Origin of the sequence: Limimaricola hongkongensis DSM 17492 (assembly GCF_000600975.2) — a bacterium.
GTDB lineage: Bacteria > Pseudomonadota > Alphaproteobacteria > Rhodobacterales > Rhodobacteraceae > Limimaricola > Limimaricola hongkongensis.
In genome coordinates, this window is sequence record NZ_KK088648.1 from 167485 (window position 1) to 217591 (window position 50107).

Annotated in this window: 53 protein-coding genes and 1 pseudogene; 20 read left to right on the top strand and 34 right to left on the bottom strand. The window is 69.3% G+C overall.

Annotation, left to right across the window (positions count from 1 at the left end; genetic code table 11):
- Positions 1 to 54: 54 nt before the first annotated feature.
- From pdhA to LOKHON_RS01675, 5 genes are all read left to right on the top strand, one after another.
- Complete coding sequence (gene pdhA / locus LOKHON_RS01655; RefSeq protein WP_017929448.1) at positions 55 to 1101, top strand: pyruvate dehydrogenase (acetyl-transferring) E1 component subunit alpha; 1047 nt, start codon at positions 55 to 57, stop codon at positions 1099 to 1101.
- A 3-nt stretch (positions 1102 to 1104) separates the two neighbouring features.
- Positions 1105 to 2511 carry a pyruvate dehydrogenase complex E1 component subunit beta gene (locus LOKHON_RS01660; protein WP_017929449.1) on the top strand — a complete coding sequence of 469 codons (1407 nt, stop codon included), beginning with the start codon at positions 1105 to 1107 and terminating at the stop codon, positions 2509 to 2511.
- Between the two features lie 12 nt (positions 2512 to 2523).
- Positions 2524 to 3906, top strand: coding sequence for a pyruvate dehydrogenase complex dihydrolipoamide acetyltransferase (locus LOKHON_RS01665; RefSeq protein WP_026147588.1), 1383 nt, complete (start codon positions 2524 to 2526; stop codon positions 3904 to 3906).
- 162 nt (positions 3907 to 4068) lie between these two features.
- Positions 4069 to 6312 (top strand): pyrroloquinoline quinone-dependent dehydrogenase, encoded by a 2244-nt coding sequence (locus LOKHON_RS01670; RefSeq protein ID WP_017929451.1) that lies wholly within the window; start codon positions 4069 to 4071, stop codon positions 6310 to 6312.
- A 235-nt stretch (positions 6313 to 6547) separates the two neighbouring features.
- On the top strand, positions 6548 to 6802 hold the full coding sequence (locus LOKHON_RS01675) for a hypothetical protein (RefSeq protein ID WP_017929452.1): 255 nt from the start codon (positions 6548 to 6550) through the stop codon (positions 6800 to 6802).
- A 276-nt stretch (positions 6803 to 7078) separates the two neighbouring features.
- On the opposite strand, the gene cysE is transcribed toward LOKHON_RS01675, so the two are convergent.
- The 21 genes and pseudogenes from cysE to fabF all read right to left on the bottom strand — a co-directional run bounded on the left by cysE (position 7079) and on the right by fabF (position 24747).
- A complete protein-coding gene (gene cysE / locus LOKHON_RS01680; protein ID WP_033315656.1) occupies positions 7079 to 7885 on the bottom strand; it encodes a serine O-acetyltransferase in 807 nt (268 codons plus the stop codon).
- Positions 7886 to 7944: 59 nt separating this feature from the next.
- Positions 7945 to 8229 (bottom strand): DUF7742 family protein, encoded by a 285-nt coding sequence (locus LOKHON_RS01685; RefSeq protein WP_162561746.1) that lies wholly within the window; start codon positions 8227 to 8229, stop codon positions 7945 to 7947.
- Positions 8226 to 12125, bottom strand: a complete 3900-nt coding sequence (locus LOKHON_RS01690; protein WP_017929455.1) for a baseplate multidomain protein megatron — start codon at positions 12123 to 12125, stop codon at positions 8226 to 8228. The genes LOKHON_RS01685 and LOKHON_RS01690 overlap by 4 nt, the downstream gene beginning before the upstream one ends.
- Entirely contained in the window at positions 12125 to 12685 is a 561-nt protein-coding gene (locus LOKHON_RS01695) for an NlpC/P60 family protein (protein ID WP_017929456.1), read from the bottom strand. The genes LOKHON_RS01690 and LOKHON_RS01695 overlap by 1 nt, the downstream gene beginning before the upstream one ends.
- A gap of 8 nt (positions 12686 to 12693) precedes the next feature.
- Positions 12694 to 13545: a DUF2163 domain-containing protein gene (locus LOKHON_RS01700; RefSeq protein ID WP_017929457.1), complete on the bottom strand. Its 852-nt coding sequence runs from the start codon at positions 13543 to 13545 to the stop codon at positions 12694 to 12696.
- The gene (locus LOKHON_RS01705) at positions 13542 to 14174 is read right to left on the bottom strand and encodes a DUF2460 domain-containing protein (protein ID WP_017929458.1); all 633 of its coding nucleotides are present in this window, start codon (positions 14172 to 14174) and stop codon (positions 13542 to 13544) included. Before LOKHON_RS01705 ends, LOKHON_RS01700 begins: the two co-directional genes overlap by 4 nt.
- A 14-nt stretch (positions 14175 to 14188) precedes the next feature.
- Positions 14189 to 14827, bottom strand: coding sequence for a phage tail tape measure protein (locus LOKHON_RS01710; protein ID WP_017929459.1), 639 nt, complete (start codon positions 14825 to 14827; stop codon positions 14189 to 14191).
- Positions 14824 to 15018 carry a rcc01693 family protein gene (locus LOKHON_RS01715; RefSeq protein WP_017929460.1) on the bottom strand — a complete coding sequence of 65 codons (195 nt, stop codon included), beginning with the start codon at positions 15016 to 15018 and terminating at the stop codon, positions 14824 to 14826. Before LOKHON_RS01715 ends, LOKHON_RS01710 begins: the two co-directional genes overlap by 4 nt.
- A complete protein-coding gene (locus LOKHON_RS01720; RefSeq protein WP_026147591.1) occupies positions 15018 to 15329 on the bottom strand; it encodes a gene transfer agent family protein in 312 nt (103 codons plus the stop codon). Before LOKHON_RS01720 ends, LOKHON_RS01715 begins: the two co-directional genes overlap by 1 nt.
- The gene (locus LOKHON_RS01725; RefSeq protein WP_017929462.1) at positions 15329 to 15742 is read right to left on the bottom strand and encodes a phage major tail protein, TP901-1 family; all 414 of its coding nucleotides are present in this window, start codon (positions 15740 to 15742) and stop codon (positions 15329 to 15331) included. The genes LOKHON_RS01720 and LOKHON_RS01725 overlap by 1 nt, the downstream gene beginning before the upstream one ends.
- Positions 15743 to 15765: 23 nt before the next feature.
- On the bottom strand, positions 15766 to 16176 hold the full coding sequence (locus tag LOKHON_RS01730; RefSeq protein WP_017929463.1) for a DUF3168 domain-containing protein: 411 nt from the start codon (positions 16174 to 16176) through the stop codon (positions 15766 to 15768).
- Positions 16173 to 16511, bottom strand: a complete 339-nt coding sequence (locus tag LOKHON_RS01735; RefSeq protein WP_026147592.1) for a head-tail adaptor protein — start codon at positions 16509 to 16511, stop codon at positions 16173 to 16175. The genes LOKHON_RS01730 and LOKHON_RS01735 overlap by 4 nt, the downstream gene beginning before the upstream one ends.
- Positions 16508 to 17104: a head-tail connector protein gene (locus LOKHON_RS01740; protein WP_017929465.1), complete on the bottom strand. Its 597-nt coding sequence runs from the start codon at positions 17102 to 17104 to the stop codon at positions 16508 to 16510. Before LOKHON_RS01740 ends, LOKHON_RS01735 begins: the two co-directional genes overlap by 4 nt.
- A 63-nt stretch (positions 17105 to 17167) precedes the next feature.
- Positions 17168 to 18319, bottom strand: coding sequence for a phage major capsid protein (locus LOKHON_RS01745; protein WP_017929466.1), 1152 nt, complete (start codon positions 18317 to 18319; stop codon positions 17168 to 17170).
- The gene (locus LOKHON_RS01750) at positions 18312 to 18860 is read right to left on the bottom strand and encodes an HK97 family phage prohead protease (protein WP_017929467.1); all 549 of its coding nucleotides are present in this window, start codon (positions 18858 to 18860) and stop codon (positions 18312 to 18314) included. Before LOKHON_RS01750 ends, LOKHON_RS01745 begins: the two co-directional genes overlap by 8 nt.
- A gap of 11 nt (positions 18861 to 18871) precedes the next feature.
- Positions 18872 to 19087 (bottom strand): GTA head formation protein, RCAP_rcc01685 family, encoded by a 216-nt coding sequence (locus LOKHON_RS01755; RefSeq protein ID WP_017929468.1) that lies wholly within the window; start codon positions 19085 to 19087, stop codon positions 18872 to 18874.
- Positions 19080 to 20253, bottom strand: a pseudogene (locus LOKHON_RS01760) (phage portal protein). The gene LOKHON_RS01755 and the pseudogene LOKHON_RS01760 overlap by 8 nt, the downstream one beginning before the upstream one ends.
- Positions 20254 to 20512: 259 nt before the next feature.
- Positions 20513 to 21883, bottom strand: a complete 1371-nt coding sequence (locus LOKHON_RS01765; RefSeq protein ID WP_017929470.1) for a DNA-packaging protein — start codon at positions 21881 to 21883, stop codon at positions 20513 to 20515.
- Positions 21801 to 22133: a hypothetical protein gene (locus LOKHON_RS01770; protein ID WP_017929471.1), complete on the bottom strand. Its 333-nt coding sequence runs from the start codon at positions 22131 to 22133 to the stop codon at positions 21801 to 21803. The genes LOKHON_RS01765 and LOKHON_RS01770 overlap by 83 nt, the downstream gene beginning before the upstream one ends.
- Positions 22134 to 22315: 182 nt before the next feature.
- Positions 22316 to 23479 carry an endolytic transglycosylase MltG gene (mltG, locus tag LOKHON_RS01775; protein ID WP_017929472.1) on the bottom strand — a complete coding sequence of 388 codons (1164 nt, stop codon included), beginning with the start codon at positions 23477 to 23479 and terminating at the stop codon, positions 22316 to 22318.
- The gene (gene fabF / locus LOKHON_RS01780; protein ID WP_017929473.1) at positions 23479 to 24747 is read right to left on the bottom strand and encodes a beta-ketoacyl-ACP synthase II; all 1269 of its coding nucleotides are present in this window, start codon (positions 24745 to 24747) and stop codon (positions 23479 to 23481) included. Before fabF ends, mltG begins: the two co-directional genes overlap by 1 nt.
- A 129-nt stretch (positions 24748 to 24876) precedes the next feature.
- Between fabF and LOKHON_RS01785 the strand changes: the two genes are divergently transcribed.
- Positions 24877 to 25710, top strand: a complete 834-nt coding sequence (locus LOKHON_RS01785; RefSeq protein ID WP_017929474.1) for a PilZ domain-containing protein — start codon at positions 24877 to 24879, stop codon at positions 25708 to 25710.
- Between the two features lie 66 nt (positions 25711 to 25776).
- On the opposite strand, the gene LOKHON_RS01790 is transcribed toward LOKHON_RS01785, so the two are convergent.
- The 4 genes from LOKHON_RS01790 to LOKHON_RS01805 all read right to left on the bottom strand — a co-directional run bounded on the left by LOKHON_RS01790 (position 25777) and on the right by LOKHON_RS01805 (position 28603).
- On the bottom strand, positions 25777 to 26010 hold the full coding sequence (locus tag LOKHON_RS01790; protein ID WP_017929475.1) for an acyl carrier protein: 234 nt from the start codon (positions 26008 to 26010) through the stop codon (positions 25777 to 25779).
- Between the two features lie 182 nt (positions 26011 to 26192).
- Positions 26193 to 26930: a 3-oxoacyl-[acyl-carrier-protein] reductase gene (gene fabG / locus LOKHON_RS01795; RefSeq protein WP_017929476.1), complete on the bottom strand. Its 738-nt coding sequence runs from the start codon at positions 26928 to 26930 to the stop codon at positions 26193 to 26195.
- Positions 26931 to 27048: 118 nt separating this feature from the next.
- Positions 27049 to 27975, bottom strand: coding sequence for an ACP S-malonyltransferase (fabD, locus tag LOKHON_RS01800; RefSeq protein ID WP_017929477.1), 927 nt, complete (start codon positions 27973 to 27975; stop codon positions 27049 to 27051).
- A gap of 79 nt (positions 27976 to 28054) precedes the next feature.
- Positions 28055 to 28603 (bottom strand): hypothetical protein, encoded by a 549-nt coding sequence (locus LOKHON_RS01805; RefSeq protein WP_017929478.1) that lies wholly within the window; start codon positions 28601 to 28603, stop codon positions 28055 to 28057.
- 306 nt (positions 28604 to 28909) lie between these two features.
- Between LOKHON_RS01805 and rpsF the strand changes: the two genes are divergently transcribed.
- From rpsF to LOKHON_RS01825, 4 genes are all read left to right on the top strand, one after another.
- Positions 28910 to 29263: a 30S ribosomal protein S6 gene (rpsF, locus tag LOKHON_RS01810; protein WP_017929479.1), complete on the top strand. Its 354-nt coding sequence runs from the start codon at positions 28910 to 28912 to the stop codon at positions 29261 to 29263.
- A 24-nt stretch (positions 29264 to 29287) separates the two neighbouring features.
- Positions 29288 to 29515 (top strand): 30S ribosomal protein S18, encoded by a 228-nt coding sequence (gene rpsR / locus LOKHON_RS01815; protein WP_017929480.1) that lies wholly within the window; start codon positions 29288 to 29290, stop codon positions 29513 to 29515.
- Between the two features lie 12 nt (positions 29516 to 29527).
- Positions 29528 to 30112, top strand: coding sequence for a 50S ribosomal protein L9 (rplI, locus tag LOKHON_RS01820; protein ID WP_017929481.1), 585 nt, complete (start codon positions 29528 to 29530; stop codon positions 30110 to 30112).
- Positions 30113 to 30311: 199 nt separating this feature from the next.
- Positions 30312 to 31280 carry a PAS domain-containing protein gene (locus LOKHON_RS01825; protein ID WP_162561747.1) on the top strand — a complete coding sequence of 323 codons (969 nt, stop codon included), beginning with the start codon at positions 30312 to 30314 and terminating at the stop codon, positions 31278 to 31280.
- Here LOKHON_RS01825 and LOKHON_RS01830 read toward each other — a convergent pair.
- Complete coding sequence (locus LOKHON_RS01830) at positions 31277 to 31840, bottom strand: sugar O-acetyltransferase (RefSeq protein ID WP_017929483.1); 564 nt, start codon at positions 31838 to 31840, stop codon at positions 31277 to 31279. The genes LOKHON_RS01825 and LOKHON_RS01830 overlap by 4 nt on opposite strands.
- Positions 31841 to 32008: 168 nt before the next feature.
- Here LOKHON_RS01830 and LOKHON_RS01835 point away from each other — a divergent pair, with 168 nt between their 5' ends.
- From LOKHON_RS01835 to LOKHON_RS01860, 6 genes are all read left to right on the top strand, one after another.
- Positions 32009 to 33967 carry a bifunctional 2',3'-cyclic-nucleotide 2'-phosphodiesterase/3'-nucleotidase gene (locus LOKHON_RS01835; protein ID WP_017929484.1) on the top strand — a complete coding sequence of 653 codons (1959 nt, stop codon included), beginning with the start codon at positions 32009 to 32011 and terminating at the stop codon, positions 33965 to 33967.
- Between the two features lie 166 nt (positions 33968 to 34133).
- Positions 34134 to 34376, top strand: coding sequence for a hypothetical protein (locus LOKHON_RS01840; RefSeq protein ID WP_162561748.1), 243 nt, complete (start codon positions 34134 to 34136; stop codon positions 34374 to 34376).
- A 252-nt stretch (positions 34377 to 34628) separates the two neighbouring features.
- On the top strand, positions 34629 to 34970 hold the full coding sequence (gene fdxA, locus LOKHON_RS01845; protein ID WP_017929486.1) for a ferredoxin: 342 nt from the start codon (positions 34629 to 34631) through the stop codon (positions 34968 to 34970).
- 7 nt (positions 34971 to 34977) lie between these two features.
- On the top strand, positions 34978 to 35865 hold the full coding sequence (locus LOKHON_RS01850) for a dihydrodipicolinate synthase family protein (protein ID WP_017929487.1): 888 nt from the start codon (positions 34978 to 34980) through the stop codon (positions 35863 to 35865).
- A gap of 42 nt (positions 35866 to 35907) precedes the next feature.
- On the top strand, positions 35908 to 37356 hold the full coding sequence (locus LOKHON_RS01855; protein ID WP_110549281.1) for an aldehyde dehydrogenase family protein: 1449 nt from the start codon (positions 35908 to 35910) through the stop codon (positions 37354 to 37356).
- 172 nt (positions 37357 to 37528) lie between these two features.
- Complete coding sequence (locus LOKHON_RS01860; protein ID WP_017929489.1) at positions 37529 to 37825, top strand: antibiotic biosynthesis monooxygenase family protein; 297 nt, start codon at positions 37529 to 37531, stop codon at positions 37823 to 37825.
- Between the two features lie 58 nt (positions 37826 to 37883).
- Here LOKHON_RS01860 and LOKHON_RS01865 read toward each other — a convergent pair whose 3' ends face one another.
- The 8 genes from LOKHON_RS01865 to LOKHON_RS01900 are packed head-to-tail and all read right to left on the bottom strand — an operon-like array spanning position 37884 to position 46232.
- Positions 37884 to 39287 (bottom strand): amidohydrolase family protein, encoded by a 1404-nt coding sequence (locus LOKHON_RS01865; protein WP_017929490.1) that lies wholly within the window; start codon positions 39285 to 39287, stop codon positions 37884 to 37886.
- Positions 39284 to 40222 carry a LysR family transcriptional regulator gene (locus LOKHON_RS01870; RefSeq protein ID WP_017929491.1) on the bottom strand — a complete coding sequence of 313 codons (939 nt, stop codon included), beginning with the start codon at positions 40220 to 40222 and terminating at the stop codon, positions 39284 to 39286. Before LOKHON_RS01870 ends, LOKHON_RS01865 begins: the two co-directional genes overlap by 4 nt.
- A gap of 18 nt (positions 40223 to 40240) precedes the next feature.
- The gene (locus LOKHON_RS01875; protein WP_017929492.1) at positions 40241 to 41014 is read right to left on the bottom strand and encodes an enoyl-CoA hydratase-related protein; all 774 of its coding nucleotides are present in this window, start codon (positions 41012 to 41014) and stop codon (positions 40241 to 40243) included.
- Positions 41011 to 42171: a CaiB/BaiF CoA transferase family protein gene (locus tag LOKHON_RS01880; RefSeq protein ID WP_017929493.1), complete on the bottom strand. Its 1161-nt coding sequence runs from the start codon at positions 42169 to 42171 to the stop codon at positions 41011 to 41013. The genes LOKHON_RS01875 and LOKHON_RS01880 overlap by 4 nt, the downstream gene beginning before the upstream one ends.
- Positions 42171 to 43532, bottom strand: coding sequence for an FAD-dependent oxidoreductase (locus tag LOKHON_RS01885; RefSeq protein WP_017929494.1), 1362 nt, complete (start codon positions 43530 to 43532; stop codon positions 42171 to 42173). Before LOKHON_RS01885 ends, LOKHON_RS01880 begins: the two co-directional genes overlap by 1 nt.
- A gap of 33 nt (positions 43533 to 43565) precedes the next feature.
- Entirely contained in the window at positions 43566 to 44381 is an 816-nt protein-coding gene (locus LOKHON_RS01890; protein WP_017929495.1) for an ABC transporter permease, read from the bottom strand.
- Position 44382: 1 nt separating this feature from the next.
- The gene (locus tag LOKHON_RS01895; protein ID WP_017929496.1) at positions 44383 to 45198 is read right to left on the bottom strand and encodes an ABC transporter ATP-binding protein; all 816 of its coding nucleotides are present in this window, start codon (positions 45196 to 45198) and stop codon (positions 44383 to 44385) included.
- Positions 45198 to 46232 (bottom strand): ABC transporter substrate-binding protein, encoded by a 1035-nt coding sequence (locus LOKHON_RS01900; protein WP_017929497.1) that lies wholly within the window; start codon positions 46230 to 46232, stop codon positions 45198 to 45200. The genes LOKHON_RS01895 and LOKHON_RS01900 overlap by 1 nt, the downstream gene beginning before the upstream one ends.
- Before the next feature lie 612 nt (positions 46233 to 46844).
- On the opposite strand from LOKHON_RS01900, the gene LOKHON_RS01905 reads away from it, so the two are divergent.
- The 4 genes from LOKHON_RS01905 (at position 46845) to LOKHON_RS01920 (ending at position 49807) form a co-directional block, all read left to right on the top strand.
- A complete protein-coding gene (locus LOKHON_RS01905) occupies positions 46845 to 47138 on the top strand; it encodes a ribbon-helix-helix domain-containing protein (RefSeq protein WP_017929498.1) in 294 nt (97 codons plus the stop codon).
- A 105-nt stretch (positions 47139 to 47243) separates the two neighbouring features.
- Positions 47244 to 47639 carry a VOC family protein gene (locus LOKHON_RS01910; protein WP_017929499.1) on the top strand — a complete coding sequence of 132 codons (396 nt, stop codon included), beginning with the start codon at positions 47244 to 47246 and terminating at the stop codon, positions 47637 to 47639.
- Between the two features lie 49 nt (positions 47640 to 47688).
- Positions 47689 to 48213 (top strand): twin-arginine translocation pathway signal, encoded by a 525-nt coding sequence (locus LOKHON_RS01915; RefSeq protein ID WP_026147597.1) that lies wholly within the window; start codon positions 47689 to 47691, stop codon positions 48211 to 48213.
- A 22-nt stretch (positions 48214 to 48235) separates the two neighbouring features.
- Positions 48236 to 49807 (top strand): GMC family oxidoreductase, encoded by a 1572-nt coding sequence (locus LOKHON_RS01920; RefSeq protein WP_017929501.1) that lies wholly within the window; start codon positions 48236 to 48238, stop codon positions 49805 to 49807.
- Positions 49808 to 50107 lie beyond the last annotated feature (300 nt).

Consider the following 50107-nt stretch of genomic DNA (forward strand, 5'->3'; position numbering starts at 1 on the left):
CTGTAAGTGATAGTTCAAGGCTAAACTATCCGTCACAGCGCGAAGGGAGACGCCATGGCGACCCGGAAGACCTCCGACACAGGCCCCGCCAAGGGTTCCAATCCTGCCCCCAAGGGCTCCAACATCCCCGCCGATGAGCTCAAGCATTACTACCGAGAGATGCTGCTGATCCGCCGGTTCGAGGAAAAGGCCGGCCAGCTTTACGGCATGGGTCTGATCGGCGGCTTCTGCCACCTCTATATCGGCCAGGAGGCCGTGGTGGTCGGGCTGGAGGCTGCGGCGGAAGAAGGCGACAAGCGCGTCACCTCCTACCGCGATCACGGCCACATGCTGGCCTGCGGCATGGACCCCAAGGGCGTGATGGCCGAGCTCACGGGCCGCGAGGGCGGCTATTCCAAAGGCAAGGGCGGGAGCATGCACATGTTCTCGAAGGAAAAGCACTTCTACGGCGGCCATGGCATCGTCGGCGCGCAGGTGCCGATCGGCGCCGGTCTCGCCTTTGCCGACAAGTATCTCGAAAACGGCCGCGTGACCTTTTCCTATTTCGGGGACGGCGCCGCCAACCAGGGCCAGGTCTACGAGACCTACAACATGGCCCAGCTTTGGGATCTTCCGGTCGTCTTCGTGATCGAGAACAACCAGTACGCGATGGGCACGAGCGTCCAGCGTTCGACCAAGTCGCCCTCGCTGTGGGAACGCGGCGCCGCCTACGGCATCAAGGGCGAGGAAGTCGACGGCATGGACGTGCTGGCGGTGAAAGAGGCCGGCGAGCGCGCGGTGAAGCACTGCCGCGAGGGCAAGGGCCCCTACATCCTCGAGATCAAGACCTACCGTTACCGCGGCCATTCGATGTCCGACCCCGCGAAGTACCGCTCGCGCGAGGAAGTGCAGAAGATGCGCGAGGAGCGCGACCCGATCGAGCAGATCCGGCAGGTGCTGCTTTCGGGCCAGCACGCCACCGAGGACGATCTCAAGGCGATCGACAAGGAGATCAAGGAGATCGTCAACGAGTCCGCCGAGTTCTCCAAGGAGAGCCCCGAGCCCGCGCTCGAAGAGCTCTGGACCGACATCTACGCTAAAGAAGCCCCGCAGGAGGCCTGATCCATGGCGACTGAAATTCTGATGCCCGCCCTCTCGCCGACCATGGAGGAAGGCACGCTCGCCAAGTGGCTCGTCAAGGAGGGCGACACCGTCGCCTCCGGCGACATCCTGGCCGAGATCGAAACCGACAAGGCCACGATGGAATTCGAGGCCGTCGACGAAGGCACCGTCGGCAAGATCCTGATCGACGAGGGCACCGAGGGCGTGAAGGTCAACACCCCGATCGCCGTGCTGCTGGAGGAAGGCGAGGACGCCTCCGCCATCGACAGCGCCGGTGGCAACACCGGCGACGATGCCAAGGCCGAGGTCAAGGAAGAGACCAAGGCCGAACCCAAGGACACCGTCCCCGCCGACAGCCCCGCCGCCTCGTCGCCCGCCGCCGCGGCTCCCAAGCCGCCGCGCACCCCCGACTGGCCCGAGGGCACCGAGACCAAGACCACGACCGTCCGCGAAGCGCTGCGCGACGCCATGGCCGAGGAGATGCGCCGCGAGGACAACGTCTTCCTGATGGGCGAGGAAGTGGGCGAGTACCAGGGCGCCTACAAGATCTCCCAGGGCCTGCTGGACGAGTTCGGCCCCAAGCGCGTGGTCGACACGCCGATCACCGAGCACGGCTTCACCGGCATCGCGGTGGGTGCCGCCTTTGGCGGCCTGCGCCCGATCGTGGAGTTCATGACCTTCAACTTCGCCATGCAGGCGATGGACCAGATCATCAACTCGGCGGCCAAGACGCTCTACATGTCGGGCGGCCAGATGGGCGCGCCGATGGTGTTCCGCGGCCCCAACGGCGCCGCCGCCCGCGTCGGCGCGCAGCACTCCCAGGACTACGCCGCGTGGTTCATGCAGATCCCCGGTCTCAAGGTCGTGATGCCCTACTCCGCCGCCGACGCGAAGGGGTTGATGAAATCCGCGATCCGCGACCCGAACCCGGTGATCTTCCTCGAAAACGAGATCCTCTATGGCCGCTCCTTCGAGGTGCCGGTGATGGATGATTTCACCATTCCGCTTGGCAAGGCGCGCATCGCCCGCGAAGGCACGGACGTCACCATCGTGTCGTTCGGCATCGGCATGACCTATGCACTTGAGGCCGCCGAGAAGCTGGCCGCCGACGGCATCGAGGCCGAGGTGATCGACCTGCGCACGATCCGACCCATGGACACCGACGCGATCATCGAGAGCGTCAAGAAGACCAACCGCTGCGTCACCGTCGAGGAAGGCTGGCCGCAGGGCTCCGTCGGCGGCTACATCTCGACCGTGCTGATGCAGGAGGCGTTCGACCATCTCGACGCGCCGGTGATCAACTGCACCGGCAAGGACGTGCCGATGCCCTATGCCGCCAACCTCGAGAAGCACGCGCTGGTGACGACCGACGAGGTCGTCGAGGCGGTGCGCAAAGTGACCTACAAGTAAGGGGCGCGAGACATGCCAACGGAAATCCTGATGCCCGCGCTGTCGCCGACCATGGAGGAAGGCACGCTCGCGAAATGGCTGGTCAAGGAGGGTGACACCGTCTCCTCCGGCGACCTTCTGGCCGAGATCGAAACCGACAAGGCGACGATGGAGTTCGAGGCCGTCGACGAAGGCATCGTCGGCAAGATCCTGATCGAAGAGGGCTCCGAGGGGGTGAAGGTCAACACCCCCATCGCCGTGCTGCTCGAAGAGGGCGAGAGCGCCGACGACATCGACAGCTCCACCGCGCCCAAACAGGGCGACGCCGACAGCCACGCCGAACCCGCCACGCCCAAGGCCGAGACATCGCCCGCCAAGGGCTATGGCGATGATGGCGGCGCGGCCCAGCAGAAGTCGTCCGGCGACGGCGAAGCCGCCGCGTCGGGCAGCCCTGCCCCCAAGGGCCGCGATGGCGGCCGCATCTTCGCCTCGCCTCTGGCGCGGCGGATCGCGGCGGACAAGGGTCTCGACCTGAGCCGGATCGAGGGCTCCGGCCCCAATGGCCGCATCGTCAAGGCCGATGTCGAAAACGCCAAGCCGGGCGCGCAGCCCGCCGCCGAAAAAGCCGCCGAAGCCCCCAAGGGCGACGCCGGCAAGGCCCCCGTGGCCGAGCCCGCCGCCCCCGGCGTGCAGGCGGATGCGATCTGCAAGATGTATGCGGACCGGGAGTTCGAGGAGGTCAAGCTCGACGGCATGCGCCGCACCATCGCGGCGCGTCTCACCGAGGCCAAGCAGACCATCCCGCATTTCTACCTGCGCCGCGACATCCGTCTCGACGCGCTGCTGAAGTTCCGCAGCCAGCTCAACAAGCAGCTCGAAAGCCGCGGCGTGAAGCTCTCGGTCAACGACTTCATCATCAAGGCCTCGGCCCTCGCCCTTCAGGCGGTGCCGGATGCCAACGCCGTCTGGGCCGGTGACCGGGTACTCAAGCTGAAACCGTCGGACGTGGCCGTGGCCGTCGCCATCGAGGGTGGTCTCTTCACCCCCGTCCTGCGCGACGCCGAGGCCCGCACCCTCAGCTCGCTCTCGGCGCAGATGAAGGATCTGGCCAAGCGGGCGCGCGACAAGAAGCTCGCCCCGCATGAATACCAGGGCGGCAGCTTCGCGATCTCCAACCTCGGCATGTTCGGCATCGACAATTTCGACGCCGTCATCAACCCGCCGCATGGCGCGATCCTCGCGGTCGGCGCGGGCGTGAAGAAGCCGGTGGTGAACGACGCGGGCGAGATCGAGGTGGCCACCGTGATGTCGGTGACGCTCTCGGTCGATCACCGGGTGATCGACGGCGCGCTCGGCGCCGAGCTTCTCAAGCAGATCGCCGAGGCGCTGGAAAACCCGATGATGATGCTGGCCTGAGGCCCGTTTCGCATCGCGCCTTGAAAGGGCCGCGCTCCGCACCGGGGCGCGGCCCTTTTCATTTCTTCCCCCCGGCCCGCCAAAGGTCCCCCGCCCATGCCCGTTCGGCGGGAACCCGCCTCACGACCTCGCGTTGAGCTGAGGCAAATGTGAGGGAACCCGATGACATACCGTGACAAACAGCCCGGACTGGGGCTTACGCTGATCGCCGGGGCGGTCGCGGTGGTGGCGCTGCTGATCGCCTGGCTCTGGCCCGACAGCGGCGTGGCCGGCAGCACGGGGGCGGCGCTGGCGCTGTTCGGGGCGGTCGCGGTGACGCTCGCCTCGGGGCTCGTGCTGTTCAAATGGATGCCTTTCTGGCTCAACGTCACGCTGAAATGGCTGGTGCTGCTCGGCGCGGCGCTGACGGCGGTGGCGGCCTATTTCCTGATGCAGGACACCGCGATGTGGGCGATGATCCTCGCCACGATCGGCGCCGTCTGGAACCTTGTCTCGCGCAAGGGGCATGACCGCCGCCCGGCCTTTGCGCTCGTCCTGCTCGCCCTGCCGCTTTTGCCCGCGCCGGAGGCGCGCGCGCAGGACTGGCCCGGCTTTCACGGCGACCTGCAGGCCCGCAAATACAGCCCCCTCACCCAGATCACCGACGCGAACGTCCACGAGCTCGAACCCGCATGGGAGATCGAGACCGGCGACGTCTCCGACGGCTCGGGCGAGCTGCCGCAGACCGTGTGGTCGGCCACGCCGGTCTATGCCAACGACACGCTCTATGTCGGCACGCCCTTCTACCGCATTCTCGCGCTCGACCCGGCCACGGGCGAAGAACGCTGGTCCTATGACAGCCAGGCCCGGCTGGAGGCGCTGACCCAGCCCGCGCTCAAGAACCGCGGCGTCACCTACTGGGACACCGGCGCGACCGGCGCCTGCGCGCGCCGCGTCTATATCGGCACGATGGACGCCAAGCTGCACAGCGTCGACGCCGACACCGGCGCCGTCTGCGAGGAATTCGGCGAAAACGGCATTCTCGACGTGAACCAGTGGAACGACACCAATGACCGCTGGCCGCTGTCGCTGTTGCAGCCGCCCGTCGCGCATGATGGCCGCCTGTTCATCGGCTGGGCCGGCAAGGACTGGGAAAGCGCGCAGGCGCCTCCGGGCACCGTCTTCGCGGTCGATGCCGAAACCGGCGAACTCGACTGGACCGTGAACTTCATCCCCAAGGAGCTGTGGGACCGCACCGGCACCGCCAATGTCTGGACCCACATGACCGTCGATCCCGAGCGCGACATCATCTACATGCCGGTCTCCTCGCCTTCGCCCAACTATTATGGCGGCGCGCGCACCGAAGAATTGCCGCTGGCGACATCCGTGACGGCGGTGGACACCAACACCGGCGACATCATCTGGTCGCGCCAGCTCGTGCATCACGACATCTGGGATTACGACACCGGCGCCGCGCCGACGCTCGTCGACATCGAGCGTGACGGCGAAACCATCCCGGCGCTGATCCAGACCTCCAAGCAGGGCATGCTCTACGTGCTCAACCGCGAAACCGGCGAGCCGGTCTTCGGCATGGAGGAACGCCCCGTGCCCGCCTCCGACCTGCCCGGCGAAGTGGCGGCCCCGACCCAGCCCTTCTACGACGTGCCCGCCCCCACCAACACCTCCGACACATGGCCCGGCATCTGGTGGCTCGCGGACCTGACCAGCTTCGGCTATTGCTCCGAGACGCTGGAAAACCTGCGCTACGAGGGGCTGTTCACGCCGCCCACCGCCGAAGGCGGCGGCACGCTGATGTATCCCGGCACCGCGGGCGGCATGCAATGGGGCGGCGGCGCGCTCGATCCGACCACCAACACCTTCTACGTCAACACCCAGAAGGTGGCGCAGATCCTGCGGATGATCCCGCGCGAGGAATACGAGGAGGTCGCGGGCGACAGCGGCGCCGAGCAGGGCTTCTACCCGCAAGAGGGCGTGCCCTACGGCTTCGAGCTGAAGAATTTCCTGACCCCGCTCGGCCTGCCCTGCTGGAAGCCGCCCTTCGGCACGATCCTCGCCTATGATCTCGACACCGGCGAACGGCTCTACGAGCGGCCCTTCGGCATGACCCAGCAATGGGGCTTCTACGCCCCCGAAAGCTGGGGCAGCCCGACCTTGGGCGGCCCGGCGGTGACGGCGGGCGGCGTGATCTTCATCGGCGCCTCGATGGACGCCCATGTCCGCGCGCTCTCGGCGGCGACCGGCGAGGAGCTTTGGAAATGGCGGGTGGAGGCCCCGGCGGTCGCGATCCCGGCGGTCTACGAGCACGAGGGGCGGCAATATGTAAGCTTCGTGGCGGGCGGCAACCCGATCCTCAAGCCGCAGGTGGGCGACCAGCTGATCACCTTCGCGCTGCCGCTGGAGGAATAGCGCCACAGCCGTCCGGGACGACACCGGGCGGGCCCCGGCGGGGCCCGTCTTGCTGCCGATGCGCGCGGCACGGGCGCGCTTCGACGGATCGCTCCGGCGCGCTATCTTGGACAGCTTGATGCTCAGGCGGTCCGGGGATATCTCTGCCGCCCGGATCGACGGGCAGAGAAGCGCGCTGGACGCGCTGGCCCCGACCACTCACCTCCCCCGACCACCCCCGCAAAGGAGCGTTTCCATGGAAGCCAAACTGATCGCCGTCCTCATCCTGTTGCCGGTCGCGGCGGTCGTCATCTATGCGGGCCTGCACGAATACCGGCGCTACAAATCCGAGGGCCGCGCGAATTACGGGCTGGCCTATGACGAAAGGACCGGGACGACCTACGTGACCGGAATCCCCGAGGACGAGGACGCCTACGACCCCGAGGATTTCGATCCCAGCGATTACGACGAGCTGAAGAACAAGAAAGAGGCCGAGGACGACAAGGCGTAACCGGCCCTGCCCCGCCCGGACGCGGCACGCCGGTCTTCAGGTCTGTTTTCGGGCCTTTTCGCGGTCCCGGCGCGCCCCGTCGACCGCGCCGGGGCGAAAGGCTCGGGGCCCGGCGCCCATCTTCGGCGCGATCCGCCGGTCTCGCCCTGTTTCGAAAAACGGCCCCGCGCGACGATCGACGCCCCGCCTTTCGCCATCGCCACGGGTCATGGACCGGGCGGCCGCCGGGCAGCGTTTGAATTCGCCGCCCGGCGCGCGCGCCGCAAGACGGCGCGCCTACTCGCCCTTGAAGGTCTGGTCCATCGACACCGAGGGCTGCGCGCAGCCCGCTTCACCGACGATGCGCGCGGGCACCCCCGCCACGGTCTTGCAGGCCGGGATGTCGATCAGCACCACGGAACCGGCGGCGATGCGCGAGCAATCCCCGATGCGGATATTGCCGAGCACCTTGGCGCCCGCGCCGATCAGCACGCCGTTGCCGATCTTGGGGTGGCGGTCCTGCTCTTCCTTGCCGGTGCCGCCAAGCGTCACGGAATGCAGCATCGACACGTTGTCGCCGACCACCGCCGTCTCGCCGATCACCACCGAATGGGCGTGGTCGATCATCACCCCGCGCCCGATCCGGGCCGCCGGGTGGATGTCGACGCCAAAGGTCTCGGACACGCGCATCTGCACGAAATAGGCGAGGTCGAGCCGCCCCTGTTCCCACAGCCAATGGCCAAGCCGATAGGCTTGGATCGCCTGGTAGCCCTTGAAATAGAACAGCGGCTGCAGGAACCGGTGGCAGGCCGGGTCGCGCTCATAGGTGGCGACGAGATCGGCGCGCGCCGAATTCACCAGCTCGGGCTCGGCGGCATAGGCGCCGTCGATGATCTCGCGCAGGATCTGCGCGCCCATCTCGTCCGACGCCAGCTTGAGCGACAGCCGGTAGGCCAGCGCGCAGGCGAAGCTCTGGTGATGCAGCACGCCGGTATGGATCAGCCCGCCCATCAGCGGCTCGGTCGCGATGGCGTCCTGCGCCTCGCTGCGGATCCGGCTCCAGACCGGGTCGATCTCGGTCAGCTGCGCCTGTGGTGTCGCCATCGCCATGGCCTCCTGATCCCGCGTCCCTGTCCGCCCAAGATAGGGCCCCATGGCCAAGATCAAAGCCCGGCGGCTGCGTCAAGAGCGTCGAGCAGCTGCCGCAGCGCCGATCGCGCCCCCCGCCCGAACGAAGGCGGCAGCGGCGCGGCCGGGTGGCGCAGCGCCGCCGCCATCAGCGATCCGTCGCCCCACAAGGGGTGCGCGCGGCCCATCCGCTTGCGCCACGCATCCGCCGCGCGGGCCTCGCCGACGATCCGCGCGGCGAGATCGGCGCGCGCGCCGGGCGGCACCGACAACAGCGCCGCGACGCCGCGATCGAGGCATCCGGGCAGCACCGGCCTCATGGCGTCACCGTGAGCGTGGCGAAGGGCCCGGCCCCGAACGCGTCCGAGATCTGCGCCACCTGCACCGCCAGCGGCTCCGCCGCCCCGTCGGCGAGACGCGCGGCGGCGGTGTAGCGATAACGCGGCGCCCCGACCTCCGCCTCGCGCAGCAGCACGCCGCCCGCGACGATCCGCAAAAGATACGCCTCGCGCCCCTCGTCGAGCGGCACCTCGCGCCCCTCCCACCCATCGGCGCCGCTGCGCGCCCGCCGGATCCACGAGATCGCCAGGTCATCGCCATCCGCGCGCGCCCGCAGATGCACCGGCGCATAGGGCCTGAGCCCGATGCCCGCGAAGGCGCGGATCTCGTGGCGCCAGCTCGGATCGGTCAGCGGGCGGCGCGCCGGGCCGTAACGGTAATGCCGCTCCAGCCCGCGCGCCGCCTGCGGCAGATCGACCTGCCGCGGCGCCCCGTCGAGCAGCACGAAGCGGCTGCCCGCGGGCCAGACATCCGGCATCACCGCATCGGTGCCCGCCTGCCCCCTGAGCCGCAGCGACACATCATAGACGCCGGGCGCGACCGGCTCGGCCCGCGCGAATTGCAGCAGCTCCCAATGATCGCTCTCTCCGTCACCGATCGCCGCGAGATTGGCCCCCGACAACAGCGCCGCCTGGGTCGCGCCGGTCAATCGCCCCTGCGCCAGCCGCACCCGGAGCGCCGGGCCGCGATCCCACAGCCCCGCAGGCGCCGGCCCGAGCGCGGTCAGCGTCGTGCCGATCGTCGCCGCCAGCGGCTGCACGAGCTGCAACCGGTGATCGGCATCCTCGACGCCCGAGACCAGCGCCACCGCGCCGGGCCACGGATTGGCCGTGGCGGCGAAATGCGGCGCGTGCGGCGCCTCCGCCCCGGTCAGGAGCGGCAGGTCGAGAAACACGCCCTCGACCGGCACGGGCGGCAGGTAGGCCCCGGGCTGTTCGGTCTCGTCCGCGGCGGGGGCCGGAAGATAGGGCGCGGGCGCGCAGCGCACCGCCTCGATCTGCGCATGGGCGGTGCGCTCCAGCCGGTCGATGCGCCAGCCGCCGCCCGGCGCGCCCGCGATCTCCACCACGTCGCCCGCCCCGAGCGGATGCGCCGAGGGCGGCAGCGCGAAACCGGCGGTCTCGCGCCCGAGCCGCGTCTCCGCCAGCCAGCGCGCGGCGATGGCCTGCGCCTCGCCCCGGCACAGCACCATCGGCAGCTCCGCCGTCTCGACATGGCGCGGCGCATGGCCCGGCAGCGCCGCCTCGACGCTGCCCGCCGCCCCGGTTTCCGCCGCGACATAGCCCAGCCGCACCCGGTCGGGCAGCGCGGCCTCGCCATCGCGCGCGATCTCGACCACCGGCGCCTCGGGCGCCACGCGCGCAAGCCCGCCGGGGTCGAGCACCGCGTCGGCCCGCCCGTCGCGGCTGCGAAACACCAGCACCCCGTCGCGCTCCACCGCGTCGAACCCATGCGCCAGCATCAAGGGCTGCAACAGCGCCCGCGCGCTTTGCACCCCTTGCGCGACATAGCCCCGCACGAGCCCATGCAGCCGCGAGGTGTCGATCGCCGTCACACCGGCCCCGGCGCAGATCTCGGCCACCACCGAGGCAAGGTCGCGATGCGCCGTCCGCCCGGTGATCCAGTGCCCGCGCGCCCAGTTCGCGCCGTCGTTCCAGACCTCCGCCAGCCCCGGAAACCACGGATAGGGCCGCAAATCCCACGCCCAGACCAGCATCCGTTCGGTGTCGAGCATCGGGCCGCCATAGACGACCGAGACCGGGTTCGCGGCGGGGTCGGCGAAATGGCGATGCACCGCGCGCAGGTACTGCATCTGGATCAGCTCGTCGCGATGGCCGCGCGACTGATGGGGCCGCGCCGATTCCGAGGATTTGGGATCGAGGAACTTGTTGGGCTGGTTGGTGCCCCGGTCGATGGCGGCGCAGCCCAGCTCGGTGAAGCGGATCGGCTTCATCCCCGGCTGCCACGCGGTCGGCGCGGCCTGCCGCACCCCGTCGATCCGGTCGTGATGGGCATTGCCCCACCAGCCCTTCAGATCCTTGTAGCGCCAGACCCACGGCTCGCCGTCGCCATCGCTGATCGGCGTGCGGATCTGCGCCGCGCGCGCCTCGGGCGAATGATAGTACCAGTCATGGCCCTCGCCCCCCGCCACGTTGCCCGCGAGGTAGTCGAGATCGTAAATCGAGCGGTGATCGGTGGCGTCGAGATGATCCACCCCGTCGCGCCAGTCCGACAGCGGCATGTAGTTGTCGATGCCGATGAAGTCGATCTCCGGGTCGGCCCAGAGCGGGTCGAGATGGAACCGCTTGGTCGCCCCGCCCGGCTGGTGGCCGTGATATTCCGACCAGTCGGCGGCATAGGAGAGCTTGACCCCCGGCCCGAGAATACCGCGCACCTGCGCCGCCAGGTCGCGCAGCGCCGCCACCGCCGGGTAGCCGTCATCCGCGCCCCGGATCGTGGTCAGCCCGACCATTTCCGAGCCGATGCAGAACGCCTCGACGCCGCCCGCCATGGCGCAAAGATGCGCCTGGTGCAGCACGAAGCGTCTCAGCCCCCAATCCTCGGGGCCGTGATAGGCCGGGCCGTCCGGCGTGATCGTGAAATCCTCCGCCCGCGCCGTGCCGAAAAACGCCGCGACCTCGGCCTCGGCCCCGGCCGTGCGGTCGGTGGTGCCGGGCTGGCCCGGCGCGATGGCGGTGGTGATCCGCCCGCGCCATGGCAGCGGCGCCTGCTCGGCCCCGCCATGCGGGTCGGGCAGGCCGTTGCCCGGCAGCCGGTCCATCAGGATGAACGGGTAATACGTCACCTCAAGCCCGCGCGCGGCCATGGCGCGGATCGCCTCGATCACGGCGCGGTCCGACGGCGTGCCGCCATAGACGGGCCGGTCCTCGATCCGAGGCACCGCCATGGCATCCGCGCGCACCAGCCCCGAGACATGCCACGGCATCTCCTCGCCATCATCCTCGCGCTGTTCGACCTTGGGCCGGATCGTGCAGTGCCCGGCGCGCAGGTCGTCGCCGAACCACGACACCACGAGCGACGCGGCGCGGCAGTCGGGCAGCTCCTCGACCAGGTCGTCGAGCGCGGCCTCGGCGTCGCTCGGCCCGGACGGCCCGTGCCGGTTGGCGGGGCGGCGTTCGCCGAAACCGGTGGCGACATGCACCGGCGTCGTCGCCAGACCGTATTCGCCGGTGCCCGGAATGACCGCGACGCCGCGCACCAGCCGGGCGAGATCCTCGGCCCCGGCGGGGTCCGCGACATCGGCGGGGCGCAGCACCTCGAAGGAGAACTGCGGCACCCGGTTGCCGAACCGCGCGAGATCGAGATCCTCGATCACCACATAGGCCAGCCCGCGATAGGCGGGGGCGCGGCCGATGCCCTCCACCGCCTCGATCTTGGGGTCGGGGCGCTGGTCCTCGTGCCCCTCGTAGAGCCGCCATGCGATCTCCTCGCGGCCCAGCTCGACCCCGTCGGCCCAGATCCGCGCGATGCGGCGCACCGGCCCCTCGCACAGCCCGATGGCAAGGCTCACCGCATAGGAATATTCGGTGATCTCGGGGCGCGGCGCGCCCTTGCCGCCGCCGCTCGTGGCGCTGCGTTCCTCGAACTCCGAGGCCCAGATCACCTGCCCGCCGATCCGCATCCGGCCCCAGAGCCGGGCGATCGGCGCGCCCTCGCCCGCGCCGGTCAGGCGGAACCGGTCGATCCGCCCCGTCTCGACCGGGTCGGCGCCCGCGCCCAACAGCCGCGCGTCGATCGCGCGGCCCAGCGCGGCGCCCCCCGCGCGGCCCCAGACCGCGCCCGACAGGCCCAGAACGCTGCCGCCCGCCGCGCCGCCAAGCGCCATGCCCGCGGCTCCGAACATGATGGTCGCCATCAGCCGATCCTTTCCGTCAATGCGAAACAGGCGGCGATGCGCCGCCGCCATGGCGGGGTCAGCGGGCTTTCGACCACGCCGTGCCCCTCATAGGCATGGATGAAGCTCGGCCCGCCCCCTTGCGCGGCCATCACCCCCAGATGCCGCGCCGCCGCGCCACGGCGCAGCCGGAACAGCAGAAGATCGCCCGGCCCCGCCGCCTCCGGCGCGATCTCGCGCAGGTGCCGCCGCGCCGCGTCGCGCAGGATTTCGCGGGCGGACGCCTCATGGCGCGGATAGGCGGGCACCGCTTCGGGCGCCGCCCCCGCCAGCGCCACCCAGACGCCGCGCACCAGGCCGAGGCAATCGCAACCCGCCCCGCGCCGCGCCGCGCCATGCAGATAGGGCGTGCCGATCCAGCGCCGCGCCTCGGCCACGACCTTGCCGCGTGCCTCCGGCACGACCCTGCCGCGCGCCTCCGGCACGACCCTGCCGCGCGCCTCCGGCACGACCTTGCCGCGCGCCTCCGGCACGACCCTGCCGCGCGCCTCCGGCACGACCCTGCCGCGCGTCTCCGGCATGGGGCCGCTCACCCCGCCGCCCCGCGCGGCACCGCCATCAGCCAGTCTTCGCCCGGCAGATGCGGAAAGCCGCGAAAGTTCAGGAAGTTGTCGAACTTGATCCGGCAGGTCTCGGCCCGCTTATCGCAGCCCGCAACCAGCCGCAGCGCCGTGCCGGGCGCAAGCGCGACCCCGATCGGGCGCCACAGCTCGACGATCCGCGCACCCGCCTCGATGCGGTCCTCGCGGATCGGCGCGGACAGCCCGGCGCCGGGCCCGTCCAGCACCTCGACCCGGCCTTGCGCGAACCAGCCCGGCGCCGGGCCGTCCGGCCAGTCGAAGCGCAGCCGCGCGCCCGTCGCCATGTCCAGCATCCGCTCGACCGCGATCCCCGGCTGCCCGGCATCGACGCCGCAGCGCGCATCGCCAAAGCTCGCGTCGCAGCGCGGCTGGTAGACCCGCCCCGAAGGCCGGTTCAGCAGGTCCGACAGCCCGCGCAGCTCGGCCCGGAACAGACCGCCCTCGCGGCGGATCTCGCCCAATTGCCCCCGGAACTCCAGCACCCGCTCCTCCGGCGCGGCCCAGTTGACGCGCCAGATCCGCAAGCCCGCCCCGTCGAGCCGGCCTTGGGCGATCTCGGCCTCGGTCACGCCCGCATCCGAAATCGCGCCCAGCGCCTCGCCTGTGTCGGCGGCCAGCCCCGCGCCCTGCACCAGCGCGCTGGCGCTCAGCCCCGTCTCGGGCCGAAAGTCGATGCCGTCGAAGGACAAGGGCCGGTCGTGATCGGTAAAGCCGCGCACAAGCCCGTCGGCCCGCTCCAGCGCCCAGGCCCGGCAGATCGTGGTGACACCGCCCGAAAGATGGTTCGCGAACCCGCTCATAACCGGATCTCCACCACCGGGATCTCGGGCACGCTGCCCGCCGCGAAGCTCGCCGCCGAGCCGATCAGCGTTTCGGTGTCGAACCGCACCGGCACGTCGAATTCGAACCCCGCCGTGATCACCGCGCCCACCGCGGGCGGCAGGTCGAAAGTCACGAGGCCGGTGGCGTGATCGACCGAAACCCCCGCCCCTTCGACCACCGGATCGCCATCGACCGCGATGCGCACGCTGCCCGCGACCGGCTTGGCGATCGGGCGCAGATAGGGGTCGGGCCCGTCGCCATAGCGTTTGACCAGCGCAAAGCCGGTGGTCGCGTCGTCGCCCAGGCCGATCTGCTGGTCGAGCGGGCCGATGGGGCGCCGCCCCGGCGCGGAGCGCCAGTCGAGCCAGTCCTTCCAGCGAAACCCGTGCAAGGGCCCGCGCCGCGCCTCGAAAAAGCCGAGCACCGCCTCGACATCCTCGATCGCGCGCAGGCCGATCCCGGCGTCATAGCGCCGGCGCGACTGTGACCAGGGGGTGTTGCGCTCCTCGAACCCGTTGGCCAGCGTCACGATTTCGGTGCGCCGTTCCGGCCCGCCTGTGGCGCCGAAGCTGACCGCCGCGGGAAATCTCACGTCGTGGAATGCCATGATCTGCGTCCTTTTCACCTGTCGCGGCGGCCGCGATCGACGGCGCGCGCGATCTGCGCCGCCACCTGCCCGCGCGACCGCTGAAAGCTCTGGGCGTCGGGCGTGGCGATGTTGACCGTCACCCGGACGGCGCCGCCCTGCGCCCCCGCCGCGACGCCGAGCCGCCCGTCGGGGCCGCGCGACAGCGGCAGGATCGCCTCTGGCCCCGCCTCGCCCATCAACCCGGTGCCGCCGCGCATCGGAAAGGCCACCGGCCCCGACACCACGCCGCCGCGCGCGAAAGGCGTCACCCGCCCGCCCGAAAACGCCCCGCCATCGGCAAAGGGCATCAGCCCCGCCACCAGCCCGTTCACCCCCCGCGCCAGCGCCCCGCCAAGCCGGCCCGTCACGGGCCGCATGGCGGTGCCATAAACGGTGTCCGACATCGTCCCCGCCAGCCCCTTCAGCGCGCCGCCCGGCGAGCGGCCTTCGAACAGCACGCCGTCGATGGCGCGGCGGATGCCGCCCGCGAACCCGCGCTCCAGCCGCCCCAGGTCGCGCGTCGTCTCGTGGATGCCGTCGCGCATCCGCGCCAGTTCGCGCGAGAAGCTTTCTGCGACGTTGCCCGTCTCCTCCATGGCGCGTTCCAACGCCTCGAACTCGTCCTCAGTCATGATCCCTCCTTGCCCGGATCGTCCGGGTAGGCGCGGCACAGCTCCATCAGCCGCGCCCGCCCCATCGGCGCCGGGGCCGCCGGGCCCAGCATCAGCCGCAGCTCGGCAGGCGTGAGCGCCCAGAATTCGGACGGGCGGAGCCCCAGCCCGCAGATGCCCGCCCGCATCATCGCCGCCCAGTCGAGCCGCATCACCCCGGCCCGCCGAAGGCGCGCGCGACCAGCACGGCCGCGAGCCGCGCCGCCTCGACCGGGCCGCCCTCGATCTCGGTCGCCACGAGATCGGCGGCCCGGCCCGGCCAGCCGCCGCCGCGAAGCCCCGCGACGATCAATGCGGCCACGTCGCGGGCCGACACCTCCGCCTCCAGCCGGGCCACCAGCGCCGCGATGCTGTCCTCGCCCAGGCTCTCCTCCAGCTCGGCCAGCGCGCCGAGCGTGAGCTTCATCACCCGGCGGCGCCCGTCGAGGATCACCGCCACCTCGCCGCCATGCGGGTTGGCGATCACAGCGCCGCCTCGAAGCGCAGCGGCCCGGCCGAGACCAGCGCGATCTCGAAGCTGGCCTCGCCGTCATGGCTGCCGGCGTAATCGATCGAAGCGATCTGGAACGCGCCGGTCATGGTGCCGAAATCCGGGATCACCACCTGGAATTCCGGCGTGTCCCCGTCGAAGAAGATCTGCCGGGCGCGGGCATCGGTCGTGGCGTCGCGAAACACGCCCGAGCCGGAAATGGCGGCGCTGCGCACGCCCGCGCCGCCCAGCACCTCGCGCCAGCCGCCAGACCCCAGATGGGTCACGTCGACGCTTTGCGCATTGAGCGAGAGCCGCGTCGCGCGCAGCCCCGCCATGGTTTCGAACAGCCCGTCGCCGGTCATGTCGATCTTGAGCAGGAGATCCCTGCCGTTCTGAGCCGCCATCGCGCGCCCTCCCTTGCTGTGTTTCAGCCCTCGTCGCTGCGCGCCCGAAAGGTGAGATCCACCCGCCGCGCATCGCCGCTGCCGCTTCGCCGCGCCCGCGCCCGCACGAACCAGATCCCCACCAGCCGCCCGCGCGCCAGATCCGGCGGCGGCCCCGACAGCGCGTCGCAGATCGCCGCCGCCGCCCGCTTGGCGGCGCGAAACCCCGCCGCGTCGCCGATCACGCTGATGGTGAAATCATGCGCCGCCCCCGCCGCCGTGGCGTCGGAGCGGTCGCGCGCCTTGTCCGCCCCCAGCACCGCGTAGAGCGGCGGCAGCGGTCCGGCGGGCAGCGCGTCGTAGATCGCATCGCCCAACAGGTCGGTCAGGGGCGCATGCGCCGTCAGGCGGGCATGGATCGCCACCTGCAGCGCCTCGGCCATCGCGTAGCTCATCGCGCCACCTCCTCCTCGGCCTCGCAGACGAGGTATCGCCCGTCCGCGTCCCATTCGCGCACCGCGCGGATCGCGAAGATCCTGCCGCCCTCGCGGAACCGCTGTTCGGGCGCGGGGCGCATCGACGATCCCGGCGGCGCGGCGCGCAGCGTGATCCGCAAAAGCACCCGGCTCAGCGCCGCGCCGCCGCCGTCGAGATCGCGGCCCGAGCGGGCCTCGATCCGCGCCCAGATCATGCCCAGCGCGATCCAGCCCGGCGCGAAACCGCCCGCCCCGTCGGGCTGGCGCAGCGGCGCCTCCAGCACCAGCGCCCGGTTCAAGCGCACCGGTTTCATGCGCCGCGCCCCGACAGCCGCAGGGCGCGGAACCGTTCGGTCAGCGCCGTGACCCCGAACGGCATGCAGCCCGGCCCGAGCCCGGTGTCGTGGCGGTATTCGTGGTAATGCGCGGCCAGCATCATCACCGCCTGCGCCAGGTCGGCGGGCATGTCGGCCCAGCCCGGGCCGAACCCCGCCTCGAACGCGATCCGCGCGACCCCGCCCGAAGGGATCTCGGGCAGCGCCGCCGACAGCGGCTCCAGCCGCGGGCGCGCGTCGTCATGCAGCGCGCGCCAGCGCCCGCTGGGCACCGGCACCGCCACGCCCTGCGCGTCCACCATGTCGAACCCCGTCACCGCCCGCAGCGGCGCGACCGGGAGCGCCACATGCCCCGCATCGCGCCAGCGCGCCAGCTCAAGCGCAAAGCCGCGCGCCAGCAGCACCTTGCCGGTGCGCGCCTCGATCGCGGCGATCGCGGCGCGCAGGAACCCCGCAAGGCCCGCATCCTGCAGCCCGTCCTCGGCAAAGCCGGTCCCGAGCCGCAGATGCGCGCGAAAGCCTTCGATCGGCAACGCCGCCTCGGGCACAGCGCCCGTTTCGATCAGTCTCATCACCCGTCCTTTCGCGGTCGCAGGAAAGGCGCCGGGCCACCGCCATGGCGGCCCGGCGCGTCCTCAGGCGATGCCGAACTTCAAAAGCTTGATCGCCGCGAAATCGCTCACCGCGCCGCCGACCCGCTTGGTCGCGTAGAACAGCACATGCGGCTTGGCCGAGAACGGATCGCGCAGCACCCGCAGGTCGGGCCGCTCGGCGATGGTGTAGCCCGCCTCGAAATTGCCGAAGGCCAGCGCGCAGGCGTCATTCGCGATGTCGGGCATGTCCTCGGCGATCAGCACCGGGTAGCCCAGGAGCCGCGCGGGTTCCCCCGCCGACAGCCCGTCGGTCCACAGGAACCGGCCATCGGCGTCCTTGAGCTTGCGCAGGGCACCGGCGGTGCGCGAATTCATCACGAAGCGCGCGCCCGCGCGGTATGGCGCGCCGAGGCTGTAGACGAGGTCGATCACCGCGTCGGCGGGGTTGGTGGCGTCGAAATCGCCCGCCGTGCCGGTGGCGACATAGCCCAGATTGCCCCAGCTCCAGCCATCATCGTCGATGCTGGGATAGTCGAGAATGCCGCGCGGCTTGTCCACGCCGTCGCCCGACACGAAGGCCGCGGCCTCCGAGCGCGCGAAGGTGTCGGCGATGCGCCCCGCGAGCCAGCCCTCGATGTCGAAAGCGCTGTCGTCCAAGAGCCGCTGCGACGCCTTGGGCAGCGCCGACAGCTCGTGCAGCGGGATGGTGATGCGGTCGATCTGCGGCGTCCCGGTCTCGGTGCGCGCCGCCGTTTCCCCGGCCCAGCCGGCACCCGGCTCGGCATGGTCGATCAGCACGTCATACGACCCCGCATCCACCGCGACGACGCAGGCCACGGCCCGCAACGAGGCGGTCGCGCCCAGCACGCCGCGCACCCGGTCGGCGGTCTGCGGATCGACCAGGTAGCCGCCATCGGCGGCGACGGTCGTGCTCATCGCCTTGCCTTCGAGCCCGAGACCGCGCAGCCCGTCATCCTCGCCGGTGCGCAGATAGGCGCCGAAGGCGGCGCGGTGCGGCTGGCCTTCGGCCTTGGCCTCGAGAGCGGGGCGCGCGGCAAGCGCGGTCTTGCGGTCCAGTCTGGTCATCCGGTCGTCCTGTGCCTTGAGTGTCGTTCGCATCTCGGCCGAAAAGCGGCCCAGCTCCTCCATCAGCCCGCCGATCTCGCGGCCGAGCCCGTCATCATCGTCACGCATCGCGTTCCCCCTCTTTTCCCCTGAGCGCCGCGCGCGCGGCGCGGATCTTCGCGGCAAGCGCGCCGTCATGTTTCGCGCCCACCCGCGCCTCGCGCAGCATCGGGAAGGTCACGAGCGACACCTCCCAAAGCTCCAGCTCGGTCAGCCTGCGATGCGCGCCGTCCTTGCGGGCGCGCCGCGTGCGGTAGCCGATCGACAGCCCGTCGATCGCCCCCGCCGCCACCAGCGCCGCCGCCTCGCGGCCCTGCGCCACCTCCGTGAGCATCCGGCCCCTGACCCAAAGCCCGGTGGCGTCCTCGCGCACCTCGTCCCAGACGCCGATCGGGCGCGAAGGGTCGTGCTGCCACAGCATCCGCACCCGGCCGCCACAGCCCTCCAGGCGTTTGAGCGAGGCGGCATAGGCCCCCGGCTCGACCACGTCGCCGCCCTGATCGGGCTTGCCGAAGACCGAGGCATAGCCGGAAATCTCCGCCCCCTCGCCGATCTCCAGCGGCCCGGCGCCCGCCGTGCCGCCTGCGCAGAACTTGCGTTCCAGCTCCATCATTTCCTCCCTCAAAGACCCACGATGCCCTGCGCCGCCTGCGCGCCGATGGCGGCGACCACGCCGTAGACGGCGAGCCAGAGCCGGCGCTCCAGCCGTTCCATCACCGCCTCGATCCGCTCCAGCGTCGCGGCAACCTGCGCGAACTGAAGCGCCACGAGCCGCTCATGCGCCTCGATCCGCATCCCCGGCGCGCAGGCGAAGTGGTGGTCGCGCAGATCATCCATCCGAGCCGACCTCGCGCGCGGGCAGGCCCAGCAGCGCGCGTTTCTCCGCATCCGTCAGGAACAGCGCCTCCGAGACCCGCCGCCACTGGCCGTCACGCTCGGCGGCCAAGGCGGGCACCTGGTCGAGATCGACGCGCAGATCGAACCGCTCGCCGCCGAAATCCGACAGCCATTCGGCCAGCGCCCCCGCCACGCGCGCCATCAGCGGCAGCACGGTCAGGCGGTAGAAGGCGCGGTTGGCCTCCTGGTAATTGGCGTAGGTCGCATCGCCCGGTATCCCGAGGATCATCGGCGGCACCCCGAAGGCCACCGCGATCTCGCGCGCCGCCGCTTCCTTGGTCTTCTGAAACTCCATGTCCGACGGGCTGAACCCCATCGGCTTCCAGTCTAGCCCGCCTTCGAGCAGCATCGGGCGTCCGGCATTGCGCGCGCCCTGGTGCTGGCTCTCCATCTCCTCGACCAGACGGTCGTATTGATCCGGCGTCAGCCCGGCCTGACCGTCGGCGCCGCGATAGACGATGGCGCCCGACGGGCGCGCGGCGTTGTCCAACAGCGCCTTGGACCAGGCCGAGGCGGCGTTGTGCACGTCGATCGCCGTCGCCGCCGCCGACAGCGGCGAGAGGCCGTAATGATCGTCCTGCGGGTGAAAGCTCTTGATGTGGCAGATGGGCGAGACGCCGTCTTCGACCGCGAAGCGGTGCTTGCGCCCGCCCACGGTGTATTCATAACCCACCGGCCAGCCATCGGCGCCGGGCACCAGCGATACCCGGTCCGAGCGCAGAACATGCAGCTCGAACGGCAGCGCGTCGGTGCCGACCGCCTCGACATAGCCGTTGCCGGTGAGCAGGATCTGCCCGACCAGCGCCTCGATCAGCTCGGCCCGGCCCTGACCGGGATTGGGCCGCGCCAGAAGCGCCAGCGCCGGGTGGTCGTCATAACGGCGGCCCCGGTCCTGCAACATCAACGGCAGCGCCGCCGCCGCCTCGGAAATCAGCCGCACCGCGCGAAACCCCGACCGGGTTGCCGACGAACCCCGCCCGGGTCAGCGACACCGTGTCCCGCGCGCTCCACGCCGGTCGCCCCGCGCCGGGCCAGGCAAGGCACCGCCCCGCCGCCGAAGCCTTGGCCTCCGGCGCCCCCTTGTCGCGCTTGAAGAACTCGAACATTGCCGCCCCCCGCTGGTCGCCCTCTCGTCTTGGGCAGGAGAATGGCAGGGCGCGGTTGGGAAATCGGGAACGGGGCGTGCGGTGGTCCGGGGGGCGCGCAACACCCCCTGTGCGCGGGGGCGCGCGACATCCCCTGTGCGCGGGGGCGCGCGACATCCCCTGTGCGCGGGGGCGCGCAACACCCCGGTTCGGAGGGGGCTGCCGCCCCCGCCGCGTGCCGCGGCCCCCCGCGCGTATTTGGAGAATGGTGAACCGGGGATCAGAGCATCCGAAGCCGCGGACGCCGCCAGCCCTGCGCGGGGACGATCATCAGCTCGTGCAGCGCCCAGACCAGCGCATCCACCCGGTCGGGCGAGCCCGATCCGAGAAAACCCCGCGCCGTCATCTGCGCCATCTGGTCCTCCAGCGCGCCCAAGCCCCGCAGGTGATGCACCCGGCCCTGTTCGTACAGCGCGGCCACCGGCTCGGCCCGAAGCCCCTTGGACCGCCCGGCATGCAGCGCCCGGAACGGCACCAGCGGATCGACCTGCCGCACCACCGTCTCGACCAGCGCGCCGCCCTGGTTCACCTCGGCCACCATCCGGTCGGCGCCGTGCCGCGCCATCGCCGCGCAGGCCGCGCGCGCCCAGTCGAGCGGCGAGGCCGCCTGCACCGTCGCATCCTCCAGCACATAGGCGCGCCAGTCCTGCGGCGGGCCGCGCGTCACGGCCCCCGCCACCACGATGCCGCAGGCATCCGATCCGGCATGCGCGCTCACCGACGGGTCGACCGCGACCACGATCCGGTCGGGCTCGGGCGCCGCCTCCACCGCGCAGGCCTCCAGCATCGCGGCGCGCCACAACGCGCCCTCGGCATCGGCCAGAAGCACGCCGTCAAGCTCCTGCCGCCCCTGCCGCGTGCCCGCGTAGCGGCGCCGCATCTCGTCGAGAAACCCCGCCGCGAGATTGGCGGCGTTGGCCTGGGTCGGCGCGTGGGTCGTCACCGTGCTATCGGAGGCCAGAAGATCGCGCAGCACCGCCACGTTGCGCGGCGTCGTGGTCACGCAGGCGCGCGGATCGCCAAGCCGCAGCCCGAATTGCAGCATGTCCCACGCCTCGGCGCCGCGCTTCCACTTGGCCAGCTCGTCGGCCCAGGCGGCGTCGAATTGCGGGCCGCGCAGCGCCTCGTGATCATGCGCCGAAAACAGCTGCGCCACCGCGCCGTTGGGCCATGTCAGCATCCGCCGCGTCGCGCTCCAGACCGGCCTGCGGTCGGGCGGCGAACAGGCCATGATCCCGCTGTCGCCGAACACCATCACCTCGCGCGCCTGGTCGAGCGTTTCGCCCACCAGCGCCACGCGCCGCGCTTGGCCCGGATCGCGGGGCCGCGCGCCTTCGACCCGGCTGCGCACCCATTCGGCCCCGGCGCGGGTCTTGCCCGCGCCGCGCCCACCAAGAATCGCCCATGTGCGCCAGTCGCCCTCGGGCGCGATCTGGTGCGGCAGCGCCCAGATGTCGAACAGCCATGGCAGCGCCGAAAGCTCGTCCGCCGACAGCGCGTCGAGAAACTCAGTCCGCGCGGCAGCAGGCGCGCAGGCGATCCAGGCGGCAAGAGATCCGTCGCCGCGCGGCCTCGATGTCGATTTCGCCATCGACGCACCCGCCATCCTGTTTTCCAAGCCAGTCATTGAATTTCCTTTCCACGTCGAACGCCGTCTTAAGGGCCGCCTCCAATTCGCTGATTTTCCTCTGCAAATCCTTTGGCGCGCCAAGGTCGGACTGCAGGTCCGACAACATGTCGGCCAGCGTCGACCGCACCGAGGACAACAGCCGCCACGCGTCGTCCCATTCCTTGCGGCGCGCCGCCGCTTCCGGCCCGTCCGGGCCCGTCATCTCGTTCATCTCTATGCCTGCCTTTCGTTGCGGCCGGACGCGAACGCACGAAAAAAGGCGGCCCCGGATGTCTCCGGGGCCGCCTTGCACTTCTCTGCCAGCCTGAACGTGACCTTACGTCATTGCGGCCGGAATGTCAATTCCCGCGATCGCAGGAACGGGGCGCAAGCGCCCGTATCCATAAGGAAATCTTAATTTCCGGCCGCGCGCTCGGCCTCGATCTCGCGCCATTTCGCGACGTTGCTGTTGTGCTCGGCCAGCGTCTTGGCAAAGGCATGGCCGCCGGTGCCGTCGGCCACGAAGAACACGAAATCGGTCGAGGCCGGGTTGAGCGCCGCCTCGATCGCGGCGCGGCCCGGATTGGCGATCGGCGTCGGCGGCAAGCCGTTGATCACATAGGTGTTCCACGGCGTCTCGGCCTGAAGCTCGCTGCGGCGCAGGCCGCGTCCCAGCACGCCCTTTCCTTCGGTGATGCCATAGATCACCGTCGGGTCGGTCTGCAGCGGCATGCCCTGGCGCAGCCGGTTGACGAAGACGCTTGCCACCTGCGGACGCTCGGCGGCGACGCCGGTTTCCTTCTCGACGATCGAAGCCAGCACCAGCGCCTCTTCGGGGCTGTCGAGCGGCAGGTCGTCCATCCGGTTATCCCACGCCTCGGCGAGAATCGCCGATTGCGCCGCCGCCATCCGCTCGATCACCTGCGCCACCTGCGTGCCGGGCGTGATCTCGTAGCTGTCGGGGGCGAGGCTGCCCTCGGCGGGGATCTCGGAGACATCGCCTTCAAGCGTGTCGAGCGCGTTGAGCGCGGTCATCACCTGCCACGAGGTGACGCCCTCGGCCATGGCGATGCGGTAGCGCGTATCGGCACGCTCGCGCATCGTCTCGTAGGCCTCGGGGATCTCGACGCCCTCGGCGGTCGGGTCGAACTCGGCCAGCTCGGTGTAGCTGGAGGTGGCGGGATCGAGCTCGCGCACCTCGGCCTCGACCGAGTTGACGCCGATCCTGTAGAGGATCTCGGTGCCGCAGGTCGAGGCGCCGCCACGGGTCACCAGATCGACGATCCGCTCCATGCTGGCGCGTTCGGGGATCAGGTGGCTGCCAGCCTTGAGCTGGCTCGTCTTCTCGGAATACTCGGCCCCGATCCGAAAGATCGCGCCCGAGCCGATCGCGCCCTGATCTTCGAGCCGCTGGCTCACGGCGCGGAAATTGGTGCCCGGCTCGACCCGCAGGCAGATCGCCGTCTCCAGCGGGCCCTCGCCCGAATACTCGTTCACGCCCCAGGCGATGACCCCGGCGGCGCCAGCGAGACCCACGATCAGGAAGGTGATCGTGTTCGAGGCGAGGTGACGCCACATCAGGAGGCGACCTTTCCGAACAGCACGGAGGCATTGGTGCCGCCAAAGCCGAAGCTGTTGGACAGCGCCACGTTGATCTCGCGCTCGCGCTTCTGGTTGGGCGCGAGATCGACCACCGTGTCGACCGCCGGGGTGTCGAGGTTGATCGTCGGCGGCGCGACCTGGTCGCGGATCGCGAGGATCGAGAAGATCGCCTCGATCGCACCGGCGGCGCCAAGAAGATGCCCGGTCATCGACTTGGTCGAGGACATGGTGACCTTCTTCGCCGCCTCGCCCATCATCCGCTCGACCGCGCCAAGCTCGATCGTGTCGGCCATGGTCGAGGTGCCATGCGCGTTGATGTAGTCGATCTTGTCCGGACTCAGGCCCGCATCCTTGAGCGCGGCGCGCATCGCGCGCTCGCCGCCTTCGCCATCCTCGCTCGGCGCGGTGATGTGATAGGCATCGCCCGACAGGCCATAGCCCAGCACCTCGGCATAGATCTTGGCGCCGCGCGCCATCGCGTGCTCGTATTCCTCGAGCACGACGATGCCCGCGCCCTCGCCCATGACAAAGCCGTCGCGGTCGGTGTCATAGGGGCGGCTCGCCGCCTGCGGATCGTCGCGGCGCTTGGTCGAGAGCGCCTTGCAGGCATTGAAGCCCGCAATGCCGATCTCGGAGATCGCGGCCTCGGCGCCGCCGGCGACCATCACGTCGGCGGAGCCGTACTTGATCAGGCGCGCGGCGTCGCCGATGGCATGCGCACCGGTCGAGCAGGCGGTGACGACCGAGTGGTTCGGGCCCTTGAAGCCGTAGCGGATCGAGACCTGGCCCGAGATCAGGTTGATCAGCGCGCCGGGGATGAAGAAGGGCGACACGCGGCGCGGGCCCTTTTCCTTGATCAAAAGCGCCGTCTCGGCGATCGAGTTCAGACCGCCGATGCCGGAGCCGATCATCACGCCGGTGCGCTCGCGCGCCTCGTCATCCTCGGGCATCCAGCCCGAATCCTCGACCGCCTGCTGTGCGGCGGCGATGCCATAGAGGATGAAGTCGTCGACCTTCCTCTGCTCTTTCGGCGCCATGTAGGCATCGGCGTCGAAGCGGATCGCCGGGTCGGCATCCGCCGCACGCGGCACCTCGCAGGCGTAATTCGTCGCCAAATGATCGGCATCGAAGCGGGTAATGGTGCCCGCGCCGGATTTCCCGGCCAGGATCGCCTCCCAGCTCGGCTCGACCTTGTCGGCCAGCGGCGTCACCAGCCCCAGCCCCGTCACGACCACTCGCCGCATCTGACCATCCTCTTCGCAATAACTCGCGTCCTGATACCGCAGGGCTTCGCGCGGGAGCAAGGGCGCGGGCGCGCCGATTAACGCGGTTTTCAGCTCTGTCGGGCCAAATCCCGCGCAAGGAGGGTCTCCATGCGGATCGGGCCGGTGCTGCTCATGTTCATCCTGTTCGCCGCGCCGCTGCGCGCCGACCCCGCCTGCGACACGATCGCGGCGCTGGGGCGGGTGGTGGACGCCGCCCGCGCGGGGTCGATCACCGGGATCGACCGGGCGTTGCGGCGCATCGATATCGAACGGGTGATGTGGAATCTCGGCGACCATCCGCTGGCGCGGCAGCGCGAGGCGATCGACGATGCGCTCACGCTCGTCGAGGCGGTGCGCGACGCGGCGGGCTGGACCGGCCCGGCCGCGGCGGCGCGGCTGCGCGAGGCCAGAAGCCGGATCGTGCTGGACCGGCTCGGCGCGCTGCTGGCCCGGCATGGCTGCGCCGATGGGACCGGGCAGACGGCGCGCGCCGCGCCCGGCGCGGTGGCGGGGTCGGAAACGGTGGCGGTGGCCGTGGCGTGGAAAATGCCGCGATTGGCCGAGGCCGGGATCGCGCTTCTGGCGATGGCCGGGTTCGGGGCGGTGCTGGTGCGGCTGATGATCGGGCGCAGCCAGCTGCGCGCCCGGCAGGCGCAGCGCCACGTGGTGAACCTGCCCGCGCGGGTGCGCGGCGACAGCGGCGAAATCGAGGCGCGGCTGCTCGACATCAGCCGGCTGGGCGCCAAGCTGCGGGTCGACCCCGCCTTCGAACCCGACGGGCTGGAGCAGATGATGGTGCTGTTCGGGGACCGGGAGATCGAGGCGGCGCTGCGCTGGCGCACCACCCATTATCTCGGCGTGCAATTCGCCAAGCCGCTGAGCGCGGAGGCGGTGGCGCCGCTGATCCGGCCCCGGCGGGGCAACAGGCGGCGCGCGGGCTGAATCGAAAACGGCACCCCGAAGGGTGCCGTTTCCACCTGGCCGGCCCGAAGGCCATGGCCCTGTCGGTTACTGCGCTTCCTTGATGAAGCGGACCGCGTCGCCGAAGGTCTGGATGGTCTCGGCGGCGTCGTCGGGGATCTCGATCCCGAACTCTTCCTCGAAGGCCATGACCAGCTCGACGGTGTCGAGGCTGTCGGCGCCCAGATCGTCGATGAACGAGGCGTTCTCGACGACCTTGTCCTCTTCGACACCCAGATGCTCAACAACGATCTTGCGCACGCGGTCGGCGACGTCGCTCATAACAATTCCTCACGTCTTTCCGGCCCCTCTGGGCCTTTTTCTCTTGCCCCTTGGGGCAGTCTCATGCCCGAGCGGGCCGCTCACCGACGGGGGCCGAAACGGCCCCTTGTCGGAAAATCTCGTCGTCCTTTAGCAGAGATTCCGGGCCGCGCAAACGCTTTGTGCCGCCCGAAGCCACCGTCTCAGAGCATCGCCATGCCGCCATTGACATGCAAGGTCGCCCCCGTGACATAGCCCGCCTCGGGGCTTGCCAGGTACAGCACCGCCGCCGCGATCTCGTCGGCGTTGCCCATCCGGCCCGCCGGGATCTGGCCGAGGATGCCCGATTTCTGATCGTCGTTGAGCTTGTCGGTCATCGCGGTGGCGATGAAGCCGGGCGCCACGCAATTCACCGTGATGCCGCGGCTGGCCACCTCGTAGGCGATGGATTTCGACAGGCCGACCATGCCCGCCTTGGCCGCCGCGTAATTGGCCTGGCCGGGGTTGCCGGTCGATCCGACGATCGAGGAGATGTTGATGATCCGGCCCCAGCGCGCCTTCATCATCGGCCGCACCACGCCCTTGCACAGCCGCATGGTCGAGGTGAGGTTGACGTCGAGCACCTGCGCCCAGTCCTCATCCGACATGCGCATGAACAGGTTGTCGCGGGTGATGCCGGCGTTGTTGACGAGGATGTCGAGCCCGCCCATCGCCTCGATCGCCTGTTTGGGCAGCGCGTTCACCGCATCGGCGTCGGAGAGGTTGCAAGGCAGGACATGGGCGCGATCGCCCAGGGCGGCGGCCAGTTCTTCGAGCGGGGCGGTGCGGGTGCCTGACAGCCCCACCGTGGCGCCCGCGCCATGCAGCGCGGTGGCGATGGCGCCGCCGATGCCGCCAGAGGCGCCGGTGACGAGGGCGGTCTTGCCGGTCAGATCGAACATGTGGGGTCTCCTGCGTAATCCGTTGATCAAGGGTCTAGCAGCAAGGCCGGGCCCGGACCACCGCCCGCGCGCATCGCGGCGCGCGCGGGTTTGCGCATTTGGGGAATGGTGAAGCGGATCAGCCCTTGGCCGAGACGACGTCCTCGGGGGTGCCGATGGCGCGGGTCTCCGTGCCCTTGGCGATGCGGCGGATCATGCCCGACAGCGCCTTGCCCGCGCCGATTTCCCAAAACCCGGTGACGCCCTCGCGCGCCATGAACTCCACGCTCTCGCGCCAGCGCACCGCGCCGGTGACCTGATCGACCAGAAGGCCGCGGATCAGCGCCGGGTCGCAGACCGCCTCGGCGCGGACATTGGCCACCAGCGGCACGGCGGGCTCGCGGATGTCGACGCCTTCGAGCGCCTCGGCCATGGCGCGCGCGGCGGGCGCCATCAGCGCGCAGTGGAACGGCGCGCTCACCGGCAGAAGGATCGCGCGCTTGGCGCCCTTTTCCTTGGCGATGTCGAGCGCGCGCTCGACCGCCGCGCGGCTGCCGGAGATCACCACCTGGGAGGGGTCGTTGTCATTGGCGGCTTCGCAGACTTCGCCCTGGGCCGCGGCCCCGGCCACCTCGCGCGCGGCGGCGAGATCGAGCCCCAGAAGTGCGGCCATCGCGCCTTCGCCCACCGGCACGGCGGCCTGCATCGCCTCGCCGCGCAGCCGCAGCAGACGGGCGGTGTCGTCGAGCCGCAGCGCACCGGCGGCGCAGAGCGCGGAATATTCGCCAAGGCTGTGACCGGCGACATAAGAGGCGTCGGTGACGGAGATGCCTTCGGATTTCAGCGCCGCCATCGCCGCGATCGAGGTCGCCATCAGCGCGGGCTGGGCGTTGCGGGTGAGCGTCAGCTCGTCGATCTCGCCCTCGAAGATCAGGGCGCTGAGCTTTTCGCCGAGCGCGGTGTCGACCTCGTCGAACACGTCGCGCGCGGCGGGATAGGCCTCGGCCAGCGCCCGGCCCATGCCGATGGTCTGCGATCCCTGCCCCGGAAAAACGAATGCGCGCATGGCCCTGCTCCCTGATGATGCGGTGCGTTGGATCACCGCATAGCGGCTGGCGCGCGCCGCGACAAGGAAAGGCCGTGGCTCAGGCGGCGCGGCGAAACAGCGGCGCGGCCGGGCGCGGCGGCAGGCCGAGATCGCGCTCGATCCGCCGCGCCAGGAGCGACATCGCGTCCAGATCGCCTTGCGCCACCCGCACCGAGACATTCCTGCCCGACAGGCGCAGCTCGGCGCGCAGGGTCATGCGCTTGGGGTCGCGGCGGTCGCGGATCTCGGTGCGGCAGAATTCGTCGAAGCGCCACGTGGCGACCTGCTCGATCCGCCCGCCGGGGCGGCGCAGCACCTCGCGCACCAGCCGCCGCTCGGTGTCGATGTGCATTTCGCTGCGGCTGCCGGCCCCGGCATAGCAGATCAGCCCGCCGCCCAGCAGAACCGCCACCGCCAGCCTGGACCACAGCGCGAGATCGAGCGGCCCGCCCAAGGGCGACATCCAGATCGCCCCCGCCGCCGCCGTGACGCCCAGCGCGAAGGCCCAGACCGCGAACAGCACCATCACCGCGAGGCGGCGGCATCGGGGGCCGCAGCCCAGGACGAGCGGCGCGCGATCGGGGCGGGGGCTGGCGGTTGCGGTCATTGCGGCGGTCTCCACACCTGTGCCTTCGGATAGGTCGACCCTCCGGGGGGATAAGGGCGGGAATATGGCCCGCGAAAGGCATCGCGCGGGCCTGCCGCCTCAAGGCGCGGGGACAAGATGTGCGACAAGGCGCCGGGACAGGGTGCCGCGACAAGGCCGGTCAGGCGGCTTGCACGCCCGCGCGATCGCTGTATAAGGCCGCATCCTTCCGCGTATTCGCTAGAACCGCGCAGCCTCTCGTGAACGGGGAGCGGAAGGTCATGGCCCCGTTCTATGAAATGCGCCCGGAACCGAACTGGAGTTCACATGCCGCTTTACGAGCATGTCTTCATCGCGCGTCAGGACCTGTCCAACGCGCAGGCCGAAAGCCTCGTCGAGCACTTCTCGACCGTCCTCGCCGACAATGGCGGCAAGGTGCTCGAGAACGAGTACTGGGGCGTGAAGACCATGGCCTACAAGATCAACAAGAACCGCAAGGGCCACTATGCCTTCCTGCGCTCGGACGCCCCGTCGCCCGCCGTGCAGGAAATGGAGCGCCTGATGCGCCTGCATGACGACGTGATGCGCGTCCTGACCATCAAGGTCGACGAGCACCAGGAGGGCCCCTCGGTCCAGATGCAGAAGCGCGAAGAGCGCGGCGACCGCCGCGAGCGTCGCTGATCGCCTCCAGGAAAGGATAACAGAATGGCCACCAAACCGTTTTTCCGCCGCCGCAAGACCGACCCCTTCGAGGGCGAGAACGCGCCGAAGATCGACTACAAGGACACGCGTCTGCTGCAGCGCTACATTTCCGAGCGCGGCAAGATCGTGCCCTCGCGCATCACCGCCGTCGGCTCCAAGAACCAGCGCAAGCTCGCCCAGGCGATCAAGCGCGCGCGGTTCCTGGCGCTGCTGCCCTACGCCGTGAAATAAGGAGACCGACACATGGACGTGATCCTTCTGCAACGTGTGGCCAAGCTCGGCCAGATGGGCGAAATCGTGAAGGTCAAGGACGGCTACGCCCGTAACTTCCTTCTGCCGCAGGGCAAGGCGCTCCGCGCGAACGAGGCCAACAAGGCCCGTTTCGAGGACCAGAAGGCCCAGCTCGAGGCCCAGAACCTCGAGTCGAAGAAAGAAGCCGAGGCGATGGCCGCCAAGCTCGACGGGCAGCAGTTCGTCGTGATCCGCTCGGCCTCCGACGGCGGCTCGCTCTACGGCTCGGTCACCACGCGTGACGTCGCCGAGGCCGCGACCGCCGACGGCTTCACCGTCGACCGCAAGCAGGTCGTGCTGCGCGGCGCGATCAAGGACCTCGGCCTCTACGAGGTGACCGTGGTGCTGCACCCCGAGGTGGACGCCACCATCGAGGTCAACGTCGCCCGCTCGCCCGAAGAGGCCGAGCTGCAGGCGTCGGGCAAGTCGATCCAGGACCTGGCCGCGGAAGAAGAAGCCGCTGCCGAGTTCGAGATCCAGGGCCTGTTCGACGACATCGGCGGCGCCGCCAATGACGACGAGGGCCAGGAGGGCTGATCGCCTTCGGCCACGCGACACATACCAAAAGGGCCGCATCGCGAGATGCGGCCCTTCTTGTCACGAAACGGAAAAAGGCGCTTTCGGGAGCGCGCCGGTCGGGGCGATGCCGCGGTTCTTGACCCCCGGCGCCGGTCTGGCAGACTGGATGACGATCTCGGGAGATGGTTGAACGTTGAACCTGGAAACCAGCGATACGATGCAGGGCCGGCCGGACCGGCTCAACGAGGAGATGCTGCTCGAGACGATCCGTCACGCACGGCTGCCGCTTTGCATCACCGACCCCACCCTGCCCGACAACCCGATCGTCTTTGCCAATGACGCCTTTTGCGCGCTGACCGGCTATGCGGTCGACGAGGTGATCGGCCGCAACTGCCGGTTCCTGCAAGGCGCGAACACCACGCCCGACAGCATCGCCCGCATCCGCCGCATCATCGAAAGCTGCGAAGTCGACACGGTCGAAATCGTCAATTACCGCAAGGATGGCACCGCCTTTCTCAACGCGCTGCAGATCGGGCCGATCATGGGCGATGACGGCACCCCCATGCTCTATTTCGGCTCGCAGCTCGACACCTCGACCCGGCGCGAGGCCGAGCGCGCGGCGCGCCAGCTCGCGGATCGCGAGCTGGGCCACCGGCTGCGCAACATCGTCAACGTCATGTCGGTGATGATCCGCATGTCGGCGCGCGAGGCGACCGATATTCCGGCGCTGGCCAGGACCGTCGAGGGGCGGCTCAAGACGCTCAGCGACGCGCATTTCCGCACCATCGAAAGCCCGCGCGCGGCGCGGCTGCGCGAGCTGCTGCGCCCGATCCTGGAGGCCTATGCCCCGAATGGCGCGGCGCAGTTCGATTTCAAAGGCCCCGACCCCGAGGTGCCCGCCGATCTCGTCTCGGCGCTGACGCTCACCGTGCACGAGCTGGCCACCAACGCCGTCAAGCACGGGGCCTTGGGCGATCCGGACGGCCATGTCGCGATCACCATGTCCGAACAGGACGGCCTGTCGCTGCACTGGCAGGAGAGGAACGGCCCCGAGGTGATCGCGCCCGAACGGCATGGCGGTTCGGGCATCATCCGGTCTCTGGTGGAAGGCGTCGGGGGCACGCTCGATCTCGACTGGCACCGCGAGGGGCTGGTGGCGCGGCTGTCCTTTCCGACCGCGCGCTAGGCCCCGCCAGCGCGCCCCAGCACCCGTGCCGGGTTGCCGCCCACCGTCACCCCCGCGCCCACGTCGCGCGTCACCACCGCGCCCGCGCCGATGATCGCGTCGTCGCCCACCGTCACGCCCGGCATCAACAGCGCGCCGCCGCCGATCCAGACATTGGAACCGATGCGAATCGGCCGCCCGAACTCCAGCCCCTCGCGCCGCGCCTCGGCCTCTCTCGGATGGTCGGGGGTCAGGATCTGCACGCCCGGCCCGATCTGCGTCAGATCGCCGATGGAAATCTCCACCACGTCGAGAAGCACGCAGTTGAAGTTCAAAAACACCCCCCGCCCGAGCCGGATGTTCATGCCGTAATCGCAATAGAACGGCGGGCGGATCACCGCGTCTTCGCCGACATGCGCCATGATCTGGGACAGTTTCGCATGGCGGTCGGCGGTCGGGGCCACCGACATCGCGTTGTACGCGGCCATCCATTCCTTGGCCCGCCAGGCCAGCGCCTGAAGCTCGGGGTCGCCCGCGCGGTACAGCTCGCCCGCCAGCATCTTGTCTTTTTCGCTGCGCATCTCGTCCTCCGTCCTGCCGGGCGCAGGACAGCACCCGGTTGCAGCCGCGTCCAGCCGGTTTCCGCAGCGGCAGGCGGCAAAAGATCATTCCCCTGTCACGCGCAGCGGTTAGTCTCGGCCCATGACACGGGGGCGTACGACCCCCGGCAACAACAGGGAACCCGACCGATGGCATTGATTCTCAACCGCCGCGGCTTTCTCGCGGGAAGCTCGGCCATGATCGCGCTGCACCCCTTTTCGGTGCGCGCCATGTCGAACCAGGCGCATCTGCGCATCATGGAAACCACGGATCTGCACGTCCATGTCTATCCGTACGACTATTACGCCGACCGCGAGATCGACACCGTCGGCCTCGCCCGCACCGCGAGCCTGATCGAGGATATCCGCGCCGAGGCCACCAATTCGGTGCTGTTCGACAATGGCGATTTCCTGCAGGGCAACCCGATGGGCGACTACATCGCCTATGAGCGCGGCATGCCCGAGGGCGCGATGCACCCGGTGATCGAGGCGATGAACAGCCTGGGCTTCGACGCCTCGACGCTGGGCAATCACGAGTTCAATTACGGGCTGGAGTTCCTGATGAACTCGGTCTCGGGCGCCGCCTTCCCGATCGTGTCGTCCAACGTGGTGACGGCCAAGGGCGAAAGCATCACCGAGGACGAGACGCTGGTGCCGCCCTACACCATTCTCGACCGCGAGATCACCGATGGCGCGGGCGAGACGCATGCCATCCGGATCGGCGTGATCGGCTTCGTGCCGCCGCAGATCATGAACTGGGACCGCAAGCATCTCGAAGGAAAGGTCGAGCCGCGCGACATCGTGCGGGCCGCCGAGGCCTATGTGCCCAAGATGAAGCAGGAAGGCGCGCAGATCATCGTCGCTCTGGCGCATAGCGGCATCGGCCCGGCAGAACACACCGAGGGCATGGAGAACGCCGCCATCCCGCTGGCGGGGGTCGAGGGGATCGACGTGGTCCTGACCGGGCACAGCCATCTCGTCTTCCCCGGTCCCGACTACGAGGATCACGAGGGCGTCGATGTCGCGGCGGGCACGATCGGCGGCAAGCCGGGCGTGATGGCGGGGTTCTGGGGCTCCCACATGGGGCTCGTCGACCTGATGCTGGAGCGCGATGGCGAGGGCTGGCGCGTGGCCGGATCGGAGGTCGAGGCGCGCCCGATCTACGAGCGTGGCGAGGACCGCAGCATCACGCCGCTGGTCGAAAGCCACGAGCCGGTGCTGGAGTCGGTGGCCGAGGAGCATCAGGAAACGCTCGATTACGTGCGCCGCGCGGTGGGCAAGACCGACGCGCCGCTGCACAGCTATTTCGCGCTGGTGGCCGACGACCCGTCGGTGCAGATCGTCTCGAACGCCCAGACCTGGTATATCGAGCAGATGCTTCAGGGCACCGAGCATGAGGGCCTGCCGATCCTGTCGGCGGCCGCACCCTTCAAGGCGGGCGGTCGTGGCGGGCCGGAATACTATACCGACGTGCCGACCGGCGACGTGGCGATCAAGAACGTGGCCGATCTCTACCTCTATCCCAACACGGTGCGCGCGGTGCGCGTGACCGGGGCCGAGGTCAAGGACTGGCTCGAACGCTCGGCGGGGATGTTCAACCACATCGAAAAGGGCAAGGAAGAGCAGGTTCTGCTCAACGACGATTTCCCCTCCTACAATTTCGACGTGATCGACGGCGTCACCTACGAGATCGACCTGAGCGAGCCCGCGAAGTTCGACCGCGAGGGCGCGGTGGTGAACCCCGACACCAACCGGATCAGGAACCTGCAATTCGAAGGCCAGCCGATCGACCCGGAGCAGGAGTTCATCATCGCCACCAACAACTACCGCGCGACGGGCGGCGGGTCGTTCCCCGGCGCCGACGGCTCGACCATCGTGTTCGAAGGGCCCGACACCAACCGCGACGTGATCGTGCGCTATATCGTCGAGCAGGGCACGATCTCGCCCTCCGCCGATGCCAACTGGAGCTTCGTGCCGATGGACGGGACCACGGTGCTGTTCGACACCGGCCCGGCGGCGGCCAACTATCTCAACGACGTGAAGGGCGTGCAGATCGCGCCCGCGGGCGACGGGCCGGACGGCTTCGCGCGCTTCGTGATCCGGTTGTGATCGCTGCGGGCCGGGGTCTTGCACCCCGGCCCTGCCGCGCCCTGCCCCGGCCAGATGCGCCGCGACAAACGAAACCTCAAATTGTGCGATGTCGCAGCGCACAACCTCTGGCCCGGCGGCGGCAAACGCGCTGTAATGGGTGCGCACAGCCAGCGGGGAAAATCGCGTGACAGGCAGGACCGACGACCGCCCGGATGGCGACATGGCCGACAGCCGGCAGATCAGCGTGCGGGTGGACAACGCGCTGGCCCAGCGGTTTCTCGCGGCCCGGCGCATCTGCGAGGCGCATGGCAAATCGCTGCCGCTCGCCGAGGTGGTCCGCGTCGGCATGGAGGCCGCGATCCGCGAGGTCGAGACGACCTTCGGCGAAACGGTGGACGCCGCGCCGGATACGCCAGACACCAAGTGAAGGCCCCGCCCCGTTTTCGATGAACCGGGCGCCTGCGCGGGCGCGTGACCCTTCGGGCACGCCCCCCTTTCGCGCCGACCGTCGCAACCATGGGGTGAACGGCGCGGCGGCGATCCGAACCCGGCGGATCCCGGCGCCGGGGCCCCGCCAGACCATTGCCGTTTCGGCAACGACCAAAGCGATATTCTCTACTTTATTGGATCGCATCCGCGCCTGATAGTCGCCTCGTGACTTGAAGGAGCGAGCTGCCAGATGGCTTACGTGATTGCGGACCCCTGCATCGACATCAAGGACGGCGCCTGCACGCTCGCCTGTCCGGCGGACTGCATCTACGAAGGCGGGCGGATGTTCTACATCCACCCCGACGAATGCATCAATTGCGGGCTGTGCCTGTCGATCTGCCCGGTCGATGCGATCCATTACGACGAAGAGCTGCCCGAGGCGGCCCGCCCCTTTGCCGCCGTCAACCGCGAGTTCTTCGGCCCGGAGGTGTCGGGCTTGGGCGATCCCGGCGGCTGGGACAAATCGGTCTCGGTCGAGGCCGATCACCCGCTCGTCGCGGCCCGTGCCAAATCCCAACGCCAGATTGCCTGAGGTGCAGATGACCCCCAACCGACCGCGCGGCGTGATCGCCGCCATCGCCACGGCCCTGACCGAGGCCGGGCGCCCCGACCTGCCGCCGATGCTGCGCCATGCGCGCTGGCTTCTGGAGAATGGCTGCGACGCGCTCAACCTTCTGGGCACCACCGGCGAGGCGAGCTCCCTGCCCGCCGCCGACCGGATGGAGCTGATGGCCGCGATGGCCGACGGGATCGCGCCTTCGCGGATGATGGTCGGCACCGGCTGCCCGGATCTCGCCACCACCGTCGCGCTGACCCGCCACGCCGCCGATCTCGGCTTTGCCGGGGCGCTGGTGCTGCCGCCCTATTACTACAAGGGCGTCGACGAGGCCGGGCTTCTTGCCTTCTTCGCCGCGCTGGTCGAGGCGACCGCCGACAGGCCGATCCCGATCTATCTCTACAACTTCCCGCAGATGACCGGCCTGCGCTTCGAGCCCGGTTTCGCCGCCGCGCTGAAAGCGCGCTTTCCCGACCGGATCGCCGGGGCCAAGGACAGCTCGGGCGATCTCGACTATGCCGCCGAGCTGGCGCAAATCCCCGGCTTCGACGTGTTCCCGAGCGACGAATCCGCGCTGGCCCAGGCGCCCGCGCGCGGCTTCGCGGGCTGCATCTCGGCCACCGTCAACCTCACCGCGCCGCTGGCGCAGCGGCTCTGGCGGACCCCGTCGGACGCCGCACTGGCCGAGGAGCTGGGCCTTCGCCGCCGCGCCATCGCGGCGACGCCGCTGATCCCAAGCGTCAAGGCGCTGGTGGCAAAGCTGCACGACGCGCCCGGCTATGCGCGCGTGCTGCCGCCGCTTTCCCCGCTCACCGACGCACAGGCGCAGGCCCTGCCGGCATGGGCCGTGCTCGCCTCCGAGCCGGCCTGAGCGTCACCACCCGAAAAAACCAACAGGACTGAATCGATGAAAATGAACGACGTGACCAAGCAACACCGCAACCTGATCGCGGGCGAATGGGTCGAAGGCGCGGATATCAACGAAAACCGCAACCCCGCCAACACCGACGAGATCGTCGGCCTTTATGCGCGCGCCTCGAAGGACGACGCCAAGCGTGCCATCGCGGCCGCACGCGCCGCCTTTCCGGCGTGGAGCAAATCGGGCCCGCAGCAGCGTCACGACCTTCTGAAGAAGGTGTCCGACACGATCGCCGCGCGGGCCGACGAGCTGGGCGAGCTTCTGGCGCGCGAGGAAGGCAAGACCTTTGCCGAGGCCAAGGGCGAGGTGATGCGCGCCTCACAGGTCTTCGGCTTCTTTTCGGGTGAAACGCTGCGCCAGACCGGTGACGCGGTCGACAGCGTGCGCCCCGGCGTCGAGGTCATGGTGCAGCGCGAGGCGCTCGGCGTGATCGGCCTGATCACCCCGTGGAACTTCCCCATCGCGATCCCGGCGTGGAAGATCGCCCCGGCGCTGGCCTATGGCAACTGCGTGGTGATCAAGCCCGCCGACCTGACGCCGGGCTGCGCCTGGGCGCTCGCGGAGATCATCCACGAGGCGGGCGCGCCCGAGGGCGTGTTCAACCTCGTCATGGGGCGCGGCTCCGAGGTCGGCGCCGAGATCCTCGACAACCCCGAGATCGACGCGGTGAGCTTTACCGGTTCGGTCGAAACCGGGCGCAAGGTCGCCGAGACCTGCGTGGCGCAGATGAAGAAGGTGCAGCTCGAGATGGGCGGCAAGAACCCTCTCGTGGTGCTCGACGACGCCGATCTCGACGTGGCGGTGAACTGCGCGCTGAACGGCGCCTTCTTCTCCACCGGCCAGCGCTGCACCGCCTCCTCGCGGCTGATCGTGACCGAAGGCATCCATGACCGTTTCGTCGAAGCGCTCACCGAAAAGCTGCGCGCGCTCAAGGTCGGCGACCCGATGGACGGCGCGGTGCATATCGGCCCGGTGGTCGATGCGAGCCAGCTGGAGCAGAACAAACGCTACGTGAAGATCGGGCAGGACGAAGGCGCGACGCTGGTCTGCGGCGGCGAGGTGATCGAGGGCGACACGCCCGGCCATTTCATGACGCCCGCGCTGTTCACGAACACCACCAACGAGATGCGCATCAACCGCGAGGAAATCTTCGGCCCCGTCGCCACGGTGATCAAGGTCGCCGATTATGACGAGGCGCTGCGCGTCGCCAACGACACCGATTTCGGGCTGTCCGCCGGGATCTGCACCACCCATCTCGGCCACGCCGCGCATTTCCGCCGCCATGCCGAAGCCGGCATGGTGATGGTCAACCTGCCGACCGCGGGCGTCGATTACCACACGCCGTTCGGCGGGCGCAAAGGGTCGAGCTATGGCCCGCGCGAACAGGGGCAATACGCGCGCGAATTCTACACCACGGTCAAGACCACCTACATCCAGGCCTGACCGCCACGTCGTCACCACCTCCTCCCGGTGGCCTTATGGCGCGCGCCCGCTCCCACGCGGCGCGCGCCTTTTTCGTGCCCCGGCGCCCGGCTGGCGCGCGGCGTGCTATGCTGGAGCCATCATCGAAGCGGTCCTGCGCCCGAAGGGCGCCCCACCACAGGAGATCGAAGACATGATCATGCGCATATTCCAAGTCGTCACCAAGCAGGGCAAGGAAGAGGAGTTCGGCCGGTTCTTCACCCAAAAGGCGATCCCGATGATGAAGGGCACAAAGGGCATCCTTCAGGTGCTGCCCGGCGCGCCGCGTCCCGAAAGCCCGCGCGAGTTCAGCTTTGTCATGGTCTGGGAGGATCTGGACGCCCTCAAGGCCTTTGCCGGGGAGGATTACGCCAGCCCGCATATCGACCCGGCCGAGGCCGATCTGGTCGAAACCCGGAGCATCCGGCATTACGAGCTTGCCGAAGCCTGAATTTCGGGAACGACCCGTTCAGCGACGGCCCCCGCGCGCCGCGCTTACGGCATGGCGGTCAGCTTCGGGCGTAATGCGCGCGGGTCAGCGCCGCGGTCCGCCGGACATCGGGACGCAGCGCCTCCAGACGCGGCAGATCGGCGCGGGCCTGCGCCACAAGCTCTGCCAGCGCCGCATCAGCATCGATCCCGGTGAGCGCGCCGTCGCGCAGCACCGCGCGGCCCGCGACCACCAGATCGCGGACATGGCGCGCGCCCATCCGCGCCAGAAGGCGTTCGCCCGGCGCGTCGTCGGGCCACAGCGCCTCGGCGCTCAGAGCCGCCCAGTCGAGCGTCACGATATCGGCGCCGCGCGGCATGGCGCCGATATCGGCATTGATGCCGCAGGCGGCGTCGAACACGGCGGCCACGGGCATCGCCGTCTCGAGCCCCCGGCCCGCCTGCAACATCCCGAACAGCCGCATCTCGGCCCAGATGTCCTGCGCGTCGTCGAACCCCGTGCCGTCGAGCCCGATGCCGGTCGCCATGCGCGCCGCCACGTCGCGCGGCAGGATACCCGAGCGCAGTCGCAGATTGGCCGAGGGGTTCGACGCCAGCCGCACGCCGCGTTCGGCCAGAAGCTCGGCCTCGGCGGCGGTAAGCTGCACGCCATGCGCCACGGTCAGGCGCGGCGACAGAAAGCCGATCGCGTCGAGATGCGCGACGACGCCGTGCGCGAAACGCCGATCGAGCCAGCCGCGCTGGCGCGGGCTTTCCAGAAGATGCATGTGGATGCGCCGGTCGTGGCGCTCGGAGGCTTCGGCCACCGCTTCGAGCATCGCGTCCGAGCACCATTGCGGGCCGATCGGGCCGAGTTGCACGTCGACCATCGGGCCGGCATGGCGGCGGGCGATCTCCTCCACGGCGGCGATCTGATCGGGGATCGGCGCGTAGCGCGGCAAGAGCCCGTCGAGCCAGTCGGCCTCCGCCGCGCCAAGCGTCCGGCGATACGCCTCGGCCCCGCCATAGACCATGGGCGACGCGTCGAGCAGCGGGCAGCTCAGCGCCAGCCTGATGCCGACATCGCGCGCCGCGCGCACCACATCGCCCGCCTCCTCGACCAGGCGCCCGGCGTTGAGCGAGTTGTGGCAATGCACGGTCCCGGCGCAGCCCGACCGCGCCAGCCGCGAAAACGCGACGAGCGCCTCGAGATAGGGATCGGTGCGCGGCCTGAGCCGCAGCCCGGCGATCCACGGCTCCAGCGCGTCGTCATTCGCGCCGAAATCGAGCGTGCGGATGCCGTAGCCATGGTCATGCCCGTTGATCGGCGCGGGCAGCGCCATCATCCCCGTGCCGCCCTGCCCTGTGCCGCCCCGCCCCGGAAGGCGGCGCGGCTCGGGGTTGCACAGGATTTGGCACGGGCCCTCGGGCGCGCCATGGCCGGGGCGCGGCCACCAGCGGTCGACGTCGAGCGCGATGCTCATGCGCGCTCCAGCGCGTTGAACTTCTGCATCCACGGCGCCTCGCGCAGCGCCTCCAGCCCTTCGGTCAGCTGCGCGACCAGCGCCTCGGAGGCCTGCGTCAGCTTGCGGCGGCGCGGCACCAGAAGCCCCAGCTCCAGCCCGCCCAGCCGCGTGCCCGCCAGCGGCACGGCGACGATGCTGCCCTCGGCCAGCTCGTGCACCATGCCGAGCGGCGTGTAGAAGGCGACCCCGTCGCCTTCGAGGATCATCGGCTTGAGCATCATCAGGTTGTTGGAGGCCGCGAGCACGCGACCGGTGCGGTTGAGCACCGACAATTCCATCTCGATCAGCGAGCGGATCGGCGCGGTGTCGAGCTGCAACAGCAGATTGTAGGCGGCGCAATCGCTCAGCGTCACGGACTCGCGCTCGGCCAGCGGGTGATCGCGCGCCACCATCGCCATCAGCGGCATCGGGATCGGCGCGATGAACTCGGTGTCCTCGGGCCGCGCGAGGCTGAAGGTGATGCCGAGATCGGCCTCGCCCTCGGCGACCATGGTGGCGACGGTGCCATGCGCGCCGGTGCGCACCCGGAAATCGACCTTGGGATGGGCCTTGTGATACTTGCTCACCTGCTCGGGCAGAAAGCTCACCAGCAGGCTGTCGAGCGAGGCGATGGAGACGGTGCCGGTCTTTTCGCCGCGCAGCGCGCCCAGCTCGCCCTTGAGCACCTCGAAATCATTCAGCGTGCGGTCGGCATGGGCCAGGAGCCGCTTGCCCGCCTGCGTCAGCCGCAAGCCCCCCGGCAGGCGTTCGAACAGCGGCGTGCCAAGCTCGTCCTCGACCTTCTGGATCTGGCGGCTGATCGCGGAGGAGGCGACATGCAGCTGCTCGGAGGCCGCGCGGATCGATCCGGCGCGGGCCACCACCGTGAAGTATCGCAGGAAGGCTGCGTGCATGTCGTCTCTCCGTCCGGGTCAGGCGCCCTGCCAGACCGGCGCCCGCTTTTCGAGAAAGGCGCGAACGCCCTCGTCAGCATCCGCGCTTTTCAACGCCTTAACAACCGCCGGGAGCTTCATCGCCTGCGCCTCGGACGGGCTGAGATGGCCGGTGCGGTTCACCACCTGCTTGATCGCGCGCAGCGACAAGGGCGCGGCGGCCGCGATATCCTCGATCCAGCGCTCGGTGACGGCGTCGAGCTCGCCCTGCCCGGCCACCTCGTTGACGAGGCCGAAGCGCTCCATCGTCGCCGCGTCGATGCGCCGCCCGCCCAGCATCACCCCCATGGCGAGGTTGTGCGGGATCTTGCGTTGCAGCATCACCATGCCGCCATCGAGCGGCATCCGCCCCACCCGCGCCTCGGGCAGCCCGAAGCGCGCGGTGTCGGACGCCACGACGATATCAGCCCCCAGCACCATCTCGAAGCCGCCGCCCAGCGCGTAGCCATTGACGCGCGCGATCAGCGGCACGTCGAGCGAACGGCGAAACGAGATGCCGCCAAAGCCGTTGGGGCGCGGCGCGGCCCAGTATTCGAGGCCCGACAGCGAGCCATCCTTCATGTCGGCCCCGACCGAGAAGGCCTTTTCCCCCGCCCCGGTGAGGACCGCGACGGAGATGTCGTCGCGCTCCTCGATATCGCACCAGACCCGCTCCAGCGCGGTCTCGGTCTTCTGGTCGACCGCGTTCATGACCTCGGGGCGGTCGATGGTGACGCGGGCGACGCGGTCGCGGACCTCGTAATGGACGCTCATGCCACCTGCGCCTTCTTCGGCGCGAGACCTGACAGGATCTCGCCATTGTGCTCGCCGAGCTGCGGCGGGCCCTGGCGCACCGAGAGCGGCGCCGCCGACATGTCGATCGGGCTGCCGACGAGACGGATCTTGCCAGCCGGAGTTTCGCCCGCCTCGATCACCATGTTGTTCACATGCGTCTGCTCGTCATCGAGCGCCTCGGCCAGCGTGCGCACCGGCGCGCAGAGGATGTCGACCTCCTCGAGCCGCGCGAGCCAGTGCTCGCGGCTGTTCTTGGCGAAGCCCGCCTTGAAGATCGCCTGCAGCTCGGCGCGATGCGCGGCCTGCGCGTCGAAATCCCTGAAGCGCTCTTCCTTCGACAGGTCCTCGATGCCCATGGCGTTGCAGATGTCGCGCAGCGGGTTTTCCTTGAACGCGCCGACCATGACGAAGGGCTCGGTCGTGGTCTCGAACACGCCGGTGAGCGGGAAGGCCCCCCAGTTCAGGTCGCGGCCCCGCATCATGTGCGCCGCCGCCTCCTGCATCTGCATCGCCAGCATGGACGAATAGAGGCTCACCGCCACCTGCTGGCCTTCGCCGGTCTTCTGGCGCTGCAACAGCGCCAGAAGCACGCCTTGAACGAGATGCATGCCCGCGGTGTAGTCGCACAGCGCGGTCGAGAAGATCGCGCGCGGCAGTTCGGGGTCCGAGCGGCGTTCCATCACGCCGCTCATCGCCTGGGCGAGGATGTCCTGCCCGCCCTTGTGCTTGTTGGGGCCTTCGAGGCCGAAGCCGGTGCCCACGGCGAAGATGATGCCGGGGTTGCGGGCCTTGAGATCCGCGTAGCCCATGCCCATCCGCTCCATCACGCCGGGGCGGAAGTTGTTGACCACGACGTCGGCGGTGTCGATCAGCTCGAGCACCTGCGCGCGGGCCTCTTCGGATTTGAGGTTGAGCGCGAGGCTTTTCTTGTTGCGGTTGAGCGAGCAGAAGATCGGGTTGTTGAGCCCGTCCGGGTCGGCGCCCAGAGACCAGCGCGACAGGTCGCCGATCTTCTCCTTTTCGACCTTGATCACCTCGGCGCCGTAATCGGCGAGCACCTGCGTGCAGGACGGCCCGAGCATGACCTGGGTGAAGTCGATCACCTTGATGCCTTCGAGGGGGAGCGGTTGGGTCATTATTCTGCGGCCTCCATGACGAGGGCGTTGGACGAGGGCACGTCGCCGGGATCGGCACCCTGCGCGCGCATCTGCTTCTGGATCGCGGAGACATCCGCCTCGCGCACCGTGACGCCGGCATTGAGCGCGACGGTCGCGGCGACGCCCACGGCTTCGCCCTGGGCCATGCAGGGCGGGATCTCGCGGCTCTTCTTCTGCGCCTGCGGGGTGCAGGAGTAGTGACGGCCCGCGACCAGCAAATTGTCGACCTGCTTGGGCACCAGAGCGCCATAGGGCGTGTAGTAGTCGCGGCCCCGGCAGACGGTGTCGGCGAAGTGGCGGCGCTTCATCACGTCGTCCTTGGTGACGACGTATTCGCCTTCGAGCAGCCGCGTGGTGCGCACCCCGGTCTGCGGCGCGAAATCGACCACATGGGCCTTTTCGAAGCCCGGCAGGTTCTCGCGGGCGAAGGTCATCAGCGTCTCCATCCGCTTGCGGCCCTCGAACTCGGCGCCGGTCAGCCCCTCGACCGTCAGGCCGCTATATTGCGGCATGTGCGGGCAGTTGAGCCAGATCACGCCCGGCAGCGGCGTCTTGAGCCACCAGTAGTTCCAGCAGCCGCCGATGATCCGCTTGGCCTCGTGGTCGAGCCGCTGGAACTCCTCGGGGTTGGCGTATTGCCAGGCCTCGGCCTTGTCGGTGTCGACATTGCCCCAGCGCGAGACGGTGGTGACGATGAAGCTCGCCTCCTGGAACTTGGCGCCCGCCGAGGCGGCGACGTCAAGATCGCCCGAGGCGTCGATGATCACGTCGCCCATGATCGCCTGGCGGCCTTCCTTGGTCTCGCAGATCACGCCCTTGGCGACGCCGTCCTCGACGATGGTTTCGGAGAACCAGCTGTGCAGGCGCAGCTTGACCTTGGCGTCCTCCATCAGGTCGTAGGAGACCTTCTTGTAGCCGTCCGGATCGAAGGCGGCGGCGAAGCAGACCGGGTGCGGCATCGACTGGGTGTGGAAGTCGAACATCCCCCAGCGCGAGTATTTCTGCCAGTTCTCCTGCGTTTCGCGGCGGCCGGGCATCCGGTCCTCCTCGGGGGGCGTGTGGCACAGGCCGATGGAGCGCATCCGCTCGATCATCTCCATGCAGATGCCCTTCACCGTGATTTCGGTGTCGTTGTGCATGTCGTCGAGGAGCAGCACCATGCCGCCGGCGGCGAGGCCGCCGAGATAGGGGTAGCGCTCCAGCAGGGTGACGGAGGCGCCGTTGCGGGCGGCGGAGACGGCGGCGGAGATCCCGGCGGGGCCACCCCCGACCACGACGACATCGGAGCGGTCGACCACGGGCACGTCGCGCAGACTCTCCCTGAGGGTTTTGTTCAGCATCTTGATTCTCCTAGATATTCTGTTGCGGGCCGGTCAGTGGACGTCCGAGGTCTTCCAGCGGATGAGCTTGGCTTCGGCAAAGCTCACAAGGGCGAACATCACGACGGCCAGAAGGGCTGCGGTGAAGACGGTGGCGTAGAGCAGCGGCGAGCGGAAATTGAAGGTCGCCTCGATGATCAGCGCGCCGAGACCGAAGTTCGAGCCGATCCATTCCGCCACGATCGCGCCGATGACGCAGGTGGTGGAGGCGATTTTCAGCGCCGCGAAGAGGAAGGGCAGCGAGCTTTGCAGACGCACCTTCCAGAAGATCTCCCAGTTGGAGGCCGACAGCACGCGCATCAGGTCGAGCGTGGCGGGCGGCACCGCCTTCAGGCCGCGCACCATGTTCACCAGCGTCGGGAAAAAGCAGATCAGACCGGCGATGATGATCTTGGGCGCGAAGCCGTTGCCGAAGATCAGCACGAGCACGGGCGCCAGAGCGATGATCGGGATGGTGTTGATGAACACCGCGATCGGGAAGAAGGCGCGTTCGGCGGTGGAATTGTGCACGAACCACACCGCGAGCAGGATCGCCACGAGGTTGCCCGCGACAAAGCCGAGCGCCGCCTCGAAGAAGGTGGGCCAGAAATTGAGCCAGAGCGTGCCGGCATTTTCCTGGAACGCGCCCAGGACGGCGACCGGGCTCGGCGCCATGTATTCGGGCACCTCGAAGAACCACACCACGCCCTGCCACAGCAAGAGCAGCCCCGCCACGGCGGCGAGCGCCGGTCCGCGGGCGACCACGGCGTCGAGCATCCGGTTCAGGCGCGGCGCGGGCACCGGCATCGGGATTTGGCTTGCCTCGGCCATGTCAGCATTCCTCCAGCAGTTTGCGCAGATGCGCGGTGATCTGGACGAATTCCAGCGTGTCGCGATCCGCCAGCCGCCGCTCGGGCGGCAGCTCGACCTTCATGAACTCCTTCACCCGGCCCGGATGGGCGGCGAGCATCAGGACATATTCCCCCAAGAAGGCGGCCTCGGGGATCGAATGGGTGACGAAGAGGATCGTCGTCCCGGTTTCGCGCCAGATCCGCAGCACCTCTTCGTTGAGCTTGTCGCGGGTGATCTCGTCGAGCGCGCCGAAAGGCTCGTCCATCAGCAGGATCTTGGGCTTGGTGACGAGCGCGCGGGCGATGGCGACGCGCTGGCGCATGCCGCCCGACAGCTCGCTCGGCAGCGCGTTCTCGCGGCCCTTGAGCCCGACGAGCTCCAGCAGGTCGCGCGGATCGGCATGGGCATCGCCACCGCCGCCCACCTCGAGCGGAAGCTGCACGTTTTCCAGCGCGGTGCGCCACGGCAGCAGCGTCGCATCCTGGAAGACGTAGGAAAAATTGCGGTCGCGGCGGGCGTCGCGCGGCGACTGGCCCTGCACGTCGACCACGCCGCGCGCCGCCGGAACCAGATCGGCGATGGCGCGCATCAGCGTGGATTTGCCGCAGCCCGACGGCCCGAGAATGGTCACGAAGGCGCCTTGCGGGATCTCGACCGAGACATCCTTGAGCGCGACGACCGTGCCTTCGCTGAAGGTGACGTCGACGTTCTCGACCCGGATCGCACCTGCGGCGGGATTGGCGGCGGGGGTGGCAGCGGGATTCCCCGCTGCCGTGTGAAGTTCAGCCGCGGCCATCACGACACCTCGCGGCGCGCGTCGGCGGTCATTTCGAGGATCTTGAGCGTCATCACCTCGTCGACGCCCGGCGCATCGCCGTCGAACTGGCCGAGCGCGGCATAGGCTTCGATCTGGCTTTCCCAGTTGGCGCGGTTCATCGTGCCCCAGCCTTCCTGCTCGGTGGCCTCGGTGAAGACGAAACCGAGCACCTGCTCGACCGCGCGGATCTCGGCCTCGCGGTCCATGTTGGGATAGGCCGCGACCAGCAGGTCGACCGCCTCTTCGGGGTTCTCGCGCACATAGCGCCAGCCGCGTGCGGTGGCGCGGGTGAAGCCCGCCAGCGTTTCGGCCTCTTCCTCGATGGTCTCGTCGGTGGCGTAATAGACGGTGGCGTAAAGCTGGATGCCGGTGTCCCACAGCATCAGGTCGACCCGCTCCTCGCCCAGCACGTCGAGGGCGGCGATGTTGGTCAGCCAGCCGCTCACCGCGTCGGCCTGCCCGGTCATCAGCTGGTTCATGTCCGAGCCCATGTTGACGATCTCGACGTCCTTTTCGGCGATGTCGTTGGCCGCCATCAGCGCCTTGAGAAGAATATGCGCGGTGGGCATGGTGGCGATGGTCTTGCCGATCATGTCCTTGGGTTCGCGGATCGGGTTGTCGGGTCGCGAGAAATAGGTGAAGGGATGCTTCTGGTAGCCGGCGGCAAAGGCCTTGATCGGGATGCCCGCGGCCCGCGCCAGCATGATCGACGGGCTCGACGAGATCTGGCCGACCGCGGCGCGTCCGGCCGCGACCGATCCGACGCCATCGACGTTCGGGCCGCCGGGGGTGATGCGCAGCTCGACGCCCTCTGCCTCGTAGAACCCCTTGGCCTGGGCCACGACCTCGCCCAGCAGGCCGTTGGAGGCGAGCCAGCCGAGCTGCATCTCGACCGTCTTGAGCCCGGCGGCATTGGCGGCGCCCACGCCGATGAAGGCGGGCACCCCGGCGGCCATGGCCGCGCCCCCGGAATACCGCAGGAACTGGCGCTTGGTGATCTTGGTGTTCGGCACTGTCTCGTCTCCCTATTTCGACCCGCGACGCCCCTCCCGACGCCGGATCTCCCCGGGGATACTGCGGGCGAGTTCCGTTCCAATAAAGAACAAATTTTTGCCGTAGCTGATCTAATTTCGGCAATCGAAGGGGGTCGCAACCTGTGTGCGAACCGTTCCGACACCGTTTCGCGCAGAAGGGCGCACCCGCCCCTCATGTCCGCTAGAAGGGGCCGCAGGGCCCGGCTTTGCCGGGACGCAGAAAAAGGCCTGCGCCGATGGGCGCCGGGGCGCCGCCCGCCGAGGTCCGACCCGCCCGACCCGAGCGTTGCGCAGGTGGCCCCGCCCTTCGGGTTCTGCGCCTGACGCGCCTGCGTGGCAACGATGTAAGAGACTGGTCTCGGGAAGCCGCGACCACCGGGATCTGCGCGATTCAGCACGAGGTTCGGGCGTCGCGGGGCGGCTTGCGCCATTCGGGCGGACAAGCCGCGCGGGGTCGGGCACGGCCCCTTTCGCGGTTGACGCCACGGAAAAAACCTAAACACTTCCCGGGGTGGTGAAGGGCCTGCGCCTCTTCCTTCGGACCCCCGACATCCGACGCGTGCCACGTTGAAGCGACAGGAGGCATTCGAGATGTGCAAGGTTTTCGCGGGCCAGAACCCGACCCGATACGCCAGCAGCACACGCAGGCTTCGCCTCAACGGCCAGAGCACGAGCATCCGGCTCGAGAATTCGTTCTGGGACATCGTCGACCAGATCGCGGCCGCCGAAGGCGTCAGCACCCCGTCCTTCATATCCAAGCTGCATTCCGAAGTGCTCGAATTGCGGGGAGAACCCGAGAATTTCACCTCGTTGCTGCGCTGTGCCTGTCTTGTCGCGCTCGAGCGCGGCGATGTCGGCGGCAGGTATCTGATGGCGGCCGAATGAGACCGATGCCACCGCAATTTCGGGCGTAGTAAAGGGCTACTACCCCGAGCGGGCCGGGCCGACCCTATTGTGAAACCGGAAAGACGATCCGGGACAAGAGGGACAATGGCCAAACTGATTCACAGCATGATCCGCGTGCGCGACGAAGCGCGCTCGGTCGACTTCTACAACCGGGCCTTCGGCCTCGACGTGGCCGATCGGCTCGATTTCACCGATTTCACGCTGGTCTATCTGAGCAATGCCGACAGCGGCTTCGAGCTCGAGCTGACGGTGAACAAGGGCCGCGACGCGTCCTACGATCTTGGCGACGGCTATGGCCATCTCGCGGTGTCGGTCGAGGATCTCGCGGCCGAGCATGCCCGCTTCGAGGCGGCAGGCTTCGCCCCCCGGAAAATCGTCGAATTCGCGCCGGACGGGGATCTGGTCGGCCGGTTCTTCTTTGTCGCCGACCCGGACGGCTACCAGATCGAGGTGCTGGAAAGATCCGGCCGCTTCGGCTGATGCAACCCGGCGCGAGGGCGCCCTTCACCGACTTTGGGAGGAGACGGCAATGACACAGACAAGGACACCGCGGGGCCTGACCCGCAGGCAGTTGCTGACCCGCGCGACCGCCATCGGCGCGGGCTTCGTGGCCGGGACCGGCTTTCTGGCCGCGAGCGACGCGGCCTGGGCCACCGAGATGAACGCGCTCAAGCCCGGCACCTTCGCCACGCTGGTGCAGCTTGCGCGCGACATCTACCCGCATGACCGGGTGCCGGACGAAAACTATGTCGTCGCGGTCAAGGGCTATGACACGCCCGACGAGGTCGACGCGACCGAAGCCGGCATCCGGATGCTCGACGAGGCGGCGCGCGCCCGTGGCTACGGCCGCTATCTCGACATCGGCTGGGAGCGCGACCGGGTCGACCTGCTCCGGCAGATCGAGGACAGCGACTTCTTCCAGAAGATCCGCGGCGGTCTCGTGACCGGGCTCTACAACCAGAAGGCTGTCTGGCCGATCTTCGGCTATGAGGGGGAATCCTTCTCCATGGGCGGTTACATCGACCGCGGCTTCGACGACATCGCCTGGCTCTGAGCCGGACAGGGAGGACAAGATCATGAGTGCACCATTCGATCTCTCTGACGACAGCGTCGTCGTCATCATCGGCACTGGCGCGGGCGGCGGCGTGCTCGCCAACGAGCTGGCGCAGCGCGGCGTCAGCGTCGTGGCGCTCGAGGCCGGCGGGCGCTATTTGCCCGAGGACTACATCAACGACGAGTGGGACAGCTTTGGCCAATTGGCCTGGCTCGACCCGCGCACCACCAGCGGCGACTGGCGCGTGGCCAAGGATTTCTCCGGCCTGCCCGCCTGGATCGTCAAGGCGGTGGGTGGCACCACCACGCATTGGGCCGGCGCCTCGCTGCGGTTTCAACCGCATGAATGGAAAGCCGCCACAACCTATGGCAAGGTGCAGGGCGCGAACCTGCTCGACTGGCCCATCGACGCCGAGGAAATGGCGCCGTGGTACGACCTCGCCGAAAAGAAGCTGAACGTCACGCGCACCAACGGCAATCCCGGCCTGCCCGGAAACAACAACTACAAGGTGTTCGAAGCCGGGGCCAAGGCGCTGGGCTACGAAAAGGTCCACACCGGCCGCATGGCGATCAACTCCACCGACAATTCCGACCGCCTGCCCTGCCAGCAGACCGGCTTCTGTTTCCAGGGCTGCAAATGGGGCGCCAAGTGGTCCACGGCCTATACGGACATCCCCGACGGAGAGGCGACCGGTCATCTCGAAGTGCGTGAAAAGGCGCATGCGCTGCGGATCGAGCACGGCCCCGATGGCCGGGTGAACGGCGTCGTCTATGCCGATGCCGACGGCCGCGAGCACAAGCAGATGGCCCGCATCGTGGCGGTCGCCGGAAACTCGTTCGAAAGCCCGCGGCTGCTGTTGAACTCGGCCAGCCCGATGTATCCCGACGGTCTCGCCAACTCCTCGGGCCAGGTCGGCCGCAATTACATGCGCCACCTCACCGGATCGGTCTACGGCATTTTCGACAAACCCGTGAAGATGTGGCGTGGCACCACCATGGCCGGGATCGTGCAGGACGAGGCGCGGCACGATCCCAGCCGCGGCTTCGTGGCGGGCTACGAGCTCGAGACGCTTTCGCTCGGCCTGCCCTTCATGGCGGCCTTCATGGACCCGGGCGGCTGGGGCCGGGAGTTCACCTCTGCGCTCGACCAGTACGAGAACATGGCCGGGATGTGGATCGTCGGCGAAGACATGCCCCAGGAGACCAACCGCGTCACCCTGAACCATGACGTGAAGGACCGGTTCGGCTTGGCGGTGGCGAACGTGCATTACTCCGACCATGCCAACGACCGGGCGATGCGGGCGCATGCCTACAGGCAGGGCCAGGCCATATACGAGGCACTCGGGGCCACCCGCACCCTGCCGACACCGCCCTACCCGTCGACGCACAACCTCGGCACCAACCGGATGTCCGGACACGCGCGCGACGGCGTTGTCAACCGCTGGGGCCAGAGCCACGACATCGACAACCTGTTCATCTCGGACGGCTCGCAGTTCACCACCGGGGCAGCCGAGAACCCGACGCTGACCATCGTCGCGCTGGCCATCCGGCAAGCCGACCACATCGCAAGCGAAATGGCGGCGCGAAACCTCTGATCCGAAAATGCTCGCAAAGATGTCAGGAGCGGCAGCAAGGCGCCGCCCCTGGCACATCCATCGGATGGATCGGGGATATCTCGTCGCCCCGTTCGGTCGACAGCTGAAGCCCACCGCGAGAGCAGGATTGGCCCCTGCGCCCGGGCTGTCGCCCGCCACGGCCTGAACCGCTCCCCCGGAGCGTTTCCAAGACGGCCTTGGCCCTTCAGGTTCTGCGCCTGACGGGCGGTCTTCATCGATGTCTTGGGGAAATCTGGTTGCGGGAGCAGGATTTGAACCTGCGCCGGGGCTCCGCCCGTC

Excerpts from the sequence above, each read along its gene's own strand:
- LOKHON_RS01805 (WP_017929478.1), bottom strand. The coding sequence starts at position 28,603 with ATGACCGCAACCGCCAGCCCCCGCCCCGATCGCGCGCCGCTCGTCCTG.
- LOKHON_RS01715 (WP_017929460.1), bottom strand. The coding sequence starts at position 15,018 with ATGCGGCTCGACTGGGCGGCGATGATGCGGGCGGGCATCTGCGGGCTG.
- fabG (WP_017929476.1), bottom strand. The coding sequence starts at position 26,930 with ATGTTCGATCTGACCGGCAAGACCGCCCTCGTCACCGGCGCCTCTGGC.
- LOKHON_RS01910 (WP_017929499.1), top strand. The coding sequence starts at position 47,244 with ATGGCCAAACTGATTCACAGCATGATCCGCGTGCGCGACGAAGCGCGC.
- rplI (WP_017929481.1), top strand. The coding sequence starts at position 29,528 with ATGGACGTGATCCTTCTGCAACGTGTGGCCAAGCTCGGCCAGATGGGC.
- fabD (WP_017929477.1), bottom strand. The coding sequence starts at position 27,975 with ATGCGCGCATTCGTTTTTCCGGGGCAGGGATCGCAGACCATCGGCATG.
- LOKHON_RS01875 (WP_017929492.1), bottom strand. The coding sequence starts at position 41,014 with ATGAGCGTCCATTACGAGGTCCGCGACCGCGTCGCCCGCGTCACCATC.
- LOKHON_RS01890 (WP_017929495.1), bottom strand. The coding sequence starts at position 44,381 with ATGGCCGAGGCAAGCCAAATCCCGATGCCGGTGCCCGCGCCGCGCCTG.
- LOKHON_RS01850 (WP_017929487.1), top strand. The coding sequence starts at position 34,978 with ATGACCCCCAACCGACCGCGCGGCGTGATCGCCGCCATCGCCACGGCC.
- LOKHON_RS01700 (WP_017929457.1), bottom strand. The coding sequence starts at position 13,545 with ATGAGCGGGTTCGCGAACCATCTTTCGGGCGGTGTCACCACGATCTGC.
- LOKHON_RS01725 (WP_017929462.1), bottom strand. The coding sequence starts at position 15,742 with ATGGCGGCTCAGAACGGCAGGGATCTCCTGCTCAAGATCGACATGACC.
- LOKHON_RS01740 (WP_017929465.1), bottom strand. The coding sequence starts at position 17,104 with ATGAGACTGATCGAAACGGGCGCTGTGCCCGAGGCGGCGTTGCCGATC.
- rpsR (WP_017929480.1), top strand. The coding sequence starts at position 29,288 with ATGGCCACCAAACCGTTTTTCCGCCGCCGCAAGACCGACCCCTTCGAG.
- fabF (WP_017929473.1), bottom strand. The coding sequence starts at position 24,747 with ATGCGGCGAGTGGTCGTGACGGGGCTGGGGCTGGTGACGCCGCTGGCC.
- LOKHON_RS01880 (WP_017929493.1), bottom strand. The coding sequence starts at position 42,171 with ATGACCCAACCGCTCCCCCTCGAAGGCATCAAGGTGATCGACTTCACC.
- LOKHON_RS01670 (WP_017929451.1), top strand. The coding sequence starts at position 4,069 with ATGACATACCGTGACAAACAGCCCGGACTGGGGCTTACGCTGATCGCC.
- LOKHON_RS01665 (WP_026147588.1), top strand. The coding sequence starts at position 2,524 with ATGCCAACGGAAATCCTGATGCCCGCGCTGTCGCCGACCATGGAGGAA.
- fdxA (WP_017929486.1), top strand. The coding sequence starts at position 34,629 with ATGGCTTACGTGATTGCGGACCCCTGCATCGACATCAAGGACGGCGCC.
- LOKHON_RS01915 (WP_026147597.1), top strand. The coding sequence starts at position 47,689 with ATGACACAGACAAGGACACCGCGGGGCCTGACCCGCAGGCAGTTGCTG.
- LOKHON_RS01705 (WP_017929458.1), bottom strand. The coding sequence starts at position 14,174 with ATGGCATTCCACGACGTGAGATTTCCCGCGGCGGTCAGCTTCGGCGCC.
- LOKHON_RS01785 (WP_017929474.1), top strand. The coding sequence starts at position 24,877 with ATGCGGATCGGGCCGGTGCTGCTCATGTTCATCCTGTTCGCCGCGCCG.
- LOKHON_RS01675 (WP_017929452.1), top strand. The coding sequence starts at position 6,548 with ATGGAAGCCAAACTGATCGCCGTCCTCATCCTGTTGCCGGTCGCGGCG.
- LOKHON_RS01710 (WP_017929459.1), bottom strand. The coding sequence starts at position 14,827 with ATGACTGAGGACGAGTTCGAGGCGTTGGAACGCGCCATGGAGGAGACG.
- LOKHON_RS01755 (WP_017929468.1), bottom strand. The coding sequence starts at position 19,087 with ATGGATGATCTGCGCGACCACCACTTCGCCTGCGCGCCGGGGATGCGG.
- LOKHON_RS01735 (WP_026147592.1), bottom strand. The coding sequence starts at position 16,511 with ATGAAACCGGTGCGCTTGAACCGGGCGCTGGTGCTGGAGGCGCCGCTG.
- LOKHON_RS01750 (WP_017929467.1), bottom strand. The coding sequence starts at position 18,860 with ATGGAGCTGGAACGCAAGTTCTGCGCAGGCGGCACGGCGGGCGCCGGG.
- LOKHON_RS01905 (WP_017929498.1), top strand. The coding sequence starts at position 46,845 with ATGTGCAAGGTTTTCGCGGGCCAGAACCCGACCCGATACGCCAGCAGC.
- LOKHON_RS01745 (WP_017929466.1), bottom strand. The coding sequence starts at position 18,319 with ATGCGTGACGATGATGACGGGCTCGGCCGCGAGATCGGCGGGCTGATG.
- LOKHON_RS01865 (WP_017929490.1), bottom strand. The coding sequence starts at position 39,287 with ATGAGCATCGCGCTCGACGTCGACCGCTGGTGGCCGCGCCCCGGCCAT.
- LOKHON_RS01860 (WP_017929489.1), top strand. The coding sequence starts at position 37,529 with ATGATCATGCGCATATTCCAAGTCGTCACCAAGCAGGGCAAGGAAGAG.
- LOKHON_RS01730 (WP_017929463.1), bottom strand. The coding sequence starts at position 16,176 with ATGAGCTACGCGATGGCCGAGGCGCTGCAGGTGGCGATCCATGCCCGC.
- LOKHON_RS01690 (WP_017929455.1), bottom strand. The coding sequence starts at position 12,125 with ATGGCGACCATCATGTTCGGAGCCGCGGGCATGGCGCTTGGCGGCGCG.
- pdhA (WP_017929448.1), top strand. The coding sequence starts at position 55 with ATGGCGACCCGGAAGACCTCCGACACAGGCCCCGCCAAGGGTTCCAAT.
- mltG (WP_017929472.1), bottom strand. The coding sequence starts at position 23,479 with ATGTGGCGTCACCTCGCCTCGAACACGATCACCTTCCTGATCGTGGGT.
- LOKHON_RS01855 (WP_110549281.1), top strand. The coding sequence starts at position 35,908 with ATGAACGACGTGACCAAGCAACACCGCAACCTGATCGCGGGCGAATGG.
- LOKHON_RS01920 (WP_017929501.1), top strand. The coding sequence starts at position 48,236 with ATGAGTGCACCATTCGATCTCTCTGACGACAGCGTCGTCGTCATCATC.
- LOKHON_RS01830 (WP_017929483.1), bottom strand. The coding sequence starts at position 31,840 with ATGCGCAGCGAAAAAGACAAGATGCTGGCGGGCGAGCTGTACCGCGCG.
- LOKHON_RS01695 (WP_017929456.1), bottom strand. The coding sequence starts at position 12,685 with ATGCCGGAGACGCGCGGCAGGGTCGTGCCGGAGGCGCGCGGCAGGGTC.
- LOKHON_RS01835 (WP_017929484.1), top strand. The coding sequence starts at position 32,009 with ATGGCATTGATTCTCAACCGCCGCGGCTTTCTCGCGGGAAGCTCGGCC.
- cysE (WP_033315656.1), bottom strand. The coding sequence starts at position 7,885 with ATGGCGACACCACAGGCGCAGCTGACCGAGATCGACCCGGTCTGGAGC.
- LOKHON_RS01885 (WP_017929494.1), bottom strand. The coding sequence starts at position 43,532 with ATGCTGAACAAAACCCTCAGGGAGAGTCTGCGCGACGTGCCCGTGGTC.
- LOKHON_RS01895 (WP_017929496.1), bottom strand. The coding sequence starts at position 45,198 with ATGGCCGCGGCTGAACTTCACACGGCAGCGGGGAATCCCGCTGCCACC.
- LOKHON_RS01685 (WP_162561746.1), bottom strand. The coding sequence starts at position 8,229 with ATGAGGCCGGTGCTGCCCGGATGCCTCGATCGCGGCGTCGCGGCGCTG.
- LOKHON_RS01770 (WP_017929471.1), bottom strand. The coding sequence starts at position 22,133 with ATGAACGAGATGACGGGCCCGGACGGGCCGGAAGCGGCGGCGCGCCGC.
- LOKHON_RS01660 (WP_017929449.1), top strand. The coding sequence starts at position 1,105 with ATGGCGACTGAAATTCTGATGCCCGCCCTCTCGCCGACCATGGAGGAA.
- LOKHON_RS01825 (WP_162561747.1), top strand. The coding sequence starts at position 30,312 with ATGCAGGGCCGGCCGGACCGGCTCAACGAGGAGATGCTGCTCGAGACG.
- LOKHON_RS01870 (WP_017929491.1), bottom strand. The coding sequence starts at position 40,222 with ATGCACGCAGCCTTCCTGCGATACTTCACGGTGGTGGCCCGCGCCGGA.
- LOKHON_RS01765 (WP_017929470.1), bottom strand. The coding sequence starts at position 21,883 with ATGGCGAAATCGACATCGAGGCCGCGCGGCGACGGATCTCTTGCCGCC.
- rpsF (WP_017929479.1), top strand. The coding sequence starts at position 28,910 with ATGCCGCTTTACGAGCATGTCTTCATCGCGCGTCAGGACCTGTCCAAC.
- LOKHON_RS01790 (WP_017929475.1), bottom strand. The coding sequence starts at position 26,010 with ATGAGCGACGTCGCCGACCGCGTGCGCAAGATCGTTGTTGAGCATCTG.